The following is a 57,671-nucleotide window of genomic DNA, read 5'->3' as shown; positions in this document are numbered from 1 at the left end:
GGCGACAAGAGCTGGCAGGGCTACTGGACGAAGCTCAAGGCCAACGGAGTGAAGGTCGTGGACGGCTGGGAGCAGGCGTACAACGACGAGTTCTCCGGGTCCGCCGGCGGCAAGAAGGCCAAGGCGGACCGGCCGCTGGTCGTCTCGTACGCCTCCTCGCCTCCCGCCGAGGTCATCTACGCCGACCCCAAACCCGCCACCGCCCCGACCGGGGTCGCGGCCGGCACCTGCTTCCGGCAGGTGGAGTACGCGGGTCTGCTCAGCCACGCCAAGAACGCCGAGGGAGGCAAGGCGCTCCTCGACTTCCTGCTCACCAAGGAGTTCCAGGAGGACATGCCGCTCAACATGTTCGTCTATCCGGTCCGTGAGGGCGCGCAGGTGCCGACGGAGTTCGCGCGGTTCGGTCCGCAGGCCAAGGATCCCGAGACCCTGTCGCCCGCGAAGATCGCCGCCGACCGAGACCAGTGGGTCAAGTCGTGGACCTCTCTCGTACTGAAGTAACCGAAGGGGCCGAAGGGCCTGGAGGTGCTGAAGGGGCCGAGGCGGCCGGCGGCGCCGAGGCGGCCCGGGGAGCCGGCGCGGCCGAGCGGGTCCGCCGGGCCCATCGCACCGGCGGTCCCGGTGGTCCCAACGGTTCCAGTGGTCCCGAGGGGCCCGGTGCGGTTGCGCGAACGGCCCGCAGGGAGAGCGCGGTGCGGTTCGGGCTGATGGTCCTGCCCGTCGCGTTCTTCGCGGTGTTCTTCGCCTACCCCGTCGCCGCGATCGTCTCGCGCGGCCTCCACGGCGACGGGGGCTGGCAGCTCGGCCGGATCTGGGACATCGCGACCCGGTCCGACATCCGCCACGTGCTGTGGTTCACCACCTGGCAGGCGCTCGCCTCGACGGCGCTCACGCTGCTGATCGCGCTCCCCGGCGCGTATGTGTTCGCGCGCTTCGAGTTCCGGGGCAAAGAGGTGCTGCGGGCCGTGGTGACGGTGCCCTTCGTGCTGCCGACCGTGGTCGTCGGCACCGCCTTCCTCGCCCTGGTCGGCCGGGGAGGGCTGCTCGACGAGCTGTGGGGCGTACGCCTGGACACCACGGTGTGGGCGATCCTGCTCGCGCACGTCTTCTTCAACTACGCGGTCGTCGTACGAACCGTCGGCGGCCTCTGGTCGCAGCTCGACCCGCGCCAGGAGGAGGCCGCGCGCATGCTCGGCGCCTCGCGCCTCGCCGCGTGGCGCCGGGTGACCCTCCCGGCGCTCGGGCCGGCCGTGGCCGCGGCCACCCTCATGGTCTTCCTCTTCACCTTCACCTCGTTCGGTGTGGTGCAGATCCTCGGCGGCCCCACCTTCTCGACCCTGGAGGTCGAGATCTACCGGCAGACCTCCGAGATCTTCGACCTCACGACGGCGGCGGTGCTGACGATCGTCCAGTTCGTGGCGGTCGGCGCGATCCTCGCCGTCCACGCGGCGACCGTACGCCGACGGGAGACCGCCCTGCGTCTGGTGGCCCCGGGGACGACAGCGCGCCGGCCGCGCGGTGCCTGGCAGTGGGCGTTCCTCGCGGGCGTGCTCGTGAGCATCGCGGTGTTCCTCGTGCTGCCGCTCGCCGTCCTCGTCCAGCGCTCCTTCGGGGCCCCGGGATTCGGCTACTACCGGGCGCTGGCCGACGACAGCGGCGGTGTCTTCCTCGTCGCCCCGATCGAGGCGGTCGGCAACTCGCTGGAGTACGCGCTCGCCGCCACCGCCATCGCCGTGCTGATCGGCGGTCTGGCGGCGGCCGCCCTGACCCGGCGCGCCGGCCGGCTGATGCGGGGCTTCGACGCGCTGCTGATGCTCCCGCTCGGCGTCTCCGCTGTCACCGTCGGCTTCGGGTTCCTGATCGCCCTGGACGAGCCGCCCCTCGACCTGCGCGCGAGCTGGATCCTGGTGCCGCTGGCGCAGGCTCTGGTGGGCGTCCCCTTCGTCGTACGGACGATGCTGCCGGTGCTGCGGGCGGTGGACGGGCGGCTGCGGGAGGCGGCGGCCGTCCTCGGGGCGTCGCCCTGGAGGGTGTGGCGCGAGGTCGATCTGCCGATGGTGCGGCGGGCGCTGCTCGTCGCGGCAGGCTTCGCCTTCGCCGTGTCCCTCGGCGAGTTCGGGGCGACCGTCTTCATCGCACGGCCCGACAACCCGACGCTGCCGGTCGCCGTGGCCCGGCTGCTCGGTCGCGCGGGCGACCTCAACTACGGCCAGGCGATGGCCCTTTCGACGATCCTGATGGTGGTCTGCGCGGTGTCGCTGCTGCTGTTGGAGCGGGTACGGACCGACCGGACCGGGGAGTTCTAGATGCTGCTGAGCCTTGAGGGCGCGACCGTACGCTTCGGCGGGCGGCCCGTGCTCGACGCCGTCGACCTCGATGTCGCCGAGCACGAGATCGTGTGCGTGCTCGGCCCGAGCGGCAGCGGCAAGTCCACCCTGCTGCGGACCGTGGCCGGCCTTCAGCCGCTGGACTCGGGCCGTGTGCTGCTGGACGGACAGGATCAGGCGGCCGTCCCCGCGCACAAGCGGGGCGTCGGCCTGATGTTCCAGGACCATCAGCTCTTCCCGCAGCGGGACGTCGGCGGCAACGTCGCCTTCGGGCTGCGCATGCACGGCACGTCGAAGAGCGGACAGGCCTCCCGGGTCGGGGAGCTGCTGGAGCTCGTCGGCCTGCCCGGAGCCCGGGACCGGGCCGTCGCCTCGCTCTCGGGCGGCGAGCAGCAGCGGGTGGCGCTGGCCCGCGCCCTGGCGCCGCGTCCCCGGCTGCTGATGCTCGACGAACCGCTCGGCCAGCTCGACCGCTCGCTGCGCGAACGGCTCGTCGTCGAACTCCGCCAGCTCTTCGGCGAGCTGGGCACGACGGTGCTCGCCGTCACACACGACCAGGGCGAGGCCTTCGCGCTGGCCGACCGGGTCGTGGTGATGCGGGACGGGCACATCGCCCAGTCCGGTACGCCCCTGGACGTCTGGCAGCATCCCGCGGACGCCTTCGTGGCCCGTTTCCTCGGCTTCGACAACGTGGTCGAGGCGACGGTGGGCGCGACGGCCGCCGACACCCCGTGGGGCAAGGTCCCGGTGCCCGAGAGTTCCGCGCAGGGGCAGGGCACGCTCCTCGTACGGCCCGCCGGTGTACGGCTCGTGGCCGCGGTGGACGGGCTGCGCTGCACGGTCGCCGCCCGCACCTTCCGGGGTACGCACGTCGCCGTACAGCTTCAGCCCGAGGGCGCGCCCCGGCTGGAGGCGGCGTGCGCGCTGCGGGACGCGCCGGAGCCCGGGGACGTGGTCGGGGTGGAGTTCGACGCCGCCGAGGTCGTCGTCCTCGGGTCTCCCGGGACGCGATCCGCCGCGAAGAGCCCGGCGCGGCAGGCCGGTTGAGCACGGCGTCCGGACAGCCGTGTGGCCCGCCCCCTCGACGGGGGCGGGCCACACGGTCGTTCAGGGCGCGGGGTCAGCTCGCCTTCGAGGCGCCACGGCGGCGCATGCCGAAGAAGACCGCTCCGCCACCGACGACGACGAGGGCACCGGCGATACCGGCGATCATCGGGGTGTTGGAGTTCGCACCGGTCTCGGCGAGGTTGGACTCACCGGCGGCCGCGGACGGCTGGTTGTCGCCCGGGGTGGCCGGAGCGGCGCTGCTCTGGGAGTCGGACGGGCTCGCCGAGTCCGACGGAGTGTCCGAGGGGGTGGACTCCGACGGCTCCGGGCTCGCCGACGGCGACGGGGACTCCGACTTGGTGGTGCAGGCCGGCCCCTTCGTCGTCAGCGGCGCCAGGTCCTTCTCGGTGACGCTCGCGACGCCCGGGACGTTGACGTGGACCCGGTACACGGCGTCGGGGGCCCAGTCCTCCGCGAAGGAGATGGTGGCGCCGTCCTTGGTGCCGACGAGCTTCTGGTCGGAACCGACCTGCCGGGCGTCGGAGCCGTTCTGCTCCAGGAAGACCGTGACGGTGGCCTCCTTGCCGGAGGCGTCCGTGTCGGTCACGGTGATGATGCCCTTCCCGTTGCCGTCACAAGTGGCGGCCGCCGAGAAGTCCTTGATGTTGCAGGCGAGTGCGTTGCCGGCGACGCCGAGCGCGAGCGCGGCAGAGGCGGAGGCAACGCCGAGGATTCGCACGGTACGTGCGGTGCGTCGAGATATGGACACGATTGCCCTTCACAGGTTGCGCAACTGCGGGGGGTGTGGGGGGATTTGCTGCAATTTTTCCAGCAACAGCGCCCCCGGGAGTCTCACAGGTCTATAAGCGCGACCTAAGTGCTGTCAATGCGTAGGTGGTGCCTCGCTGTTGGCTTTGCCGAGTTGTTAGCGTCCCAAGTGTTTGAGCGCTTCCGGAGCGTCATCGACTCCGTCGACGAGCGCGATCCGTGACTCCATCGCCCGTTCCCGGGCCAGCGACTTGAGCAGCTCCCAGGCGGGATACCTCTCGGTCCAGTGCGCACGGTCCACCAGGACCATGGGGGTCGGCTCGCCCCTGGACCCGTAGAAGTTGGGGGTCGCGTTGTCGAAGATCTCCTGTACGGTCCCGGCGGCGCCCGGCAGGAAGACGACTCCCGCGTTCGAGCGGGACAGCAGCCCGTCCTCGCGGGTCGCGTTGGCAAAGTACTTGGCGATGTGCGCGGCGAAGGCGTTCGGCGGTTCGTGGCCGTAGAACCAGGTGGGGACGCCGACCGAGGGGCCGCCGGAGGGCCAGCGCTCGCGCACCTCGAAAGCCGCGCGCGCCCAGTCGGTGACGGAAGGGGTGAACGACGGGACGGCGGCCAGCACGCGCAGCGCCTCGTCGAGCATGCCGTCGTCGAACGGGGCCGCGTACGCGCCGAGGTTCGCCGCCTCCATGGCGCCGGGGCCGCCTCCTGTGGCGACCGTGAGGCCGGAGCGCGCGAGGGTGCGGCCGAGCCGCGCCGCCCCGGCGTAGGCCTCCGTGCCGCGTGCCATGGAGTGTCCGCCCATCACCCCGACCACCCGTTCGCCGGCGAGGAGCTCGTCGAGCGCGTCCGAGACGGAGTCGTCATGGAGCGCGCGCACCGTCGACGCGAATATGTCGCCGTCGGCCCTGGTCCGCTGGAACCAGGCGTACGCGCGGGCGTCGGGCGTCGAGTCGTACCCCGTGCCGAGCGAGGCGAAGAGCTCGGCGGGGGAGTAGAGACGGCCTCGGTAGGGGTCGAGCGGGAGGCCAGGTACGGGCGGGAAGACGAGGGCGCCCGAGAGCCGGACCCGCGCGGCCGCCTCGGGCTCCATCGGGCAGCCGAGGAACACGGCTTCCGTGGTCTCCACGGAGAGCAGGTCCCGCGTACGGTCCGTCAGATCGACGGCCTGGACACGGAATCCGGCGAGCGAGCCGCCCGCCGAGACGACCTGGTCGAACTCGGCGAGGGATTCGATCTCGCGGTCGTGGGAGACGCGAAGGGGAGTCGGCAGCACCCGGCCATGCTAGGGGCTGCCGCCCAGGGTCACCCGAGTCGGGGTCAACCGGCGCTGTGACCTGTTCCGCGGGTGCCGTGGGCCGGCATTGCGACCCGTCCCGGTTCCGGGGTGCCCTGCATTGCTACCCGTCCGGGGTCCGGGGCCCGGCCTTGGGTGTCCCAGGGTCAGGGGTGCCCTGCATTGCGCCTGTTCCCGGGATCCGGGGTGGCCGGCATTGTGTGACCCGTCCCGGGGCACCGGAGTCCAGGGCAACCGGCGCTGTGACCTTCCCGGAGTCCGGGGTGGCCCGGCATTGCGACCTGTTCCCGAGGCCAGTGGTGCTCGGCATTGCGACCTTTTCCGGGGTCAGGGGTGCTCGGCAGTGCCCGCCTGTTCCGAGCGGCTCCGTGCCCCGGCGTCCGGGGGCAGTGTCGGGTGGCGTGGGCGCCGGGCGCGGGGGCGGGTGGTGAGGCTTCCGGGGGAGGCCCTCGGCGGCGCGGTGCCGGGGGTGGAGCGGGCCCGGGTGAACGTGCCGGGGCCGACGCGCGGACCCCTGTACCGCGCGTCGGCCCCGGAACGTCTGCTCGCGGCGGGGCTCAGCCCTGGACCGCCGCCGGGTCCATCCACATGACCTCCCACGTGTGGCCGTCCGGGTCGTCGAAGGCGCGGCCGTACATGAAGCCCTGGTCCTGCGCCTCGCCGGTCCCCGAGCCGCCCGCCGCGATGGCGGCGTCGACCAGCTCGTCGACCTTCTCGCGGCTCTCGGCGCTCAGACACAGCAGCACCTCGCTGGTCTTCGTCGCGTCCGCGATCTCCTTCTTGGTGAAGTCCGCGTAGCGCTCCTTGCCGAGCAGCATCGCGATGATCGTGTCGCTGATCACCACACAGGCGCAGTCGTCGGTGGAGAACTGGGGGTTGATCGTGTAGCCGAGCTCCGTGAAGAACTTCCTGGAGGTGGCGACGTCGGACACGGGCAGGTTCACGAAGATCATCTGCTGGTACATGCGAGGTTCTCCCGTCGGTGTTGTGCCGTTCGCAGGGTTAGACCGGGGGCCCGCCCGGAAGTCATCGCCGGTACGGACCTTTTCTCCGAGTGATCGTGCGGAGCTGTCCACGGGCGCGTCGGCTGACCGGCCCGCGGACCGGTCAGCGGATCAGGGGGATCGCGGCCAGCTCGGCGACCGCCCAGGTCAGCGGGGCGAACGCGACGAACAGCGCCCCGGCGCGCAGGGCCGCCGCACCGCGCAGCATCGTGGCGGGCGCCCCCAGCCGCAGCAGGGCCGCCGTGGTGTCGGCGCGGACCTGCCTGGCCTCGACGGCGGCGGTCGCCAGCGTCAGGAGCGTGCACCCGGCCACCAGCAGGGCGCCGAGGGTGGTCAGCGGACCGAAAGCGGGCCGGGCGCCGGTGTACAGCGTCGTCATGGCGAACCCGCCCGACGCCACCGCGCACACCACGCCGAGCGGCTGCCCGATGCGCTTCGCCTCCGCCTGGAGCACCCGGCCGGCCAGCAGCCGCAGCGCGCCCGGCCGTACGGCCTGGAGCAGCCAGCCGCACAGATAGGTGATCGCGGGCCCGGCGAGGGCCAGGCCGACCGCCGTCAGTACCCAGCCGAGCAGGACCCCGGCCGGACCGCCGACGAATCCGCCGGGCAGCGCGAGCGCGGGCGCGGGGCCCGAACGGCTCGCGTACGTCTCCACGGCCAGCCCCGCGGCCAGCGTGGCCGCACCCCAGGGGAGCCCGTTGGGGTAGCCCTGCGCGGGAGGCAGCGGGCGGGAGCCGCTCTCGACGGCCCGGCTCCGGTCCGGGCGCGCCCCGGGCACGACCGCGCCCTCGTACGCCGCTTCCATGTCCAGGTACGGCACGTCCACGCGCTCGTACGAGGAGGGCTTCCCGTGCCGATCGTGGCCGGCGGGGTCCGCGCGGAGGCCGTCGGCGACGGTGGCCGGCCGGTCCTCCGCGGCCGCCCCCAGGGCCTCCCCGGAGGCGTACGCCGCGGCGGTCCAGTGGAAGTCGGGGCCCGCGGAGCCGTTCGCGCCGGGGGCAGTCGGGTCGGGCGCCGGCAGGACGGCGCCGTCCGGCGAGGCGTCCCGGAACCCGTCCCCCGTGCCGGTCACGGTGAGACCTCCGCCCGTGCCGGTCACGGTGAGACCTCCGCCCGTGCCGGCCATGGTGAGGCCTTCGCCCGTGCCGGTCACGGTGAGCCCCCCGGCCGTGCCGGTCGCCGCCGAGACCGCGGGCCCGCCGGGTGAGGTGACGGGCGCGGGCCCACCGGGTGTGCCGCCCGGGGGCCGCCGGCCGCCGTCGGTACCGGGGCGCTGAGCGCCCGCCACCGCGTTCTGCCGGGCCGACATCCAGGTGCGGCCGTACGACCACGCCGCGCGCGCAGGACCGCTGCCCCGGGGGCGCAGGGCCAGGGCGGCCGCTCCGGAGGCCGCGGCCGGCACCAGGAGGAGCAGCGTCAGGGCGGCGGGCAGGGGCAGGGACCGGCCGGAGGCGAGGAAGTCCGCCGCCGTGCCGCCGAACGGGACGCCGGTCAGGTCGCCGCGCAGATGCAGGAAGAGGAGCAGGGCGAGCAGCGAACCGAGGAGCGTGGACAGGGCCGTGGTGACGGCGGAGATCGCCATCAGCCGGCCAGGACCGAGGCCGATGGCCGACAGGCCGGGCCGGGGGCGGGTGGCGGGGTCGGTGCGGGCCACCGCGACGGCGAAGTAGACCGTGGCGGCGAGGGGAGCGACGCACCAGGCCAGGCGCAGCGCGCCGGCGGCCGAGGCGTCCGGATGGCTCATCGCGTAACCCAGCGTGCACAGCAGCAGGAACCCGGTGCCCGCGGAGGCGGTGGCGACCAGGAGCCGGCGGAGCTGGACGAGGGGGTGGCCCCCGCGGGCTAGACGGAGAGCGAGCACGCGGCCCGGCCTTCCGTCTCGGTGACCGGGGGCAGGTGGACGGTGTTCACACGCCGTCCGTCGAGCAGGGACACCGTGCGGTCGGCGAGGGCCGCGGTGTCCGGGTCGTGGGTGGCGAGGACGACGGTGATGCCGTGCGAACGGGCCGCAGAGGTGAGGGTGCGCAGCACGTGAGCCCGGTCGGCGCGGTGGAGCGGCGCTGTCGGCTCGTCGGCGAACAGCACGGTGGGGGCCGGGGCGAGGGCGCGGGCGACGGCCACGCGCTGCCGCTCGGACTGGAGCAGGGCGTGCGGGCGCTTGCGGGCGCAGCCGCCGATGTCCAGGCGCTTCAGCCACTCCAGGGCGGCGGTCTTGGCGTCGCGGCGGGTCCAGCCGCGCAGCATCAGCGGCAGGGCGGTGTTCTCCCAGGCGTTCAGCTCGGGGACCAGCATCGGGACGGGGTCGATCCAGCCGAACCGGTCCCGGCGCAGCCGCTCGCGGGTGAGCGGACCCATGGTGTGCACGGGCGAGCTGTTGAACCAGACCTCGCCGCGCTGCGGCAGCAGCTGGCCCGACAGGCACCGCAGGAGGGTCGTCTTGCCGCTGCCGCGCGGGCCGCCGACGGCGAGGATCTCGCCCTCACGGATGCCGAGCGAGACACCGCTGAGCGCGGGCGAGCCGTTGTGCTCGACGTGCAGGGCGCGTGCCCAGAGCACGTCGTTGTCGGGCGGGGCCACCATCGCGTACACCTCGTTCAGAGCTGATGTGCCGTGCCCGGCGATCTCTTCGAGGTCGCTCGGTCCCCCGGACGGGGGAACGAAGGCAGGGCCGATCGGTCACAGGGCACGCTAAGGAGTCGGGGCCGGGAGGGCGGACAGCACGCGGCCCCGGGCCGCCCATTCTCACTCGAACGGGCGCCACCGGGGCCGGTGTTGATCAGTCGGACGGAAGACCGGAGCCCGCCGGGGGGAAATCGGCGGGGCCGGGCTCACGGCACGGGATCAGAGCTTGGTCCACGCCTCCGTCAGGACCTGACGGACGATCCCCTCGATCTCGTCGAAGGTCGACTGGTCGGAGATCAGCGGCGGCGACAGCTGGATGACCGGGTCACCGCGGTCGTCGGCGCGGCAGTAGAGGCCGTACTCGAAGAGCTTCTTGGAGACGAAGCCGTAGAGCACGCGCTCCGACTCCTCGTCCGTGAAGGTCTCCTTGGTGGCCTTGTCCTTCACCAGCTCGATGCCGTAGAAGAAGCCGTTGCCGCGGACGTCGCCGACGATCGGCAGGTCGTGCAGCTTCTGGAGGGTGTTGAGGAAGTTGGCCTCGTTGTCCAGCACGTGCTGGTTCAGGCCCTCACGCTCGAAGATGTCGAGGTTGGTGAGCGCCACGGCGGCGGAGACCGGGTGGCCGCCGAAGGTGTAGCCGTGCAGGAAGGTGTTGTCACCCTTGTAGAACGGCTCGGCGATGCGGTCGGAGACGATGCACGCGCCGATCGGGGAGTAGCCCGAGGTCATGCCCTTGGCGCAGGTGATCATGTCCGGCACGTAGCCGAACTTGTCGCAGCCGAACATCGTGCCGAGGCGGCCGAAGGCGCAGATGACCTCGTCCGAGACCAGCAGCACGTCGTACTGGTCGCAGATCTCGCGCACGCGCTGGAAGTAGCCGGGCGGCGGCGGGAAGCAGCCGCCGGCGTTCTGCACCGGCTCGAGGAAGACCGCGGCGACGGTCTCCGGGCCCTCGAAGAGGATCTCCTGCTCGATCTGGTCGGCGGCCCAGCGGCCGTAGGCCTCGGGGTCGTCGCCGAAGAGCGGGGCGCGGTAGATGTTGGTGTTGGGGACCTTGTGGGCACCCGGGACCAGCGGCTCGAAGGGGGCCTTCAGGGCCGGCAGGCCGGTGATGGACAGGGCGCCCTGCGGGGTGCCGTGGTAGGCGACCGCACGCGAGATGACCTTGTACTTGGTCGGCTTGCCCTGGAGCTTGAAGTACTGCTTGGCCAGCTTCCACGCGGTCTCGACGGCCTCGCCGCCGCCCGTCGTGAAGAACACCTTGTTCAGGTCGCCCGGAGCGTGGTGCGCGAGGCGCTCGGCCAGCTCGATGGCCTTGGGGTGGGCGTAGGACCACACCGGGAAGAAGGCCAGCTCCTGGGCCTGCTTGAAGGCCGTCTCGGCCAGCTCGGTGCGGCCGTGTCCGGCCTGGACCACGAACAGGCCCGCGAGACCGTCGAGGTACTTCTTGCCCTTGTCGTCGTAGATGTAGGTGCCCTCACCCTTGACGATGGTGGGAACGGGCGCGTTCTCGTACGAGGACATGCGGGTGAAGTGCATCCACAGGTGGTCGTACGCGGTCTTGCTGAGGTCCTTGGTGCTCACGGTTATCGGGTTCCCCACATGTAGGTCTGCTTCTTGAGCTTCAGATAGACGAAGCTCTCGGTGGAGCGCACGGCGGGCATGGCCCGGATGCGTTTGTTGATGACGTCCAGCAGGTGGTCGTCGTCCTCGCACACGATCTCGGCGAGGATGTCGAACGAGCCCGCGGCCATCACCACGTACTCGACTTCCGACATGCCAGCCAGCGCTTCCGCCACCGGGTCGAGGTCGCCCTCGACCTTGATGCCCACCATCGCCTGCCTGCGGAACCCCACGGTGAGGGGGTCCGTGACGGCGACGATCTGCATGACGCCCTGGTCGAGCAGCTTCTGGACGCGCTGGCGTACGGCGGCTTCGGAGAGGCCCACGGCCTTGCCGATCGCGGCGTACGGGCGGCGTCCGTCCTGCTGGAGCTGCTCGATGATGGCGAGGGAGACGGCGTCCAGCTGGGGACTTCCGTTCCTGGACTCGCGGGAGTCCCTGGGTTCCGCGCTTCGACTGACCACGACCCCACTCTGCACGACGTCTCGACAGTTCCGCAAGGTTCGGGCGATGAAATTCGTTGTTTACGGGTACGTGTCTTGCGGATTTCGCAGTTCTGGGCCGTTCGGGGGTGTTGAAAACGCGGCGCCACGGATTAGGGTGGGGACTCAGGCATCTCAGGTAGTGGACACCTGGGTCGTTGTACATCCGACAGGAGGGCCGGGCAGTGAGCACCGAGCTGCGTCGTCTGCGCAATTACATCGACGGAGAGTTCCGCGATGCCGTCGATGGACGGACCACGGAGGTGGTCAACCCCGCGACCGGCGAGGCGTACGCGACCGCGCCGCTCTCCGGCCAGGCGGACGTCGACGCCGCGATGGCGGCCGCCGCCGCGGCCTTCCCCGAGTGGCGGGACAAGACCCCCTCCGAGCGCCAGAAGGCACTCCTGAAGATCGCGGACGCGTTCGAGGAGCGCGCCGAGGAGCTGATCGCGGCCGAGGTGGAGAACACCGGCAAGCCGATCGGTCTGACCCGGTCGGAGGAAATCCCGCCGATGGTCGACCAGATCCGCTTCTTCGCGGGTGCCGCCCGCATGCTCGAGGGCCGCTCGGCCGGCGAGTACATGGAGGGCATGACCTCGATCGTCCGCCGCGAGCCGGTCGGCGTCTGCGCCCAGGTCGCGCCGTGGAACTACCCGATGATGATGGCGGTGTGGAAGTTCGCCCCGGCCCTCGCGGCGGGCAACACGGTCGTCCTGAAGCCCTCGGACACCACCCCCGCCTCCACCGTCCTGATCGCCGACATCCTCGGCGGCATCCTGCCCAAGGGCGTCTTCAACGTCATCTGCGGCGACCGCGACACCGGCCGCGCGATGGTCGAGCACCCGACCCCGGCGATGGCGTCCATCACCGGCTCCGTCCGCGCGGGCATCTCCGTCGCCGAGTCGGCGTCCAAGGACGTCAAGCGCGTCCACCTGGAGCTGGGCGGCAAGGCCCCGGTCGTCGTCTTCGAGGACACCGACATCGCCAAGGCCGTCGAGGACATCTCGGTCGCGGGCTTCTTCAACGCCGGCCAGGACTGTACGGCCGCCACCCGCGTCCTCGTCCAGGACTCCATCCACGACGAGTTCGTCACCGCGCTCGCCAAGGCCGCCGCCGAGACGAAGACCGGCCAGCCGGACGACGAGGACGTGCTCTACGGCCCGCTGAACAACCCGAACCAGCTCAAGCAGGTCTCCGGGTTCATCGAGCGGCTGCCCGCGCACGCCAAGGTCGAGGCGGGCGGCAAGCAGGTCGGCGACAAGGGCTACTTCTACGCCGCGACGGTTGTCTCCGGCCTCAAGCAGGACGACGAGATCATCCAGAACGAGGTCTTCGGCCCGGTCATCACCGTCCAGTCCTTCTCGGACGAGGCGCAGGCCATCGAATGGGCCAACGGCGTCGACTTCGCGCTGGCCTCCTCGGTGTGGACCAAGGACCACGGCCGCGCGATGCGCCTGTCCAAGTCCCTCGACTTCGGCTGCGTGTGGATCAACACCCACATCCCGCTGGTCGCCGAGATGCCGCACGGCGGCTTCAAGAAGTCCGGTTACGGCAAGGACCTGTCGGGCTACGGCTTCGAGGACTACACGCGCATCAAGCACGTGATGACGTCGCTGGACGGCTGACCGCCGGGCGGCCGGGCGGAGTTCGCTCTCCGCTCGCATGAACCACGCGGCCCCGGACGGGAATTGATCCCGGCCGGGGCCGCGCTTTTCCCCTTCGCGCCGGGTCAGGCGCTCTCGGTCACGCCTGCGAGCGTGGGCTCGTCGGGTGCGCCCGCCGACCTCCCGTTCTCCGTGTGGAATCCGGGCAGCTCGCCCGAGCCTTCGACGGACCCGCCGACGGACCCGCCGACGGAGCCTCCGACGGAGCCTCCGACGGATCCGGTGCCGGGCCTGCCGGGCTTGCCGGGAACGGGCAGCGGAGGCAGACCGGCTCCCGGAGAGAAGGTGACGCCGGCCTTCTTCAGGACCGGCGAGCACGTCTTCACCGCGGCCCGGTAGCTCCTGGACGTCGGGTCGAATCCCTTGGACGCACTCATCCGCACACTGAACCGGATGCGGCCCCGCTCGTCCTTCGAGGCGTGGAAGACCGGGAAGATCTTCTGGCCGTGGCCGCGCATGCAGGCCGCGAACGCGTCGTCGGCGGTGTTCACGTCGCCGGGCGCGTGCGCGGTCGGCCGGTACCCGATGGCCGGCACGGCTCCCACGGGCGGCAGGCCGCCCTTCGGCGGCTTGCCGGTCGTGTGCCGCGTGAGCCGGGCCGACGTGGCGGTCCCCGCCGCCGCCGTCGTCTTCGCCGTCGTCACGTCGGACCTGTCGGACGCCGAAGCGGCCGAGGCGCTGACGGTCCCGAGCGTGGCCGCGGAGATCAAGGCGCAGGCCAGGGCGAGTCGTTGTGGCCGAGTGGCCGATGCACGCATGGGCTTCCTCCAGGGGACGGGCGGCGGTGCCGCCGGGTGGGATGCGGTGGAGCACGGTGGCGCACCGCCGTGCCGCGTCGCGTCGTACCAGGACGCCGCGCGGCGGGATGCGTGCTGCCGTGCCGTGCTCCAGACAAGCCCGCCGGCGGTTACGGCACGGGAACGGCGGTCCTTATCGCGCGTCAACAGGGAGACGGGGGCCGCCGGGGCGGCACGGTAGGGGCGGAGTGCGGGGCCCGGGCCGGGGCAGGTCCTCGCCCAGGAGACGCTTATCCGCGTGTAACCGCCGGCCCGTCACACTGGCCGCCATGCGTGTGCTGGTGGTCGAGGACCATGAAGAGCTCGCCGAGACCCTGGCCGCCGGGCTGCGCCGCGAGGGCATGGCGGTCGATCTCGCGCCGGACGGTCCCACGGCGCTGGAGCGCGCCGCGGTCAACGGGTACGACGTCGTCGTGCTCGACCGCGACCTGCCCGGCGTCCACGGCGACCAGGTGTGCAGGACGCTCGCGGCGGGCGGCAGCCGGGCGAGGGTGCTGATGCTGACCGCGTCCGGCACGGTGGCCGACCGGGTCGTGGGGCTCGGTCTCGGTGCCGACGACTATCTGCCCAAGCCGTTCGCTTTCGCCGAACTCGTCGCGCGGATACGGGCCTTGGCGCGGCGTGCGCAGCCCGCGCTGCCTCCTGTCCTGGTCCGCGGTGAACTGCGGCTCGACCCGGCGCGGCGGCAGGCGACCCGGAGCGGTTCGGGGCTCGCCCTCAGCCCGAAGGAGTTCGCCGTGCTCGAACTCCTGCTGGCCGCGCAGGGCGCCGTGGTCTCCACCGAGGAACTCCTGGAGCGGGCCTGGGACGAGGCGGCCGACCCTTTCAGCCAGACCGTGAAGGTCACGGTGAGCAGGCTGCGCCGCAAACTGGGGGAGCCGCAGCTGATCGCGACGGTGGACCGGGCGGGGTACCGGATCGCATGACGGACAGCCCCGCCGGCGCGACCGGCCCGACCCCGTACGACGCGCACCCGCCGCCCGCAGCGCACGGTCGCCGCTGGTGGCGGGCTGTGCGGACCACCCGCAGCCGGTCGGCTCCGTACGACCCGCACCCGCGGCCGGAACCGCACGGTCGCGGTTGGTGGCGGGCTGTGCGGATCTCCCGCAGCAGGTCGGCCCTGTACGACCCGCAGCCGCGACCCGCACCGCACGCTCGCCGCTGGTGGCGAGATCCGCGGACGCGACGCGGGCGGGAGCTCCCGAGCGGTGTGCGATCGCGGCTCGCCCCGCGCAACGTTCGGTGGCGGCTCGCCCCGCGCAACGTCCGGTGGTGGTTCGTGCCGCGCAGTATCCGCTGGCGGCTGACCCTGCTCTACAGCGCGCTGTTCATGGCGGCGGGGGCGGCCCTGCTCGGCTTCACCTACCTGCTGGCGTCACGCGCCGCGCCCTCGACGGCGGTCGGTTCGTCCGTCGCCCCCGGGCTGCCCGGGGGCGACGGCTATACCCCCGATCCGCCGACGCTCACGATGTACGCCGAGGCCCTGCGCGCCGATCAGCTGCACCAGCTGCTCGTCGAGGCGGGCATCGCGCTCGCCGTGATGACCTTCGCCTCCGTGGCCCTTGGCCGGCTGATGGCCGGACGTGTCCTCGCGCCGTTGCGTACGATGACCGCCGCCGCCCGCCGGATCTCCGCGGACAACCTCGGCCAGCGGCTGGCGGTGCCGGGTCCCGAGGACGAACTGAAGGCGATGGCCGACACGTTCGACGTCGTGCTGGGGCGGCTGGAGGGCGCGTTCGAGGCGCAGAAGCAGTTCGTCGCCAACGCGTCGCACGAACTCCGCACTCCTCTCACGCTCCAGCAGGCGATCGTGGATGTCGCGCTCGCCGATCCCGCGGCCTCGGTGGAGAGTCTGCGGGCCGCGTGCCTGCGTGTTCGCGCCGCCGGACAGGAACAGGCGCGTCTCATCGACGCCCTGTTGACCCTCGCCCGCAGCCAACGCGGGCTCCAGCGCAGGGAGTTCACCGACCTCGCCGAACTGGTGCGGGGCCGGTTGCCGGACGGCGCGGAAGTGGACACAGGCTCCCGTGGCGAGGGACCGCAGGTGCGGGCCGGCCTCGGGTCCCAGGAAGAGGGGCCGCACCTTGGGGCCGGCCTCGGGTCCCCCGACGAGGGGCCGCACGTTCGGGCCGACCTCGGTCATGCGCCCGTGCTGGGCGATCCCCAGCTGATCGAGCGGCTGGTCGTCAACCTCACGGACAACGCCGTACGGCACAACAACCCCGACGGTGAGCGGAGTTGGGTCCGCCTGTGGACCGGGACGGAGGCCGGGCGGCCGGTCCTGTGGATCGACAACTCCGGCCCGGTGATCCCGCGCGACCAGGTGGCCGGACTCTTCCAGCCGTTCCGGCGACTGGGCGCGGACCGGACCCGCCCGCACACCCGGACGCGTCCGCGCGGGAAGGGCCCGTCCCGTGAGGGCCTGGGGCTCGGCCTGTCCATCGTCACGGCCGTCGCCACCGCCCACGGCGGGACGGTCGAGGCGTGGCCCCGTCCGCTGGGCGGCCTGTCGGTGCGGGTCACGTTCCCGCCGTGCGCGGTGCCGCGCACGGAAACGGATCGACAGGGTGTCGGGTCGGCGGGCGACTGATCGACGCAGCGTCCATTGTCCCGACCCGGCCGGGGTCGGCATGCTTCGCGCGTGCCAGTGAATCGGAAGACCTCGCCCCCGTCCCGCCGGTCCCTGCTGCGAGCCCTGGGCGGCGGTGCCACGCTCGGAGCGCTCGCGGCATGCGGGGTACCGGCGGCGTACGTGGGCCCGGGCGACCGTACCGGAGCCGACCTCTCCGCCACGGACAAGCGGCTCAACTGGGCGAACTGGCCGCTGTACATCGACACCGACGACAAGGACACCACACGGCGGCCGACGCTTGAAGCCTTCGAGAAGCGCACCGGGATCTCCGTCGACTACATCGAGGAGATCAACGACAACGACGAGTTCTTCGGCAAGATCAGTCCGTCGCTGATGAACCACCAGCGGACCGGCCGCGACCTCATCGTCATCAGCGACTGGATGTGCGCCCGGTTCGTCAGGCTCGGCTGGGTCCAGGAGATGGACCGGTCCCGGCAGCCGAACGTCGCCAAATACCTCGACCCGCTGCTGAGTTCGCCCGCCTTCGATCCCGGCCGCAAGTCCTCGGTGCCGTGGCAGTCGGGCATCACCGGCATCGCGTACAACCGCCGCAAGGTCGGCCGCGAGATCAGGCACGTGTCCGATCTGTGGGCCGACGACCTCAAGGGCCGGGTCACCCTGCTGTCCGGCCTGGACGAGGCGTTCGCCCTGCTCATGCAGGCCAACGGCGTCGACATCAGGAAATGGCGGGCCGACGACTTCCACCAGGTGTGCGACCAGGTCGAGAAGCAGGTGCGCGCGGGCCAGATCCGCCGCTTCACCGGCAACGACTACATCAAGGACCTGGCCGGCGGGGACGTGCTGGCCTGCCAGGCCTACTCGGGCGACGTGATCCAGCTCCAGGCCGACGACCCCGACATCCGCTTCGTCGTCCCCGAGGAGGGCGCCGAGCTCTGGGCCGAGTCGCTGATGATCCCCAACCTGGCCCGGCACAAGGCCAACGCGGAGAAGCTCATCGACTACTACTACGAGCCGGAGGTCGCCGCGGAGCTCGCCGCCTGGGTCAACTACGTCTGTCCGGTCCCCGCCGCCCAGGACGTCCTCGCCTCCTCCAAGGACAAGGACACCGCAGCCCTCGCCGAGGACCCTCTGATCTTCCCGGACGCGACCATGCGGAGGCGTCTCGCGATCGCCCGCGACATCACCGCCGGTGAACGCACGGAGTTCGCCAAGCGCTGGAACGCGATCGCGGGCCTGTGACCCGGGGCCGCCGGCATCGGACCGGACACGCCGAGGCGTGCTACTGCTCGCGCAGCAGGTCCCGGGCGCGCTCCAGCCGGCGGGCCCCGGCCGGATAGGGCAGCGCGCCGGCGAGCGACTCGGCCCGGCTCAGCTCCTTCGCGCCCTCCCGGGTCCGGGCCAGCCGCGACAGGGACGTGCCGAGCGCGATCCGCGCCTCCACCTCGGCGAGACGTTCGCCGGTGCGTTCGGCCCGTGCCGCCTCGGCGTGCGCGATCCGCAGCGCGGCCTCGGTCCGCCCCGACAGGAACTCCGCCCAGGCCACCAGGACCGGCGCGTCCTCGGTGTGCCCCTCCAGGGCGCGCAGCGCGTGCTCCGGGCGGCGCGTGCGCAACGCGAGTTCGGCCCGTGCCGTGCGCACCTCGTGCTCGGCCTGCCGGTCCCCGAGCTCGGCGGCGACGGCCTCCGCGCGGTCCAGGAGAGGCACCGCCTGCTCCGCCGCTCCCGCGAAGACCCGTACCCGGGCCAGCGTCGCGAGGGCGTACGGAAGACACCAGGCGTCGTACGCCTCCGCGCCCGCGACCGCCTGTTCCGCGAGGCCGCGGGCGGGTCCGGGTTCCTCCAGCAGCAGCCGCAGTTCCGCGAGGTTCGCGCGTTCGAAGGAGGCGGCGGTCGGATCGCCCGACCGTTCGGCGAGGCCGAGCGCGCGGGTTCCGGTCTCCACGGCCTCGCGCAGCCTGCCGGCCCGCCGCGCGTTCTCGCGCAGCATCGACAGGACCGAGCCGAGCAGGGTCGGATCCCCGTACGCCTCGGCCGGCGCCAGTGCCTGGTCGCCCGCGTCACGCGCCTGGTCGAAGCGGCCGGCGAGCCCGAGGTTGGCGGCCTGCATCGCGAAGGCGCGCGCCACCAGCCTCTGGCCGGACGCTCCCGGCACGTTCCGTGCCGCGCTCAGGGCCTGCCGGGCGGCCTCGGCCCCAGCCGTGTAGTGACCCTTTACGCAGCGGACCACGGACAGGGCGAGGAAGTGACTGGCGGCCGGTTCCGGCCCGGTGTCCGCGGTCACCGGGTGTTCCCGCAGCGTGCGGCGGGCGGATGCCGGGGCGCTCGTCCTTGCCAGGGTCTCGGCGAGCAGCGCCGAGGCGAGGACCGCGTCGTCGTGCTCGTCGCGCCGCTCGAACTCGGCGAGCGAGAGCCGCAGGGCGTCGGCCGCCTGCTCGAAGTGGCCCATTCTGCGCAGGACATGGGCGTGGGCGAGCCGGGCGCGGGCCGCGTCGACGTCCAGCCGGGCCACCAGGTCCCGGTAGTAGCGGTCGGCGGTGTCGTTGGCGTACAGGGCCGCGGCCCGTTCGGCCGCCCGGCGCAGATAGTCGGCCGCGCGCGGGTCGTCGGCGCGCGCGAAGTGGGAGGCCAGGGTGTCGACGGCGTCGGGCCGGCGCCGCTCCACCGCCTGGGCGAACGCGCCGTGCAACTGTCTGCGGCGGAGGGTGGAGAGCCCCTCGTAGCAGGTGATGCGGACCAGCGGGTGCCGGAAGGCGAGCCCGTCCTCGGACCGTCCGGCCACCACGACGGGCCGTTCCTCGACGAGCGAGGCGGCGATGGCCTGTTCCAGGGCGTCGGCCGCCGCGGCTCCGGCCACCGGGGGACGCAGTCCGTGTTCGGCGACGTCGAGCAGTTCGGACAGTGCGATGTCGCCGCCCGCCACGGAGAGCGCCTCGACGACACGGCGCGCGTCGCTGTCGAGCCGTACGAGACGGTCGGCGACCAGCCCGCGTACACCTTCGGGGGCGAGGGTTCCGGTGTCCTCGCCGTCCAGGCCGTGAGCGAGTTCGAGGGCGAACAGCGGGTTGCCGAGGGAGAGTTCCCAGACACGGTGCACCCGGTCCTCGCGAGACTGCGACTGCGACTGCGACTGCGACTGCGACTGCGACGGTGACCCCGACCCCGACCCCGACTGCGCCCCGGGCTGCGACCGCGGCTGTGACCCGTCCGCGGCCGCGTCGCGTACGACGGCCAGGCACGCCTCCTTGTCGAGCCGGCCCAGCTCCTCGCGTACGCCGTGACGCCGGCGCAGCAGTGACGCCACGGCCGAGCGGCGCGTGTCGCCCTCGGGCAGTTCCTCCTCGCGGTACGTCGCCAGGAACCGCAGGGCCGTGCCCCGCTCCACGGCCCGGCGTGCCAGATGGCCGAGCAGCCGGTAGGTGCCGGTGTCGGCGGCGTGCAGGTCGTCGAGGACGACCAGCACCGGGTGTGCCGCTGCCAGGTCGCCGAGCAGTGCCGTGATCCCCCGGAACAGCCGGTCCCGTTCCTCCTCGGGACTGCGCTCGCCCGAGGTTCCCACCTGGCCGAGCGAGGGCAGGAACGAGGCCAGTTCGGGGTACTCGGCGCCGGCCCGGGCCCGCTCGGCCGCGCTGTGCCCGGCGAGCCAGCCCTCCAGCGCCTCCGCGAACGCCCCGTACGGGGTGTGCCCCTCGGCGTCCTGGCCGCCGCCCCACAGCACGGCCGTGCCCTGCGCGCCGGCACGCCGGGCGACCTCGCTCACCAGGCGGGTCTTCCCCACGCCCGCCTCGCCGCTGAGCAGGGTGACGGGCGGTCCGTCCGCCGTGAGGAGCCGCTGGAGCTCGGCGGCGCGGCCCCGCAGCGGAGGTCCGGTGCGGGTGGCCCGCAGCGGTGCGGGGAGCGGCTGGGCGGTCGGGAGGGGGGCGGGTGCCGCGGCCAGGGCGGCTCGGTGCAGCCGTTCCGTCTCCGGGCCCGGCCGTACCCCCAGTTCGGTCGAGAGGACCTCGTGGCACACGTGGTACTGGCGTACGGCACGGCGGCGCAGACCCTGGCGCAGTGCGGCGTCGATGAGGATGCGATGGGCGAGTTCCTCGGCGGGGCTGGCGGCGAGCACCTGCTCGGCCGCGGCGACCGCCTCGGCGAGTGAGCCCTGTGCCAGGTGCGCGGCGGCGAGCGCGAGCTGCACCTGCTCGCGCAGGGCGACGAGTTGTCCGCGCCGGGACTGGGCCCAGCTCGCGTAGCGGTCCTCGGGGAGCAGTTCCCCGGTGAACAGGCCCAGGGCGGCGGCGAGCGCGCCGGGGTCCTGGGAGGCCAGCGCGGTCCGCGCCGCCGTCTCGGCGTCGTCGGCGTCGATCCGTACGGCGGCCGGGTGCAGCTTCAGCAGGGCGCCGTCGGATATCAGGTACGAGGAGGCGGCGCGCGGAGCGAGTTCGGGTTCGAGGGCGCGGCGGGCGGCGTGCAGGGCGACGCGCAGACTGCCCGTCGCGGAGTGCGGATCGGCGTCGGGCCAGCAGATGTCCATGGCCTGCTCGCGGTGGAGCCGGTGGTCGGGGACGACGGCGAGCAGCTTGACCAGGGTCTGGGCGCTGGGGCGGGTCCAGCGTTCGGCGGGCGCGGGGCCGCTGTCACGAGTCGCTGTGAAACCGCCGAAAAGGCGCAGACGCAGCAGCGGAGTGGCCGAATTCGCGCTGTCCGTTCGCTGCTCGTTCATGAGGGCGCAACTGTAACCGAGCAAGCCGAGGACCCCCTGGGCGAGGCCCAGGGGGTCCGAGTGCTCCGGGGATCTGGTCGGGTCAGGAGAGCTTGTACGCGCTTACCTGGTGGATGCCGTTGTCGGGCGTGTAGTAGCCGCCGCCGAACTGTCCGACCATGCGGTCCCGGCCGCTGACGTCGGCGTTGAGGGACACCACCTCGTCGACACCGTCCCCGTCGAGGTCGCCCGCGAAGTAGTTGTGGGCGCCCATGAGGGTGGGGATGCCGCCGACGGGGTCGGCCCAGCTGTCCTCGGAGTCGAGGATGCTCGGGTCGAAGACGTACAGGCCGCCCTCGGCACCGGCGACCAGGAGCTCACGCCCGCCGGGACCGGTGAGGAAGCCGCCGCCGAACGTCGTCGGCAGGACGAGCTGCCTCTTGTCGTCGCCGTCGGCCCGGTACCGCCGGAACGACGCCGTGTCGCCCGAGTACAGCACCCCGTCCTTGGCGAAGTAGCTGTTGTGCGTCCACAGACCGCCCGCGAGCCCGGAGTGCAGCACCTCGCCGGTGCGGCCGTCGCGGACCTCGAAGTAGTTCTGCGGGTTGAGCGAGTCATCGCCATCGGTCTTGAGCGGGGCGACGACACCCCACAGGTAGACGACCGCGTGCCCGTCGGCGTACGGGATCTCCTTGGAGGCGAAGACGCCCACGTTGGGGATGGCCGAGCGGATGCCGCCGACCGCGGTGTCCGGGGCCTTGGGCGCGACGGACCACTTGGCCTTGCCGGTCCTGGCGTTCAGCGCGACCGCGTTCGTGACGGGCGAGGTGAGCTGGAACGCGTCGAGGCTCGCGTACGACGCGTACACCTGGCCGTCGTTCACCGACGGGTCGGTGAAGCGCACGTCGCCGGCGGCCTTCGGGGCGCTGTACGTCCACAGGGCGCGGCCGGAGCCGTCGTAGGCGCGCAGGGCGTCGGTCGGCACCAGGATGTCCTGCTTGCCGTCGCCGTCGAGGTCGGCCAGCTCGGCGCTGCGCACGAACTGGCCCTCACCGGCGGTGATGGTGGCGAGCGTCCTGCCGGTCGCGCCGTTGAGCACGACCGTCGCCGTGTCGGCCGCGACCACGATCTCGGGCTTGCCGTCGCCGTTCACGTCGCCGGTCTCGATGTCGTGGACCGAACCGGGGACGGTGGCCTGCCACAGCTTCTTCGGCTTGGAGCCGTCGACCAGCGAAGGACCGGAGTAGGCCCACACGCCGTTCGACGAACCGCCCATGATCAGGTCGGACTTGCCGTCCTTGTCCAGGTCCGCGCTCCTGGCGTAGGAGATGTCGCCCTGGAGCGGCGTGACGTTCTCCGCCTTGCCGTTGCCCAGCTTGAAGGTGCGGATGTTCTCGGCCTGGTCGACCACGCGTACGTGCGTGCCCTCGCCGTCGCTGTACAGATCCTGGTACATCGGCGCGGCGGCGACACCCTTCTGCTGCCACTTGACGGTGCCCCTGCCGGAGAACACGGTCAGCGAGGCGTAGCGCGTGCCTCCGCGGTTGTCCGGGTCGTTGATCGCGCGGTCGTCCTGGGCGGAGGCGACGAGCCGGCCGTCGGCCACTCCGAGGCCCCAGACGCTGGGCGCGTTCTTGTTGTTGTCGGCGTCCCGCTTGATCGTGTTCGACCAGAGCAGCGTGCTCGGGTCGGCGCCGTCGACGACGCGGACGGTGCTGGCGTTGACGAAGTAGTTCTCGTCGAGCGAGGACTCCGCGACGGCGTACTCCTGACCGGACCTGCCGCCGAGGTCGCCGACCGTCAGGGCGGTGGGGACCACGTTCTCCCGGCCGTCCAGCGTGGTGCGGTGACCGGTCTTCAGGTCGTAGGAAGCGACCTCGTAGCGCACGGCGTCCGTGGCGTCCGCCTGCTCGACGGCGACGAGTCGCTTGCGGCCGGCGTCCAGGCGGAGCTTACGGCTGTAGATCGTGCTGTCCGTCTGCCAGACGACGGAACCGTCGGCCGCGTCGAGCACGAGGGTGCGGCCGCGGGCGTCGACGCCGGTGGCCTTGCTCAGGTTCCAGGAGACGGCGGCCTTGCCACCGCCGAGATCCTGGAGGTCGCCCCAGTTCGCACGCCCGGCTTCCCCGGTGTCGTACGTCCAGGTCTGCGCCGGGGTCAGCTTGCCGTCCGCGGACGAGAAGCGGATCCCGGTCAGGGTGGCCGTCGCGGCGGCCGGGACCTTCGCGTCGGAGCTCATCCGGGGCGCGTCGGCGATCAGCAGCGTGCCGTCGACGATCTTCACCATGGAGGCGTGGTTGTAGAGCTTCGACCAGACCGTGGTGCCGGTCTTCCCGTCGAGCACCGTCACGAAGGTGCCGGTGGTCAGGGCCGAGCCCGGCGAGGAGAAGGCGCGCGGGTACGGGGTCGCGCCGACCAGCGCCGAGAACACGAGGTCCGGGACGCCGTCGCCGGTCAGGTCACCGGTCGAGTAACCGGAGTCCGAGGTGGCGGTGAACGGCGAGACCGCGTTGTAGCCCATGAGGATCTGCGCCGGGTACGGCTCGGCCCGCCACACCTGGAGCGGCTTGACCTGCCAGTCCGGGTAGAACGAGCTGCTGGTGCGGGTCCAGGTCTCGCTGCCGTCGGCGGCGTGGCGCTGAACGTAGCCCATGCTGTTGACTGAGAAATAGTCGCCGTGCTTGCCGACCGGCACCGTGGCACCCATGCCGCGCACGCCTTCCAGCGTGGACGTCGAGGTCGTGGTGACCTTGGTGTTCGGGTCGACGTCGGTGGACGTGCCGTCCAGAGCGGAGCCGCTGCCGGAACCTGAGTCCGTCGCGCCCGAACCGGAGTCCGTCGTGGTGGAGCCGTCGGCCGGCTTCGGCTCGATCGTCTTCTCGGCCTCACCCTGGTCGTACGGGTCGAGGGTCACGTTGGCGGCCAGCGTCTTGGCCTCGGCGCCGGTCAGCTTCATGGCCGAGCCGCCGTCGTCGGCGGCCAGCGCGTGCGGCGCGGCGGTCAGGCTGAGCCCGGCCGCGACCAGCGCGGAGGCGAGCCGCAGGGCCCGCCGCGAGTTGTGGGCTCTCATCACTTGGCTCCCTGCGCGAAGCGGATGGCGGTGCCGTCGGTGAGGACGGACTGGTTGTACGCGTACTGGAGGGCGTCGGTGCCGTTCTGGTTGGCGATGCCGACCGTGGCGCCCGCGCCCTTGTCGGCGACCGACTTGTACTGGAGGGTCACGGCGCCGGAGGCCTCGTCGAAGACGGCCTCGAAGGTGGCGCGTCCCGAAGTGCCGTTGGCGTAGGCGGCGTTGTTCCACACGATGGCGAACTTGCGGCTGCCCGTGGTGCCGGTGGTGGCGGTCTGCACGGACGACTTGCCGTCGAGCGTCAGGTCGTCCCACAGCGGGGCGACGATGCCCTTGACGCCGTTCGCGCCGGTCGTCGGCAGCGCGGTGTTGCTGTAGTCGCCGACCCGCGAGGACAGGAAGTTGACCAGCCCGTCGGTGGTGACCGAGGCCGAGGAGTACGAGACGCCGTACAGCTTCACCGGGAAGGGCAGCGTGACCTTGGCCGCGTCCTCGTCACCGGACAGGGCGACCTTCTTGGAGCCCGCGATCCACGCGTAGGCGGCGGGGGCGCAGGAGTTGGCCGAGTTGTCGGTGCGGTTGGGCACCTGGACGTTCTTGGCCAGGTCGGCGGAGCCGACGGTGGCGGTGCCGTTGTAGACGCCGTTGCACAGAATCGGGGCGGCCGGCTTCACCGACAGGCTGTAGGAACCCTCGGAGACCTTGGCGAAGGAGTACTGGCCCTTGGCGTCGGTGGTGACGGCGTCCAGCGGGGCGCCGGTCAGCTCGACCTTCGCGCCGGGCAGCGCCTTGCCGGTGACGTCGAGCACGGTGCCGGAGACCTTGTGCGAGGGCACCGCGGTCAGCGCGATGTCCTGCGTGAAGGCCTGGCTGTCGGTGAGGGTGACACCGGTGGCCGAGCCGTTCGCGTAGCCGTAGCCGCCGAACGTAAAGGAGTACGTGCCGGCGGGCAGCGGCAGCCGGTACGCGCCGTCCGTGCCGGTGGTGACCGTACGGGTGGTGCCGGCGGAGGTGGCCTTCACCGTGATGTTGGGCAGTGCCGCGCCGGTCGCCTTGTCGGTGACCTTGCCGGTGACGGTGGCCGCGGTGTGCGGGGCCCTGTCGACCGAGGCGAGGATGTCGAGCTTGCCCTCGCCCCACACGTTGTTCATGCCGGCGGTGCCGCCGCAGTGGGTGTCGTCGACGTCACGGGCGCCCTCGTTCAGCAGCGCGCGCGTCTCGTCGATCTTGCCGATCAGCGACGGGGCCGCCGACCAGAGCAGGGCCACGGCGCCCGCGACGTGCGGGGTCGCCATCGACGTACCCGAGATGGTGTTGTAGGACGAACCCGGCCAGGTGGACGGGATGTTGACGCCCGGTGCCGAGATGTTCGGCTTCGCCGAGCCGTCGACCAGTGACGGGCCGAAGCCGGAGAACGACGCGATGGCGCCGGTGGAGCCGTACGCGCCGACGCCGTACGACGTGGCCTGTGAGCCGGGGGCGTGCGCCGTGGAGCAGGTCTTGCCGTCCCCGTCGTTGCCGGCCGCGAACGCCTCGAAGATGCCCGCAGCGTTCCAGGCCTCGACGATGTCCTGGTAGAACGTCGTGTCGCCGCCGCCCCAGGAGTTGTTGACGATGTTCGGGGCGAGGTCCGGGCGCGGGTTCTGACCGTTGTGGTCGGTCGGCGCGAGGATCCACTGGCCGGCCGCGAGCAGCGACTCGTCCGAGCAGGAGGAGGACTCGCAGCCCTTGGCGGCGATCCACTTCGCGTTCGGCGCGACACCGATGCCGTGCTTGGCGACCATCGTGCCCATCGTGTGGGTGCCGTGGCCGTTGTTGTCGCACGGGGTGCCGCTGGTGCCGCACTCGCCGGTCGGGTCGTAGAAGTTGTAGTCGTGCGTGAACGTGCCGTCGCCGTTGTTGCCGCGGTAGTTCGCGACCAGGTCCGGGTGGTCGTACTGCACGCCCGAGTCGACGCTCGCGACGACGATGCCCTCGCCGCGGTCGTCGTACTGGTTCCAGACGTCGTCGGCGTTGATGTCGGCGACGCCCCACTCCGGGCTGTCGTCGCCGGCGGCGGACGAGTCGGTGCGCGACTTGGTGACCGAGCTGTCGGCCGTCTCGATGTCGTCGAGCTTGTAGTGCTGCTCCTTGACGATCTTCGCGACGTCCGGGCGCGCGGCGAGCTCGTTCACCAGCTTCTCGTCACCGGTGACCTGGATCGCGTTGGCGATCCAGTAGTCCTTGTGACCGACCTTCTTCTTGTCGAGGAAGGACTTGAGCGGCGTCTGGGTGTCCGCGGCCTTGGCGCGCAACTCCTTGAAGGCGGCCTTGGCCTTCGCCGTGTGCGTCTTCTGCTTCTTGGCGTCCGACAGGTCGGCCTGGTCCTTGAGGACGACGAAGAAGGTGGCGTCGCCTCCCTCGGCGACGGCGCTGCGCAGCGACGAGTCGATCTTGGCGGTCGTGGTCGTGGCCGTGGACGGGGTGCCGGCGGCGACGGCCGGCATCACACCGGAAACCAGAGCGGTCGCGGTGAACGCGGCCGCCGTCCATACGGCGGATCTGCGCCGTGGCGGTCGGGGCAGGTGCATCGGGGGTGCTCCTCCAGGATCGGTACGGGGGAGCTCGGACGCTAGGCAGACGCCGTTACTCGGGCATTACCGGGCCTGCGACGGCCGTACAACTGCGCTTCATGCAGGGCGAACCGGACCCCGCGCGCATATGGCCCGAAGTCAACCAGCCTGTCGTGAGGGCGGGTTGACGAGAGCACTGAGGCGGACGGGCTCCGGCCCGAGGTGACCGGGCGCGCGACTCGGTGCCGCGCGGGTCGCCGAAGTCCGGCTTTCCCGGCCCCTCTTACGCCTTTGCCATCCCTTTACAACCCCGTCCGCCCCCGGCTCGTCTCTCCGCTCGATCCGTAAGCAGCCCGCCCTTCACACAGGCGGGCGGACCGAGGAAAGAGAGCGTTTCATGCGCCGAATCGTCTTCAGTGCCACGGCACTCGCGTGCACCGCCGTGCTGGTGGGCACGGTGCCCGCGTTCGCCGACGGAGGCTCCCCGCGCCCCTCGACCGGTTCGGGCGGTGGCTCCGCGCCGGCCCAGGCCAGCCCCACCGCCGCCCCGGCCCCGGCGAGCCCCACCGCGACCCGGGCACCCTCCGCCGTTCCCAGCGTCGCGCCGACACGGGCGTCGGGTTCGGGACGGGCCGCCGGCTCGGGACAGGTCTCCGTCCGGCCGGGCGGAGCGCCCGACACCGGTGTGGCCCCGACCGCGACGCCGTCCTCGGACTCGTACGGGTTCATCGGCGGGAGCGCCGCCGCCGTGGTCGCCGCGGGTGCGGCCGTCTTCGTCGTACGCCGTCGGCGGGCGACCGGGGAATGACGTCCCTCTCCAGGCGCGCGTTCGTCACCGCGGCCCTGGCCGCGCTGCTCGTGGGCTGCGGCGGCCACCCGGCCGGTCCGGCCGCTGACTCGCGGCCGGGCGGTGCGACGGCGACGCCACGGTCCGGCGGCGCTCCCGCGGCCTCGCCGTCCGCCGCGAAGGCGGTGCGCGCGCTGGGGCGTTCGGTTCCGGTCGGGCTGCGGATACCGGCCATCGGGGTCGACACCCCGCTGATGCGGCTCGGACTGGCCCCGGACGGTGGCGTGCAGGTGCCCCCGATCGCGGCACACGATCTGGCCGGCTGGTACCGGTACTCGCCGACGCCCGGCCAGAAGGGCCCGTCGGTGATCCTCGGTCATGTCACGGTCGGCGCGTACGGCGACGGCGTCTTCCGCCGCCTGGCACGCCTGCGCCACGGCGACCGGATCGCGGTGCGCCTGGAGAACGGCAGGTCGGCGGACTTCACCGTCGACGAGGTCCGTACAGTCGCCAAGGCCGATTTCCCGGCGGACGCGGTCTACGGCGACGTGGACCGCCCGGAGCTGCGGCTCATCACCTGCGGAGGTCCCCGTTCCGGGAGCGGCTACCGCGACAACGTGATCGTGTTCGCGGAGCTCACCTCCGCGAGCCCCTGACCCCCGGCCGGCTGTCCGGGATCCCGGGCCGCGGACCGTACCCCCGCGGCCCGGGATCCATCCCCTCCGGCACCGTCACGACCATGGAGAATGTTGAAAGGGTCCCGCGAGAAGGCAGCGTCCGAGCTGTTCGCCGCCCTCTATCCGCGCCTCGCCGGCTGGTGCCGCCGTCTCGTCGACGACGACGGGACGGCCCACGAGATCGCCTCGGAGGCGTTCACCCGGCTCTGGTCCCGCTGGACGTCCGTGGCCGAGCCGCGGGGGTTCCTCTACGTCACGGCGGCCAACCTCGTCCGGGACCACTGGCGCAAGCTGGAGCGGGAGCGCCGGGCCGTGCGCCGGGCCACCGCCGAGATGATCGTCGGCCCGCGCAACGAGCAGGCCGATCCCTCCGTACGTCTGCTCGTGCAGTCGCTGCCCGAACGGCTGCGCGTCCCGATCCTGCTGCACTACTACGCTGACATGCCGATCCGGGAGGTGGCCGCGCTGACCGGGCGCAAGGAAGGAACGATCAAGGCCGATCTCCACGCGGCCCGCGAACTGCTCCGCGCCCACCTGAGGAGAAGTCTTGATCACACACTCTGACGACGGCCCGGACTTCGGCCCCGACGACCCGCTCGCCGTCATCATGCGGCCCCCGTCCGAGTACCTCTCGCCACCGCCGGGCCACTACGAGGCGATCCGCCGGGGCGCGTCCCGTCGCCGGCTGCTGCGCGCCGCGGCCGGGGTGGCGGTGGCGTGTGCCGTGGGCGCTGTCTTCGCCCTGCCGCTCCGGTCGGCCGCACCCGAGGCGCCGGTGTCCCCGGTGGTCCCGCTGGCCCCGCCGCCCGCGAGCGGTCCGCCGGCCTCGCCCACGCCTTCGGTGTCGCCCGGGCCCACCGGCCCCGGGTCCGGCCGTGCCGGGTCGGGCGGGAGCGGCGCCGCCGGCCGGACCTCGGCGCCGAGCACCGCACCCGTTCCCACCGCGCGGGCGTCCGGCGTGCCCACCTTCACCCGCACTCCGGCCTCGGGGACCTCCGCGACCGCGTCCGCCCGCCCCTCCGCCGTCCGTACCGGGGCCGTTCCCACACCGTCCACGGGGGCCCGGCGGTAGCGGGAGGGCGCAGGCCGGGCTTCCGGCGTTCCGCGTTGCCGGCGGGTTCGGGCACACTGTGGGCGCCACCCATAAAGCAGTCCTTCAGCAGCCATAAGTCGGCCTTATGAGGTCATAGCCCGGACCCGCCTACCGACTTAGGTTTGCCTCAGTTTAGGCTTCCCGTCGAGTCCCCTGCCCCTGCTCGAAGGGAAACTGATCATGCCTCGCCCTCTGCGGGTAGCCATTGTCGGAGCCGGCCCCGCCGGTATCTACGCCGCCGACGCGCTGCTGAAATCCGCAGTGGCCGCCGAGCCCGGTGTCTCCATCGACCTGTTCGAGCGGATGCCGGCCCCGTTCGGTCTCATCCGTTACGGCGTCGCCCCCGATCACCCCCGGATCAAGGGCATCATCACCGCCCTGCACCAGGTGCTCGACAAGCCGCAGATCCGCCTCTTCGGCAACGTCGACTACCCGCGCGACATCAGCCTCGACGATCTGCGCGCCTTCTACGACGCGGTGATCTTCTCCACGGGCGCGACGGCCGACCGGGCCCTCGACATACCGGGCCTCGACCTCGACGGCTCGTACGGCGCGGCGGACTTCGTCTCCTGGTACGACGGTCACCCGGACGTCCCGCGCACCTGGCCGCTTCAGGCCGAGAAGGTCGCCGTCCTCGGTGTCGGCAACGTGGCGCTGGACGTGGCCCGTGTCCTCGCCAAGACCGCCGAGGAACTGCTGCCCACCGAGATCCCGCCGAACGTCCACGAGGGGCTCAAGGCGAACAAGGCCCTCGAGGTCCACGTCTTCGGCCGCCGCGGTCCCGCGCAGGCGAAGTTCAGCCCGATGGAGCTGCGCGAGCTCGACCACTCACCGAACATCGAGGTCATCGTCGACCCCGAGGACATCGACTACGACGAGGGTTCGATCGCCACCCGGCGCGGCAACAAGCAGGCCGACATGGTCGCCAAGACCCTGGAGAACTGGGCGATCCGCGACACCGGCGACCGCCCGCACAAGCTGTTCCTGCACTTCTTCGAGTCGCCCACCGAGATCCTCGGCGAGAACGGCGAGGTCGTCGGCCTGCGTACCGAGCGCACCGCCCTCGACGGCACCGGGAACGTCAAGGGCACCGGCGAGTTCAAGGACTGGGACGTCACCGCCGTCTACCGCGCGGTGGGTTACCTCTCCGACAGTCTGCCCAAGCTGCCCTGGGACGTCGACTCGGGCACGGTCCCGGACGAGGCCGGCCGCGTGATGGAGGACTCGGGCGAGCACCTGCGGTCCACGTACGTCACGGGCTGGATCCGGCGCGGTCCCATCGGTCTGATCGGTCACACCAAGGGCGATGCCAACGAGACGGTCGCGAGCCTGCTCGACGACCACGCCAACGGCCGTCTGCTCACTCCCACCTCGCCCGAACCGGCCGCCGTGGACGCCTTCCTCGGCGAGCGGGACGTCCGCTTCACCACGTGGGAGGGCTGGTACCGGCTCGACGCCGCGGAGAAGGCGCTGGGCGAACCGCAGGGCCGCGAGCGCGTGAAGCTCGTCGAGCGCGAGGACATGCTGAGGGAGAGCGGCGCCTGAGCCGTCGGAGGCCAGGACGGGGCGGCTCCGCCGCTCAAGTCCGGAGCACGCGCTCCGGACTTGAGCGGCAGAGCCGCCCCGCTCAGTCTCTGCTCAGTCCCCGCTCAGTCCCTGCGCAGGGCGGTCAGCGCGTCGATGCGGTTGGTCGTGATCGAGTCGACCCCCGCGTCGAGCAGGCGGCGCATGGAGCGGCGGGTGTCCGGGGTCCACACGGAGACCAGGTGGCCGTCGCGGTGGATTCGGGCCGTCAGGTCGGCGTTCACCAGGGGGAAGCGGTAGTTGAGCCAGCGCGGGCGTACGACGTCGAGCAGGCCCGGGCGCGGCGGTGCCAGGGTCGTCCAGGTCAGCGCGATCTCCGCGGCCGGGTCGGCGGCCCGCACCGCGAGCATGGCGGGGGCCGCCGCGCAGTAGTACACCCGCTCCCCGGCCCCGCACGCCCGCACCACGTCCACGACCGCGCGCGCGACCCTCACATCCACCGAACCCGGCAGATCGACCATGACCCTGCTGTCACCGGTCGCCCCGAGGGCCTCCGCCAGCGTCGGCACACCGCCCTCCGTGAGTCCGCGCACCTCGTCCCCGGAGACCGAGCTCAGCGGCCGGTCGTGTCCCCACAGACGTTTGAGTGTCGCGTCGTGCAGCAGGACGGGTACGCGGTCGCGCGTCAGACGTACGTCGATCTCGACGGCGTCCGCACCCCGGCGGAGCGCGGAACGCAGCGAGTCGATCGTGTTCTCACGGGCGCGATAGGGGTCGCCGCGGTGGGCGACTGCGGTCACGTTGCGCATGGGGCCATTGTGCTGGGTCAGAGGGCGAGCCAGGCCGCCGCGTACGTGTCGATCTCCGCCGCGAGTTCGGCCTTCTCCGCCTCGCCGAGGAACGAGGCGCGCACCGAGTTCTTGGCGAGCTCCGCGATCCCCGGCTCGTCGAGGCCGAGAAGGCGCGCGGTGACCGCGTACTCGGTGTCGAGGTCGGTGCCGAACATCGGCGGGTCGTCCGAGTTGACGGTGACCGTCACCCCGGCCGCCACGAACTCCTTGACGGGGTGCTCGTCGAGGGTGCGGACAGCGCGCGTGGCGATGTTCGAGGTCGGGCAGACCTCGAGCGCGATGCCGTGCTCGGCGAGATGGGCGAGCAGCTTCGGGTCCCGCGCGGAACTCGTGCCGTGGCCGATGCGTTCGGCGCCGAGGAAGGTGAGCGCGTCCCAGACCGTCTCGGGGCCCGTCGTCTCACCGGCGTGCGGCACCGAGTGCAGTCCCGCCGCGCGGGCACGGTCGAAGTACGGCTTGAACTGGGGCCTCGGTACGCCGATTTCGGGGCCGCCGAGCCCGAAGGAGACGAGCCCCTCAGGCCGCAGCCGGTCGTCGGTCGCGAGCCGCACGGTCTCCTCGGCGGCCTCCAGACCGGCCTCGCCCGGGATGTCGAAGCACCAGCGCAGGACGACACCGAGTTCGGCCTCGGCGGACTTGCGGGCGTCCTCGATCGCGTCCATGAAGGCCCGCTCGTCGATTCCGCGCCGCGTGGACGACCACGGAGTGATCGTCAGTTCGGCGTAGCGCACCTGCTGGCGGGCCATGTCACGGGCGATCTCGTACGTCAGCAGCCGTACGTCCTCGGGCGTGCGGATGAGGTCGACGACGGACAGGTACACGTCGATGAAGTGCGCGAAGTCCGTGAACGTGAAGTAGTCCGCGAGCGCCTCGGGGTCGGTCGGCACCCGGGAGTCGCGGTGGCGGGCGGCGAGCTCGGACACGATGCGCGGGGAGGCGGAGCCGACGTGGTGGACGTGCAGTTCGGCCTTGGGCAGCCCGGCGATGAAGGTGCCCAGGTCGCGGGCGTCGTCGCGGGCGGTGATGTGCTCGGTCAACGGGTTCCTCCCCGGAACGGCGTCCCCGGGCCGTGTTCGGCGGGACGCGGGTGATCGGCTGATCGACGGTTCGGGATCATCGTAGGCGGCCCCCGCGGTCGGGGCCCGGTGTCCGGCGCGTACGACGAGCGGGTTGTCCGTCCGACGGTCGCGCGGGACGAGCGGATCCTCGTACGACGGAGATCGGGGGAGTGGCGTGGGCCGTAGCATGACGGAACGTACGAGAGAGGGGACTTCGCGCATGTCCGACGACGCCCAGAGGCCGACAGCCCCACGCGACGCGGGTGCGTGGGCTCCGCCGGGCGGGGCGAACCCGATGTCCACGCCGAGCGGATCCCCTGAGCCGAGCGGGTCGTCCGGGGCGGGCACCGCGCCGGACTCCGGTCCCGTGGCGGACGCGATACCCGAAGCGGATCGCGCATCCGCTCCCGTCCCGGACCACGCGACACCCGCAGCGACACCGGGTTCCCTGCCCGCCCAGGGTTCCGTGCCGGCCCAAGGCTCCGTACCCGCCCAGGGGTCCGTACCCGCCCAGGGTTCCATGTCCTTCGCCGCTCCGGGCCCCGATGCCCGGGTCTCCCTCGGGAAGCGGGACGTCGAACGGGAATCGGAGTTCAACCCGTGGGCGTCGCCCGAGGAGATCGCGTCGCCCGGGGAGACCGTACGGGGAAGCGCCACGCCTCCTCCGGCGTACGGCCTTCCGGCGATCACCTCCCTGCCCGGCGCGCCGGTCCCGCCCGGACCGGGAAACCCCGGCGGTCCCCCCTGGGACAACCCCTTCGCCCCACCGTCGGACAACCCCTTCGCCCCACCGTCGGACAACCCCTTCGCCCCACCGTCGGACAACCCCTTCGCCGCGCCGACGGGACACGGCCCCTTCGCCGCGCCGACGGGACACGGCCCCTTCGCCGCGCCGCCCGCCCGCACCCCCTACCCGCAGCCCGCTCCCGGCGAGCCCGTCCCTCCGCCGCCCGTCGCCCCCGGCGGTCCTGGTCTCCCGTACGGATACGGCTACCCGCAGTACCCCGGCGTTCCCGCGAGCGCCGGCTATCCGGGCGCACACGGATACGGCTGGCCCGTCACGCGGCCCATGCCGAGCAACGGGCTGGGAACCGCCGGGCTCGTGCTGGGCATCATCGCGGCGGTCCTGTTCATCGTGTGGCCGCTGGCGATCGTGCTGGGCGTCCTCGCGGTGATCTTCGGACTGATCGGCGGGGCCAAGGCCCGCCGGGGAGAGGCCACGAACGCCGGGCAGGCGCTGGCGGGAGTCATCTGCGGAGCCGTCGGCCTGGTCCTCGCCGTCGGCGTGTTCGTCCTCGTCGTCGTCTTCGCTTCGGACGACGGCGGGAACGGCTCGGGCGGCGACGGCTTCTCCACGTCCCTGGTCACACACCGGCGCTGACCCGAGGCGGCCGGCCCGGCCACGGACCGGGTCCGGCGGCAGCGGTGTCAGTCGGCCGCGGCGGACGCGTCCTCGTCCTGCGGCGCCGTCCCTCCTCGGCCTCCGGGGTGGCGCAGGGCGCAGAAGAAGCCGACGGCGAGCGCGATCGCCATGCCGTAGAAGACGTACTGATTGGCCTCGGCGAAGTCCGTCCGCACGCTCGCCATCACCTCGCGCATGGTCGACGCGGCGGCGCCGGTGCCCGTGGGCTGCTGGGTGTCGGCGTTGCCCGTCACGGCCTGGGCGATGTCGTCGGCCACGTCGTGTGCCTGGGCGGACGACATGCCGTGGGACCGCAGCGTGGACACGACCTTGTCCGTCATCGTGTGTGTCAGGACGGTCCCGAAGACGGCGAGACCCACGCTCGCCGCGTAGTTGCGGACGGTCTGGGTGATCCCGGTGACCTCGCCGTAGGAGGCTCCGATGGACCGGTTGACGGCGTCGGTGGACGCGGGCGCCAGGATGAAGCCGATGCCGGCGCCGGAGAGGGCGACGTACGGCCATTGGTCGTGCATCGACAGATCGGTCAGCTTTTCGGCCCAGAGGTAGAACCCGACCGCGCCCAGGACGGTGCCGATCTTCATGGCCGGCCGTGCGCCCTGCTTGTCCAGCATGCGGCCGCCCCACTGGGAGGCGATCGCGAAACCGGCGAAGAAGTACAGCAGGTAGAGCGCCGCCTGGTTGGGCGAGGCGCTGAGCGAGACCTGCGCGTACACCGAGGCGAAGAAGAAGACCGGGACGAAGGCGAGCATGGCGAAGAAGAGCACCAGGGAGTCCACGGTGAACGCCTTGTCCCGGAAGACGGCCAGGTTGACCAGCGGGTGCTGTCTGTCCCGCTCGTAGCGCCAGAACATGATCAGGACGACGAGGCCACCCGCGATGCATCCCCAGGTCGCCACGCTGTCCCAGCCCCAGGACGCGGCCTGCTGGAAACCGAGCACGCTCAGGCCCATGCCCACCGCGATGAGCAGCGCCCCGACACGGTCCAGCGGTTCGTCCCGCCGCCGGTCGGGAATGCGCGCCAGCACGGTCAGCACGAGGGCCACGACGGCGACGGGCACGTTGACCCAGAAGATCGCCCGCCAGGTCCACGCCGTGAGCCAGCCGCCCAGCAGCGGGCCGATGGCCGTCAGCGCTCCCGACAGGCCGAAGAACAACGCCAGGGCCCGGCCGCGCCGCTGTACCGGGAAGACGGCCACCACCACGGCGAGTGCCGCGGGGAAGAGGAGAGCGGCTCCGAACCCCTGGGTCGCCCTGAAGACGATCAGCCAGGTCTGGGCGAAGTCTCCCTTGGGCACGCAGCCGCACAGCACCGACGAGACGACGAACACGAGGGTGCCGGCGACGACCACACGGCGTGGCCCGAACAGGTCGGCCATGCGTCCGCCGAGCGCGAAGAACGCGGCCAGCGACAGCAGGTAGGCGTTCACCACCCACTGCATCCCGGAGGCGGAGAGCCCCAGCTCGCGGACGATGTCCGGTGCGGCGATGGAGACGATCGTCTGGTCGATGAACGTCATCGCCACGGCGAAGAGCATCGCCGCCAGTGCCAGCGACTGGTTCGGGGCGCGGGGTGCTGTGGGCGCGGTCTCGTCCCGCGCGTCGATGCCGGTCACCCGCACAGTCTCAGCCGGTTCACCCACCGTCGCATCCGGGGCACGGCGTCATCGCGCACTCGTAGGGCCGCGCCGACGAGCCCGGCCCGGAGTCGTGCCGGCACGCACCCGTGCCTCGCGCCGGAGCGCACCGACCCGCGCCCACGGAGCCGTACCGGCGCCGCCGAGCCGAGGCCGCCGCCCGCCGCGCGGACGGTCGGCGGACCCGGGAGAAGCATCGGACGAGGCCGCCCGCGGGACCCGGCGCCCCTCTCGACTCCCGGGGCCCGACTGCCGAAGCCAGACCCCCGGGGCCCAGCGGCTAGCGCAGCCGCTCTCGTGCCTCCATCAGGGCGAATCCCAGCAGGTTCGACCCGCGCCAGCGGCGCGGGTCCGCGGCTCTCTCGTCGTCGGCGGCCAGACCGATTCCCCAGACCCGGTCCATGGGGCTGGCCTCGACCAGCACCCTCCCCCAGCCTTCGGCCGGGGGGACCCCCATCTCGCTTCGCTCACCCGTGCCCAGCAGGAACGACTTCAGGCCGGGGTGGGCGGCGAACTTGTGGACGCTGCCCTCGACGACGATCCCGAACCGTTCGCGCTCCCACACCGCCTCGTCGAAGCCGCGCACCAGCCGCCCGGCCTTCTTGGCGAGCGCGGGGCTCGCCGCGCCGACCGCCAGCCGCTCGGCCTCGGCGTCGCCGAAGAGTCGTGCCTTGGCCGCCATCATCCAGTGCTCCGCCGTCGCGTACGCGACTCCCTCGGCCACGAAGGGTGACGGCCACCACTGGCTGAGGCAGCTCGACCCCACCTCGCCGTCCGCCCTCGGGCGATGCCCCCAGAAGTGCAGATACTTCACCGGCGCCCCCGACTCGACCACACTGACCAGCGCGTCCCGTGCATCGATCTTCCCCATGCACGCCACTGTGGCACGCACCACTGACAGACCGTCCCGCCTTTTCCAGGAGGACTCGACACCTGGTCGAAGGATTCCGTCGCGTAACCAAAAGGCAACAACGGAATCACTTGTTGGAGTCCCTTTGCTCTGTCAGGATCGGCACTCAAATCGAGCTGGAGCTACGCCGACCCCCGTCTCGACGGGGAGGACGGCGGAGGAGAGCGACATGCACAATCCGGGCCATCGCTTCCAGGCGCAGGACCGCCTCGCGGACGGCGCGCAGTACATCGGAGGCCGTCTCACCAAGGGCACCTCCGGTCGTACGCACGCGGTCGTGAACCCCGCCACCGGCGAGGAGGTGTACACGTACGAGCTGGCGAGCACCGCAGACGTGGACGCGGCGGTCGCCGCCGCCCACGCGGCGTTCCCCGGCTGGGCGGCCACCACTCCGGGAGAGCGGTCCGACGCGCTGCACCGCTTCGCCGCCGTGCTCGCCGAGCGGGCCGAGGAGTTCGCCCAGGCCGAGTCGCTCCAGTGCGGAAAGCCCCTCAAGCTGACCCGCGAGTTCGACGTCCCGGGAACCATCGACAACACCGCGTTCTTCGCGGGCGCCGCCCGGCATCTCCAGGGCCAGTCGGCCGGTGAGTACTCCGGCGACCACACCTCGTACGTACGCCGCGAACCCATCGGCGTCGTCGGCTCCATCGCGCCCTGGAACTACCCGCTCCAGATGGCCGCCTGGAAGATCCTCCCGGCGGTCGCGGCCGGCAACACGATCGTGCTGAAGCCCGCCGAGCTGACCCCGCTCACCTCCCTGCTGTTCGCGGAGGCGGCCACCCACGCCGGCATCCCGGACGGTGTCATCAACATCGTCTCGGGTCTGGGCAAGGAGGCCGGCGAACATCTCGTCGCCCACCCCGACGTCGTCATGACCTCCTTCACCGGGTCGACGGCCGTCGGCAAGCGGGTCGCCGAGGTCGCCACCTCGACCGTCAAGCGCCTGCACCTGGAGCTCGGCGGCAAGGCCCCCTTCCTCGTCTTCGACGACGCGGACCTGGAGGCCGCCGTCAACGGCGCGGTCGCCGGATCGCTCATCAACACCGGCCAGGACTGCACGGCCGCCACCCGCGCGTACGTGCAACGGCCGCTCTACGAGGCGTTCGTGGAGCGCACCGCCACCCTGATGGCGAGCGTCCGCGTGGGCGACCCGTTCGCGCCCGGCACCGACCTCGGCCCGCTGATCTCGCACGCCCAGCGCGACCGTGTCGCCGGATTCGTCGACCGGGCCCGCGGCTACGCACGCGTGGTCACCGGCGGAGAGGCTCCCCAGGGAGACCTCAAGAGCGGCGCGTACTACGCACCCACGCTCGTCGCCGACGCCGCGCAGGACAGCGAGATCGTCCAGGCCGAGATCTTCGGCCCGGTGCTCGTGGTGCTCCCCTTCGACACCGACGACGAGGGCATCGCGCTCGCCAACGACACACCGTACGGACTCGCCGCCTCCGCCTGGAGCCGCGACGTCTACCGGGCCAACCGCGCGACCCGCGAGATCAAGGCCGGCTGCGTCTGGGTCAACGACCACATTCCGATCATCAGCGAGATGCCGCACGGCGGTTACAAGGCGTCCGGCTTCGGCAAGGACATGTCCGCCTACTCCTTCGAGGAGTACACACAGGTCAAGCACGTCATGTTCGACAACACCGCGGTCGCCGAGAAGGACTGGCACCGCACGGTCTTCGGGGACCGGCCGTAGCCCGTACACCGGCTACGGCCCTGTGGCAGACCAGGCCGCGACCACGGCCGCGACCCTTCCGAAAGGGCATCAGAGCATGGAGCAGTACGAGCCCGAACGCCTGTCCCCGGTACAACTGGCCGCCATGCGGCGCAGCTTCCGGAACGGCAGGGCGGCCCTCACCCGCCGGTCACTGCTGCGCGCCTCGGCGGGCGGCGCACTGGCCGTCGGAGGTCTCGGGGCACTGAGCGGCTGCGGGATCCCCGCGGCCGGCCGGACGCAGGGCGGCACGTCCGCCCAGGACCACTCGGCCACGGAGAAGACCCTCAACTTCTCCAACTGGACCGAGTACATCGACCTCGACGACAGCGGTAAGCACCACCCGACGCTGGAGACCTTCCGTAAGCGGACGGGTATCTCGGTGAAGTACACCGAGGACATCAACGACAACAACGAGTTCTTCGCCAAGATCAAGCCGCAGCTCGCCGCCGGGCAGCCCACCGGCCGTGACCTGATCGTCCTCACCGACTGGCTGGCCGCGCGCGTGATCCGGCTGGGCTGGGTGCAGAAACTCGACCCGTCCAACCTGCCGCACGCCTACACCAACCTGTCGCCGCAGTTCCGCAACCCCGACTGGGACCCGGGCCGCGCCTACTCGTACCCGTGGCAGGGCATCCCCACCATCGTCGCCTTCAACAAGAAGGCGCTCGACGGCATCGAGGTGAAGTCGGTCTCCGACCTCCTCGACAACCCGAAGCTCAAGGGCCGCGTCTCGTTCCTGTCCGAGATGCGCGACACCATGGGCATGACCCTGCTCGACATGGGCAAGGACCCGGCGAACTTCACCGACGACGACTTCGACGCGGCGATAGCCCGGCTCCAGAAGGCCGTCGACAAGGGCCAGATCCGCCGCTTCACGGGCAACGACTACACCTCCGACCTGACCAAGGGCGACATCGCGGCCTGTGTGGCCTGGGCCGGCGACATCGTCCAGCTCAAGAACGACAGCCCGGACGTCGACTACGTCATCCCCGACAGCGGCTACATGACGTCGACCGACAACCTGCTGGTCCCCAACAAGGCGCGTCACAAGACGAACGCCGAGCGGCTGATCGACTTCTACTACGAGCCGGAGCAGGCAGCCCTGCTCGCCGCGTACATCAACTACGCGACTCCGGTCGAAGGCGTGAAGCCCTACCTTGCCAAGATCGACCAGGACGCGGCGAACAACCCGCTGATCGTCCCCGACAAGGCCATGCAGGCCAGGTCCCACTCCTTCCGCGCGCTGAGCCAGAAGGAAGAGACGGCCTACGAAGAGAAGTTCGCGAAGCTCACAGGGGCGTGACGATGATGACGACAGAATCCAGCGGCGACGTCCGCCTCACCGGGATCAGCAAGACCTACGGCTCCTTCACCGCCGTGCACCCGCTCGACCTGACCGTGCCGCAGGGCTCCTTCTTCGCCCTGCTCGGTGCCTCGGGCTGCGGCAAGACCACCACCCTGCGCATGATCGCCGGTCTGGAGGAACCTTCCTCCGGCACCGTGCACCTCGGCGACCAGGAGGTGACGTACCTGCCGCCGTACAAGCGGCCGGTGAACACCGTCTTCCAGTCGTACGCGCTCTTCCCGCACCTGGACATCTTCGAGAACGTCGCCTTCGGCCTGCGCCGGCGCGGGATCAGGAGCGTCAAGAAGCAGGTCGACGACATGCTCGACCTCGTCCAGCTCGGCGAGCAGGCGCGCAAGAAACCGCACCAGCTCTCCGGCGGCCAGCAGCAGCGCGTCGCGGTCGCCCGCGCGCTGATCAACCACCCCAAGGTGCTGCTCCTGGACGAACCCCTCGGTGCCCTCGACCTCAAGCTGCGCCGCCAGATGCAGCTGGAGCTCAAGCGGATCCAGACCGAGGTCGGCATCACCTTCGTCCATGTCACGCACGACCAGGAGGAGGCCATGACCATGGCCGACACCGTCGCCGTGATGAACGCGGGCCGGGTCGAGCAGCTCGGCGCGCCCGCCGACCTGTACGAGAACCCGCAGACCACCTTCGTCGCCAACTTCCTCGGCACCTCCAACCTCATCGAGGCCGAGGTCGATTCCCGCGGCGGCGACGAGATCGTGCTCAAGGCGGGCGGCGGCAAGCTGGTGCTCCCCGTGGCACGCTGCTCCGCGACCGCCACGACCGGCGGCAAGGTCCTCGTGGGTGTCCGCCCGGAGAAGATCTCCCTCACGCACGCCGACGACGCCGGCGAGATACCCGTCGGCCGCAACCGGATCACCGGCAAGATCGCCGACTCCAGTTTCATCGGCGTCTCCACCCAGTACGTCATCGACAGCGCCGTCTGTCCCGAGTTCGAGGTCTACGCCCAGAACATCGACCGGGACTCCCGGCTCGTGCCCGGCGCCGACGTCGTCCTGCACTGGAGCCCGGCGCACACCTTCGGACTCGACGCCGCCCAGGACATAGAGGCGGGCGTCGAGACGGCCGAGGAGGAGGCCGCCTGATGGCCACCGTCACCGAGGCCGAAGCGCCACCGCTCGCGCCGCAGCCCGCGACGAAGCCGCCGAAGAAGCGCGGCCGCCTCGTCCCGTACTGGCTGCTCCTGCCCGGACTCCTGTGGCTCGTCGTCTTCTTCGCGCTGCCGATGATCTACCAGGCCTCCACGTCCGTGCAGACGGGCTCCCTGGAGGAGGGCTACAAGGTCACCTGGCACCTCGCGACCTACTGGGACGCGATCGCCGAGTACTGGCCGCAGTTCCTGCGCTCGGTCTTCTACGCGGCCGGCGCGACGATCCTGTGCCTGCTGCTCGGCTACCCGCTGGCGTATCTGATCGCCTTCCGCGCGGGCCGCTGGCGCAACCTGATCATGATCCTGGTGATCGCCCCCTTCTTCACCAGCTTCCTGATCCGCACCCTGGCCTGGAAGACGATCCTCGCCGACAACGGCCTGGTCGTGCACACGCTGAACTCGCTGCACGTCCTCTCCGTCACCGACTGGCTCGGCTGGACGGCCGGCGACCGCGTCCTCGCGACACCACTCGCCGTGGTGTGCGGTCTGACGTACAACTTCCTGCCGTTCATGATCCTGCCGCTCTACACCTCGCTGGAGCGCATCGACGGCCGGCTGCACGAGGCCGCGGGCGACCTGTACGCGAGGCCCTGGACGACCTTCCGCAAGGTCACCTTCCCGCTGTCGATGCCGGGCGTGGTCTCCGGAACGCTGCTGACCTTCATCCCGGCGGCCGGTGACTACGTGAACGCGGAACTCCTCGGCTCGACCGACACCCGCATGATCGGCAACGTCATCCAGACCCAGTTCCTGAGGATCCTGGACTATCCGACGGCCGCCGCGCTCTCCTTCATTCTCATGGCCGCGATCCTTCTCATGGTCACGGTCTACATTCGCCGGTCCGGGACGGAGGATCTGGTCTAAATGCCCTTCGTCAACTGGCTCAAGCGCCATCTCGTCGTCATCGGGGGACTGCTGACGCTGGCCTATCTGCTGCTGCCCAACGTCGTGGTCACCGTGTTCTCCTTCAACAAACCGAAGGGGCGCTTCAATTACGAGTGGCAGCAGTTCTCCACGGACGCCTGGAAGGATCCGTGCGGCGTCGCCGACATGTGCGGCTCGCTCGGACTCAGCCTCCAGATCGCCGTCTGGGCGACGATCGGGGCCACCGTCCTCGGCACGATGATCGCCTTCGCGCTGGTCCGCTACCGCTTCCGCGCGCGCGGCGCCGTGAACTCGCTGATCTTTCTGCCGATGGCGATGCCCGAGGTCGTCATGGCCGCCTCGCTGCTTACCCTGTTCCTCAACATGGGCGCCCAGCTGGGCTTCTGGACGATCCTGATCGCCCACATCATGTTCTGCCTCAGCTTCGTCGTCACGGCCGTCAAGGCCCGTGTCATGTCGATGGACCCGCGGCTGGAACAGGCGGCCCAGGACCTCTACGCCGGCCCGGCGCAGACGTTCCTCCGGGTCACCCTGCCCATCGCGGCCCCCGGAATCGCCGCGGGCGCGCTGCTCGCCTTCGCGCTCTCCTTCGACGATTTCATCATCACCAATTTCAACGCGGGCTCGACCGTCACGTTCCCCATGTTCGTCTGGGGTTCGGCACAGCGCGGAACACCCGTTCAGATCAATGTCATCGGAACGGCCATGTTCCTCGTCGCCGTACTGTTCGTCCTGTCCGGAATGCTCATCGGAAATCGCCGGAACAGGCAAAAGGCATAACACCCGCAACAATCGTCACGCTCGTAGGGAGTTGGAAATCATGGCCCCAAGCGCCATGACCAGTGGTAATCAGTGGACGAAATCCCTTTCCGACGTCCAGCCGGTCTCGTACTGGCTGGACGACCCCGGCAAACCCCGCCCCGAGCCCGCGCTCACCGGCGCCGAGACCTGCGACCTGCTGGTCGTCGGCGGCGGCTACAGCGGACTGTGGACCGCGCTGATCGCCAAGGAGCGCGACCCCGGGCGGGATGTCGTCCTGGTGGAGGGCCGCGAGGTGGGCTGGGCCGCCTCGGGCCGCAACGGCGGCTTCTGTGCCGCCTCCCTCACCCACGGCCTGTCCAACGGGCTCACCCGCTGGCCGGACGAGATCGGGAAGCTGGAGGAGCTGGGCGCCCGCAACCTCGACGAGATCGAGGCGGCCGTCGCCCGCTACTCCCTCGACTGCGACTTCGAGCGCAGCGGTGAGATCGACGTCGCCACCGAGCCGTACCAGGCGGCCGAACTGCGGGAGTGGCACGAGGAGCTGGAACGCCGGGGCCTCGCCGAGGGCATCGAGTTCCTCGACACCGAGGCCGTACGGGAACAGGTCGACTCCCCGACCTTCCTGGCCGGGCTGCACGACCGTCGAGGCGTCGCCATGCTCCACCCGGCGAAGCTGGCGTGGGGCCTGAAGCGGGCGTGCCTGGAGCTCGGAGTGCGGGTGTACGAGCACACTCCCGCCCTCGAACTGAAGCCGTACGGCGCGGGCATGGCCGTCCGCACCCCGTACGGCTCGGTCCGCGCCCGCCGGGTGGCGCTCGGCACCAACATCTTCCCGAACCTGGTCAAGCGGGTGCGCCCGTACACCGTCCCGGTCTACGACTACGCGCTGATGACCGAACCGCTCAGCGCCGACCAGCTGGCGTCCATCGGCTGGAAGAACCGTCAGGGGCTCGGCGACTCGGCCAACCAGTTCCACTACTTCAGGCTGTCCGCCGACAACCGGATCCTGTGGGGCGGCTACGACGCGATCTACCCCTACGGCGGCCGGCTGAACGCCGGGCACGACGACCGCCCCGAGACGTACGCCAAGCTCGCCGGGCACTTCTTCACCTGCTTCCCGCAGCTGGAGGGCGTCCGTTTCTCCCACGCCTGGGGCGGCGCGATCGACACCTGTTCCCGGTTCTCGGCGTTCTTCGGCACGGCCCACGGCGGCAAGGTCGCCTACGCGGCCGGCTATACGGGCCTCGGGGTGGGCGCCACCCGGTTCGGCGCCGATGTGATGCTCGACCTGCTGGCGGGGGAGCGCACCGAACGCACCGAGCTGGAGATGGTCCGCAAGAAGCCGCTGCCGTTCCCGCCCGAGCCGTTCGCCTGGACCGGTATCGCGCTCACCAAGTGGTCGCTGGCCCGGGCGGACACGCACGGCGGCCGGCGCAATCTGTGGCTGCGGACGATGGACAGGCTGGGCCTCGGCTTCGACAGCTGAAGCGAGCACCCCCGAACACCCCCCCACCCGGGGAAACGTGCCGGGTGACAGGGCTATTCGAATTCTTGTCAATTCATGGCCGGAACCCGCGTAATGCACGACCCGGACCTCCCTCTCCCCTGTGACGCGACCCGCGTCGACACGAGAGGGAGGTTCCGTCATGACAGGGCCCAAGGCGGCGGTCGAGTGGCTGGCATCGGTGGCTCCGGACCCCCAGGCCTGCCGCTGGGAGTGGGAGCGCAATCCCCGGGGCATCGCGCTGCTGCCGGCGGGAAGGGCCTGGGACGTCCTGATCCTGCCGGGCGAGCTCGGCTACCCGACCCTCGACGTCCTGACCCGGGTGATCGACCAACCGGGGCCCGTGCTGGTCGACTTCGGCGACGCCCGGATGGGCTTCTTCGTGCCCGCGGGCACCGCTGCCCGATGGCTGGGCACGGGGGTGCGCACGGCGGGCCAGGGCACCTGGATCGTGGTGCCGTATCCGGGGAGGGCGACCGGCGGGGTCCGCTGGCTGGTCCCGCCCGACGGCTCGGGCACGCTCACCGACCCGGCCCTGCTCGAACTGGCCATGCACGAGGCGGCGGCGGGCCTCGCCGGGAAACGGGACGGGAGGCGGTGAGGGCGCTGTTCCGGCGCCCGCCCGAACTCCGTTGCCTGTCGGAGGACTTGACAACCGAATTGGTCTGGACCAAGTTGGGCGCGCGCTCCATCCTCCAACTCCCCCATGCCCGGAGGCAATCATGGACCCCACCCGACACGGCAGACCCCTCGCACGCCGTCGCCGGAGGCTGCTCGCCGCCTGTACGGCCACCGCCCTGGCCGTGCCCGGCCTGGTCGCGCTCTCGTCGGCCGCCCGGGCGGCCGACGCCGACCTCGCCAGGAACGGCGGCTTCGAGTCCGGTCTGAGCGGCTGGACCTGCACGGCGTCGACCACCGTCAACTCACCTGTGCACGGCGGCAGTTCGGCGATGATGGCGACCCCGGCCGGCAGCGACTACGCCCAGTGTTCGCAGACCGTGACCGTGAAGCCCGACGCGCAGTACACCCTCTCCGGCTACGTCCGCGGCGCTTACGTCTACCTCGGCGCGACCGGCACCGGTACGACCGACGTCAGCACCTGGACCCCGTCCGCCACCGACTGGCAGCAGCTGAGCACCACCTTCCGCACGGGCGCCGCCACCACTCAGGTCACGATCTACACCCACGGCTGGTACGGCACCGGCGCCTACTGGGCCGACGACCTCTCGCTGACCGGCCCCGGCGTCGACGCCGGGCAGCCGCCGGCCGCGCCCACCGGCCTGAAGACCGGCACGGTCACGTCCTCCTCGGTCGGACTGTCCTGGACGGCGGTGTCCGGGGCGACCGGGTACGCCGTCCACCGTGACGGGGCGAAGGTCCAGACCGTCACCGGGACCTCGGCCACCGTGAGCGGTCTCTCGGCCTCCACCGCGTACTCCTTCCAGGTCACCGCGACCAACGACGCGGGCGAGTCCGCGAAGTCGGCCACGGTCACCGCGACCACCTCGGCCGGCTCGGGCGGCGGCGGCTCGTCCGACCTGCCGACGCACGCGCTCGTCGGCTACCTCCACGCGAGCTTCGCCAACGGCGCCGGATACACGCGCATGGCCGACGTCCCCGACAGCTGGGACGTCATCGACCTGGCCTTCGGCGAACCGACCTCGGTCACATCGGGCGACATCCGCTTCAACCGCTGCCCGGTCTCCGAATGCCCCACGGTGGAGAGCGACGCCGACTTCAAGGCCGCGATCAAGGCCAAGCAGGCGGCGGGCAAGAAGGTGCTGATCTCGATCGGCGGGCAGAACGGCCAGGTCCAGCTGACCACCGCGGCCGCCCGTGACACCTTCGTCTCCTCGGTCTCGAACATCATCGACACCTACGGCCTGGACGGCCTGGACATCGACTTCGAGGGCCACTCGCTCTCCCTCGACGCGAGCGACACGAACTTCAAGAGCCCGACGACCCCGGTGATCGTCAACCTCATCTCGGCGCTGAAGACCCTGAAGGCCAAGTACGGCTCGAAGTTCGTCCTGAGCATGGCCCCGGAGACCTTCTTCGTCCAGCTCGGCTACCAGTACTACGGCACCGGCAAGTGGGGCGGCCAGGACCCGCGCGCCGGAGCGTACCTCCCGGTGATCCACGCCCTGCGGGACGACCTGACCCTCCTGCACGTCCAGGACTACAACTCCGGGTCGATCATGGGCCTCGACAACCAGTACCACTCCATGGGCGGCGCCGACTTCCACATCGCGATGACCGACATGCTCCTGACCGGGTTCCCGGTCGCGGGCGACGCGGCCAACGTCTTCCCGCCCCTGCGCCCCGACCAGATAGCCATCGGCATGCCCGCCACGACCAACGCCGGCAACGGCTACGTGGCACCGGCCGAGGTCACCAAGACGCTCGACTGCCTCACGAAGAAGACCAACTGCGGCTCGTACGCGACACACGGCACCTGGCCGGGCCTGCGCGGCCTGATGACGTGGTCGGTCAACTGGGATCGCTTCGGAGGCGGGGAGTTCGCGCGGACCTTCGATCAGTACTTCGGCTGAGGAAGAGCCTGAGGGAGCACAGCAGAACAGCGCAGAGGCACCAGCTGGCCACCACGTCCAGTGGCCAGTGGTAGCCGCGCCGGACCAGACCGAAGGCCACGCACGCGTTCAGGGCCGCGCAGACGCACAGCAGCGCGCCCCGGGCACCGGCCGTGCGGAGCAGCGGGAGAAGGAGCAGGGCCGCCGCGCCGTACGCGACGGCGGCGGTGGCGGTGTGCCCCGAGGGGTAGAAGCCGGTGCCGGGTCCCATGACCGGGGGGCCCGGCCTGGCGATCAGTTCCTTCAGGGGCACGATCACCGCGGGGACGAGAGCCATCAGGACCGCGGCGGCGGCCGGGGGCAGCCACCATCGGTCCAGACCGGTAGCGCGGTTCCGCAGGGCGACACAGGACAGCGCCAGCACGAGGACCGGAACCGCCACCTGGACACTGCCCAGGTCGGCGAGCAGTTCGGAGAACCGGTCCGGGTGGACGAGAGCGCCGCTCAGCCGTTCGTCCAGGCGCACGAGCGGGCCGCCCGCCACGACCTGCCAGGTGATGAGCACGAAGCAGAGGGCGGGCAGGCCGAACATCAGAGGCGTGCGGGGCATGGGGGACAGCCTGCCATTGTCCGAAACCGTCTCGGCGCGGGCCCGCCCGTCACGGCCGGCGGAAGAGGCCGCAGAAGCGGAACCGGCAGAGAGGGGGCCCGCGGAAGGGCTGGGCCGGAGAGAGACGGGAAGCGGCCGCCCCGGAACAGGGGGGTGGTTCCGGGGCGGCCGGTCGGACCGGAATGCCGCGCGCCCCGGGGGGTTTGGGGCGGGCGGCTGTCCGATCGGTGAGGAGAACCGGAGCCGCAAGCTCCGGGTGTGTGCGCGAGGGCACGACCAGGGCGAAGCTGGGGCGGCCTCGGCCCGGTACAGCCCGCAGTCCCCTGCGGACGGGTGCATCCCTGATCTGGTTAGAACCTACGGCAGGGGGTGCGGCTCCGACAGATGGATTCGCGTCCCGCCATGCACCTCGCACACCTTCTTCACACGCCCCCACGGGAACGCCGCAGCACCGGAACCCCGTACGGAATCCGCCCGTGGGCGGTCTCCGGGGTCCCGGTGCTGCGGCGCCTTCCGCGTCAGATGCGGGAGAAGGCCTGCTCGATGATGTCGAGACCCTCGTTGAGGAGGTCCTCGCCGATGACCAGCGGGGGCAGGAAGCGGAGGACGTTGCCGTAGGTGCCACAGGTCAGGACCAGCAGGCCCTCCTGGTGACAGGCCTTGGCGAGCGCGCCGGCCGCCTCCGGGTTCGGCTCCTTGGTGGCCGGGTCCTTGACCAGCTCGATCGCGATCATGGCGCCGCGGCCGCGGACCTCGCCGATGATCTCGAACTTCTCCGCCATGGCGCCGAGACGGGTCTTCATGACCGACTCGATGTGCTTCGCCTTGGCGTTGAGGTCGAGCTCCTTCATCGTCTCGATCGCGCCGAGCGCACCGGCGCAGGCCACCGGGTTGCCGCCGTAGGTGCCGCCCAGGCCGCCGGCGTGCGCCGCGTCCATGATCTCGGCGCGGCCCGTCACGGCGGCGAGCGGCAGACCGCCCGCGATGCCCTTGGCGGTCGTGATCAGGTCCGGGACGATGCCCTCGTCCTCGCACGCGAACCACTGGCCGGTACGGCAGAAGCCGGACTGGATCTCGTCCGCGACGAAGACGATGCCGTTGTCCTTGGCGAACTGGCTGATGGCCGGCAGGAAGCCCTTCGCGGGCTCGATGAAGCCGCCCTCGCCGAGCACCGGCTCGATGATGATCGCGGCGACGTTGTCGGCGCCGATCTGCTTGTTGATCATGTCGATGGCCTGGGCGGACGCCTCGGCACCGGCGTTCTCCGGGCCCGTCAGCCAGCGGTAGCCGTAGGCGACCGGCACGCGGTAGACCTCGGGCGCGAACGGACCGAAGCCGTTCTTGTACGGCATGTTCTTGGCGGTCAGCGCCATCGTCAGGTTCGTACGGCCGTGGTAGCCGTGGTCGAAGACGACGACGGCCTGGCGCTTGGTGTACGCGCGGGCGATCTTGACGGCGTTCTCGACGGCCTCGGCGCCCGAGTTGAACAGGGCGGACTTCTTGGCGTGGTCGCCCGGGGTGAGCTCGGCGAGCGCCTCGGCGACGGCGACGTAACCCTCGTACGGCGTGACCATGAAACAGGTGTGGGTGAAGTCCTGGAGCTGGGCGGAGGCCCGGCGCACGACGGCCTCGGCGCTCGCACCGACCGACGTCACGGCGATACCGGAGCCGAAGTCGATGAGGCGGTTGCCGTCGACGTCCTCGATGATGCCGCCGCCGGCGCGCGCGGTGAAGACAGGGAGCGTCGACCCCACGCCGGCCGCGACCACGGCGATCCGGCGGGCCTGGAGCTCCTGCGACTTCGGGCCGGGGATGGCGGTGACGACGCGGCGCTCCTGCGGAACTGCGGTCATGAGGGGCTCCCTGATGATCTTGCGAACCGGACGGTCCCCGGTGAACGCGGGGTGGTCCGGGCGGGGGGTTTTCGGACGCTTGCCTTCTTTCTTCGCAGGCTAGAGCCGAGGAGGGGGGCTCGGCATGCGCCATGTGGGCGTTGTCGGAGGAATCCGTTGTCCGCCGTGGACATAGAGGCACGGACGCGCGGTGGTCCGGTCCCGGTGCGGGCGCGGCCCCGTAAACGGTGAACTCGCCCCGCGGGACCACTAGATTGACCTGAGAGCGACAGGCGGACTGGCTGGTCAGGGGGCGCACACGATGGACTTCGACGGTACGCGCGACGCACGTGGCACGCATGCCGACCCAGTGCCTCGTCCGGCCGCACCCCCAGGACAGGCCGCCGTCCCCGGTGCCGCTCCGCCCAGGCCCCCGGGCCCACCGCCCCTCCCCGGCGGCCCGCCGGCGCCCCGTACCGCCGTACGCGACTGGCTCAACGAGCCCCGCCCCGACGCCGCACTGGGGATCTGGCGGTACGGATACGTCGCCCCCAAGGCCTCGAAGGAGCGCCGGCGACTGCCCTCCGTGACGATCGTCGGCCTCGCGATCCCCCTCGTGATCGGGCTGATCGTCTGGTCGCTGTGGCGCCGGGGCAACGTCCCCTATCAGCTCGTCGTGCTGAAACTGTTCACGCCGGACGGCTGGTGGTGGGGCGGGACGACCGCGCCGAAGACCTGGCAGGGCCGGGACGCCGTCATCGTCTACGACGGCCTCTTCTTCGCCGCGCTGATCTACACGATGGGACGGCTCGGCAGCTGGCGCGAGATCGCCCATCACTTCGTCGTCCGGCGCACGCAGCCCGGCCGGGCCGTCATTGCGGCCCTGGCGGCCCTGGTGACCCTGACGTTCGTCTGGCCGGACGCCTTTCCGGGCGTCGGCTGGGACGCCCTGCCGATCGTCAACCCGGTGCTGTCCCTGGTGGCGCTGATCTCCGGCGGCGACGACGTGTTCGAGTCGCTCGCGATCACCTACGGCGTCTACGCGCTGATCACCGTGCTCGTCCTGCTGCCCTTCGCCGGGCTCGGCGGATGGTGGCCGCTCGCCAAGGAACGGTTCGGAGCCGGCCCGGCCGCCCCGGCGGGCATCCCGGCCGCGTCACCGGCCGGGCCGCCGGAGCCGGCGGGACCGCCGGCCGAATGGCCCGAGCTGCGGGCGACCGGCCAGCACAAGGCGGCGGAACTGCTGTCCTCCGAGGTGCTGACCGAGCGCATGAACGACGTGGACTGCGCGCGGATCCTGCGCGCCCTGGCCTCGGCCAGGCGCGACGGACAGCTCGCCGGCTTCAGCGACACCGTGCTCAGGCGGGGCGCCGCGGCCTGGACCCATCCGTCCGGTGACCGCGACCTGCCCGTCCGCTCCGCCGCGCACGACCTGCTCGCGGCCCAGGTGCGGCTCGGCCGGTGGGTCGACCGGGAGCGAACGCCGCTCGCCTACTCCGGCGCGGGCGCCGCCCTCGGCCCGGCGGCCCTCGGCACCTCGCTCCTCGCCGTCGGACCGGCGGGCTCGGGGAAGACGCGCCACCTCGTGCGGCCCGTCGCCGAATCCCTCGGACTACAGGCCCTCACCGCGCGCTGCGCCGTCGTCGTCGTGGCCGCCGCCGGGACGCCGGTCGGCCCCGAGACGTCGTACGACGTCGTCGTCAGGCTCGGCGACCCCGCGTCGGTCCATGATCTCGACCTGTACGCCGACAGCGAGGACGCCGACGAAGCCGCGGCCTTTCTCGCGGAAGGCCTGGTCGGCAGCGTCGACGGAGTCGACGTCCGGCGCGCCGCCACGGCACTGGCCCAGCTCCTCGGCCCCTACCGCGCCGTCCACGGCACGTTCCCCACGATTCCCGTGCTGCGCGAACTGCTCGACGGAATGCCCGCGCTGCTCGACCCGCTGCGGCAGGAGCTGTCGGCCGGGGGTCACCCCGCGATGCTCCGCGAACTGGAGGCACGGCTGCGGCAGAGCGGCGGTCCGAACGACCCCGGCCCCGTGCTGGCCGACCGGCTCGCGCTGCTGGACCGGCCCGTCTTCGCGGACTTCTTCGGTTCGGGCACGAGCGCCCGGCCGTTCTCGCTCCGGGCGGTGGCCCATCATCCGCTGCGCGTCCGCGTCGACCTGCCGGAACGTGGATACGAAGAGGCGTCGCAGCTGATCACCCGGCTTCTGCTCGCCCAGTTCGCCTCCGTCGTCCGCGGCGGCGACCGGCGCGGGCACTTCGCCTGCCTGGTGCTCGACGACGCGACCGGCGCCCTGACCGCCGAGACGGTCCGCCGCATCCAGGGCCTGCGGGCGCACAACGCCGGAGTGGTCCTCGCGCTGCGGACCATCGGCGACATCCCCGAGGCCCTGCACGGGCCGCTGTACGGCGCGGTCGGCTGCCGCATGGCCTTCTCCGGGGTCACCACGTGGGACGGCGGCCGCTTCGCCGAGTCCTGGGGCACCGAGTGGGTGGAGGCCCGCGACGTGGCCAAGCACACCGTCTTCGCCGACCAGCCCATGACCCGGGCCATCCACGCGCTGCGCAAGCTGGTCACCGGCAAGGCGGTGACCACGGACGCCGTGACCGTGCGCCAGGTCGAGCGGGAACGCTGGTCCGCGTCCGAACTGGCCCACTCGGTCCCGCCCGGACACGCCGTGCTGTCGCTGACCAGCGTGAAGGGAGAGCACGCTCCGCCGCTGCTGGTGGACCTGCGGGGCTGACGGGCGGGCGGGGAACCGCGCTGCCCCGGCCGAGGGACGCGAGGGGTATATCGGGCGGAACGCATGAATATGCGGAGCCGTTGACCAGGACGTATGAGCGTGAGCGCACACGGCGACCGTACGGTGAGGCAGAATCGACACAGGCCGTTCATACGCCGCGGCCAAAAGATCACAGAGATCACAGAGCTCACACCGACCTGAAGGCCCCATGCCCCCCACGCTCGCCTCGCTCGTCCACCACTCCGCGCTCAAGCTCACTGTGCGCGCGGGCGAGGACCGCCTGGACGTGCCCGTCCGCTGGGCCCACGTCAGCGAGCTCGCCGACCCCGTGCCGTACATGGAGGGCGGGGAGCTGCTGCTGATCACCGCGCTCAAGCTCGACGCGGACGACCCCGACGTCATGCGGCGGTACGTGAAGCGGCTGGCCGGGGCCGGAGTCGTAGGGATCGGCTTCGCCGTCGGGGTCAACTACGACGAGATCCCCAAGGCGCTCGTCGACGCGGCCGAGGAGGAGGGGCTGCCGCTCCTCGAAGTCCCCCGGCGCACCCCCTTCCTCGCCATCAGCAAGGCCGTGTCCGCCGCCATCGCCGCGGATCAGTACCGGGCCGTCACCGCCGGGTTCGCCGCGCAGCGCGAGCTCACCAAACAGGCGCTGAACGGGGGTCCGGAAGGCCTGCTCGCCTCGCTCGCCGGACAGGTCGACGGATGGGCGGCGCTCTACGACGCCTCCGGCTCCGTCGTCGCCGCCGCGCCGGACTGGGCGGGACGCCGCGCCGCGCGGCTCACCCCTGACGTGGAGCGGCTGCGTGAGCGGCCCGCGCCCGCGAGCTCCGTCGTGGGCGGGGAGGACCGCGTCGAACTGCACTCCCTCGGAACGGGGCGCAGGCCGCGCGCCGCGCTCGCCGTCGGAACCGCTGGCGCCCTCGGCACCGCCGAGCGCTACGCCGTGCACTCGGCGATCGCCCTGCTGACCCTCACCACCGAACGCTCGCGGTCCCTGCACGCCGCCGAACAGCGGATCGGCGCGGCCGTGCTCGGGATGCTGCTCGCCGGGGAACCCGACCACGCGCGGGCCGTCGCCGGAGACCTGTACGGCGAACTGCTCGACGCGCCCTTCCGGCTGATCATCGCCGAGTCGGTGTCCGCGTCGGCCGGGCGGGCGCACGCCGACGGGAACGCGCGGGTCGGCGCGGCCGCGCCCGCCAAGCCCGCCGTCGCCGTGACCGGCGTCAAGGGTGATCCGCTGGGCGGCCTCGCGGAGGTCGTCGAATCCGCCGCCGCGCGTTCGGGGGAGTCCGTGCTCGCCGTGCCCTACGGGGAGCGGCTGGTCGTCCTCGCCGTGGACGGGGGCGCCGCCGTCGCCGCCTGCGGGGACTACGCCGCGGTGCTGGAGTCCGCGCGGGCCGTCCCGCGCGAGCAGGGCGCCGGGGGCGCCGGAGACGAGGGCGAACTCGTCGTCGGGCTTTCCGCCCCGGCTGGGCCGATCGCCGCCCGCGCCGCCTACAAGCAGGCCGAACAGGCCCTGTCCGTCGCCCGGCGGCGGGGCCGGTTCCTCGTCGAGCACGAGGAACTGGCGGCCGGGTCCGTCCTGCCGCTGCTCGCCGACGACGCCGTACGGGCGTTCGCCGACGGCCTCCTGCGCGCGCTCCACGAGCACGACGCCACCGGTCGTGGAGACCTGGTCGCCTCGCTGCGGGCATGGCTGTCACGGCACGGGCAGTGGGACGCGGCGGCCGCCGAACTGGGGGTCCACCGGCACACGCTGCGCTACCGGATGCGCAGGGTCGAGGAGATCCTCGGCCGGTCGCTGGACGACCCCGACGTCCGGATGGAACTCTGGCTGGCCCTGAAGGCCACGGCGGCGACGGGCGAGTGAGGGGCTCCGCCGGTGACCGGTGACGGTCGGGGGTGGCCGGGCTTCGCCGCTGACCGGGGACGACCGGGGAGTGACCTGCACCGGTGCTGACCGGGGACGGCCGGGGAGCGGCTCGCACCGGCGTTGACCGGGGGCGGCCGGGAAGTGACGTACACCGGTGCTTACCGGGGGCGGTGGGGGAGTGGCCGTGCGCCGGCGCTGACGACTTGCCCGGGGGATCTCTGGTGACATCGGTGCGGACCGGTTCGGCGACGGGGGCTCGCCCGGGGCGCCCGGCGGGCCGGTCCTGGTCGGCCTGCCGGCGGGATCCCGGCGATCAGTCCAAACTGGCGTACCCGGCCCCCCGACTGTTACGCGTCGGACAAACGACCCGTGGTTGTCCCGGCCCTACCGTGGACGGGAAAGCGCAGTACCAGCAGGAACACCCCCATCGTCACCCCATACGGAAGGGCCGGGACTCGCAGATGACTTCCACTCACGCCTTCTGGCTCGCCGGCCGCCAGGCCACCGGCGAGACCACCTTCGACGTCACCTCGCCGTGGGACGGCCGGGTCGTCGGTCAGGTCAGCGTGCCCACCGACGCCCAGGTCGAGGAGGCCGTGGCCGCCGCGTACGCCGTGCGCGACGAGTTCGCCGCCACCCCGGCCCACGTACGCGCCGCCGCCCTCGACCACGTCTCGCGCCGCCTGGCCGAGCGCACCGAGGAGATCGCGCAGCTCATCTCCGCCGAGAACGGCAAGCCGATCAAGTGGGCCCGGGGCGAGGTCGGCCGCGCGGTGTCCGTGTTCCGGTTCGCCGCGGAGGAGGCCCGCCGCTTCAACGGCGGCGAGGCGCAGCGCCTCGACACCGACCAGGGCGGTCAGGGCCGGCTCGCCCTCACGCGCCGCTTCCCCAAGGGTGTCGTCCTCGGTATCGCGCCCTTCAACTTCCCGCTGAACCTGTGCGCCCACAAGGTCGCCCCGGCCATCGCCGCCGGTGCCCCGATCATCCTGAAGCCGGCGCCCGCGACCCCGCTGTCCGGCCTGATCCTCGGTGACCTGCTGGCCGAGACCGACCTCCCGGCCGGTTCGTGGAGCATCCTGCCGGTCGCGAACGAGAAGATGCCCGCCCTGGTCCAGGACGAGCGCCTCCCCGTCATCTCCTTCACCGGTTCCGAGACGGTCGGTTACGCGATCATGGACTCGGTGCCGCGCAAGCACTGCACCCTGGAGCTGGGCGGCAACGGCGCGGCCGTGGTCCTCGCCGACTTCGCGAGCGACGCGGACCTCGACTGGGCCGCGACCCGGATCGCGACCTTCTCCAACTACCAGGGCGGCCAGTCCTGCATCTCGGTGCAGCGCGTGATCGTGGACGCAGCGGTGTACGAGCGGCTGCTGCCGCGTATCGTCGCCGCCGTCGAGGCCCAGGTCACCGGCGACCCGTCCGACGACACCACGGACGTCGGCCCGCTGGTCAGCCAGGCCGCCGCCGAACGCGTCGAGTCGTGGGTGGACGAGGCCGTCGCGGCCGGCGCCACTCTCCTCACCGGCGGCAAGCGCGAAGGCGCCTCCTACGCCCCGACCGTCCTCGCCGACGTTCCGGCCGATGTCACGATCTCCTGCGAGGAGGTCTTCGGACCGGTCCTGACCGTGCAGAGGGTGGACGGCGAGGCCGCCGCCTTCGAGGCCGCCAACAACTCCAAGTACGGCCTCCAGACCGGCGTGTTCACGCACGACCTCCAGACCGCGTTCCGCGCGCACCGCGCCCTGGAGGTGGGCGGCGTCGTGATCGGCGACGTCCCGTCCTACCGCGCCGACCAGATGCCGTACGGCGGTGCGAAGCAGTCCGGCGTCGGCCGTGAGGGCGTCAAGTTCGCGATGGACGACTACACCTACGAGCGCGTGCTCGTCCTGACGGGTCTCGCCCTCTGACCGAGGCCTGACCGAGGCCGACGGCCGGAGCCCACTCTGTGCGGGGGCTCCGGCCGTCGGCGTCTTCGGTGCGGGAAAAGGGAGTTCAGGGCTGGACGGAGCCCTCGGGGGAGCACTCGATCGCGTGGTACTTCGGGATCCGGCCGCAGATCGTCACCGTCCGGGGCGGTGCGTCGGAGTCGACGGCGAGCAGGCCGGTGTAGGTGTCGCGGTCCACGCGGATCGTGGCCGACAGTTCCTCGCCGTACTTGTCCTTGATGGTGACCGTGTCACCCACCGCGCCGCTCTCGACGCGGCCCCAGACCGCCCCGCAGGCGGCGCTGTAGCGCAGCTCGATGTGCATGCCGCGCAGCCAGGTCTCGCGGGCCGTCGTGGCGTCCCACTGGCAGTCCATGGCCTGGGGGTCGCGGCGCAGGCAGGTGTCCTTGGAGCAGCCGGGACTCGGGGTCTGTGGGGAAGGGGCCGCCGTACCGGGGGACGAGCCGTCGCCGAACGGTCCGGCGCCGAGGGCGAACACGGTGGCGAGACTGCCCAGCAACGCACCGGCGGCGACCAGCCCGGTCATACGGGCGCCGGGCTTCCAGTCCCGCATGGCGGCCCGCCCCACCGCGACGGGCGGTATGGGCACGGGTGTTACCAGCACGGGCGGTACTGGGACGAGCTGTTCCGGGACCGGCGGCGCAGCGACGGGTTGATCCGTGCCGGGCTGAACCGCCAAGTGCTGAACGGCCACGGGTTGCACGAAGGCGGTTTGTACGGAGGCGTGTTGTGCCGCCTCTGCCGCTTGCGTCGCGGCCGGTTGCGCGGTCGTCGCCTGCGGGGCCGTGGTCGACGGGCCACCCTGGCTCGACACTTCGCCCGCTGTGCCCGCACCGGCCCCGGCAGTCACCCCTGCCCCGGCCGTCGCCCCGGAGCCGACTGTCATTCCGCGCCCGGCCGTAACTTCGGCCCCGACCGTCGCCCCGGACCCGCCCGCGGCCCGGACCTCTGCCACGGCTCCGGACCCCGCTCCGGCCGCAGGCCCGCCCGCGGCCCCGCCCCCGACCGGTGAACCGGCCCCGACCCCGACCTGCGAACCCGCCCCGGCTTTCGCCCCCGTCGAGTCCGCCGACTCCAGAACCCCCTCCAGCAGTCCGAGCAGGAATTCCGCGTCCGCCTCCATGACGGCGGCGAACTCCTCCAGGGCCACCGCGGTGGGCAGTTGCTTGCCGTTGAGGAAGCGTTCCCATGACGAGCGGCTGTAGTGCGTCTTGCCCGCGAGGCGTCCGAAACTGAGTCCGGACTTCTCCTTCAGCCGGCGCAGCTCGGCCGCGAGCGCTTCTCTGCCCGACGGCTCGCCACCGCCGACCCCCTGACTGCTGGTCACTCTGATCCCCCGTCACACATGGCTCTCGCCCTTTGCGTAGAACGGGCCGATTATCGCTCATGTGTACGGCAGGGCAGTCGGGGCCGATCATCTCGGCGAACGGTCGCACGGCCCGGGTCGGTGGGGTCCCGGCCGTCGGGACGTGACCGAAAACGGCATGTCTAGTGACAATCGTTTTCAGCAAACGTCGACGGTGAAGGGGCCCGGCACCGATGCCTTCCGGTGCCGGACCCCTGTGCCGGCTCCTCCGGACCCTCAACCGGAGAAGCCGACGTGCGCGAGCCGCACGGGCCCGCGCAGTCTGAGGCGGACGTCGCGCACACCGTCGGCGGTGAACGCGGCGGTGAGAGTGCGATGGTCGTAGGGTCCGCCCGCCCCGCTCACCGTGAGTACGGCGGCGGGCGCGGTGCCCGGTGACTCCTCGGCGGTCGGCGTTGTGCCCGAGAATTCTTCGGCGGCCGGCCCGCCGCCCGGCGCCACCGGGTGGGTCGAGGGACCGCCCACCGGCGAGATCTCGACGACGCCCTCGCCCGCCACCTCGACGGTGACTTCGGTGACACCCGCTCCGAAGTCGCACTCCCGGTAGAGGAGTTCGCCCGCGTTGCCGTCCGCCGGAGTCACCGCGTCGCCCGCCGTCTTCGAACGGTCGACGATCGCGATGCCGTGCTGCTCGTCGAAGTCGGCCGCGTTCAGGCCGCGTTCACGGACCGGCCTGAACGTCCCCGGCTCACCTTCGAGTTCGACGGTCGCGCCGAGCCGGATGTCCTCGCAGGACGCGCCGACCAGTAGCTCGTACGCGCCGGGTTCGAGGCGTCGCCGCCCCTGGGTCACGTCCCAGAACTCCAGCGCGGTGAGCGGCAGTTCAAAGGTGACGGTGGTCGGCGTGTCCGGGGTGAGCCGGATCCGGCGGTGCGCCGCCA

Annotated in this window: 42 protein-coding genes and 1 pseudogene (2 of these 43 cut by a window edge); 24 read left to right on the top strand and 19 right to left on the bottom strand. The window is 71.8% G+C overall.

Annotated features, from left to right (window positions below; all coding sequences use genetic code 11):
- From ABZV42_RS24875 to ABZV42_RS24865, 3 genes are all read left to right on the top strand, one after another.
- Positions 1-501: the 3' end of a thiamine ABC transporter substrate-binding protein gene (locus ABZV42_RS24875; RefSeq protein ID WP_355986286.1), read on the top strand. It extends 597 nt beyond the left edge of the window; only the last 501 of its 1,098 coding nucleotides appear in the window; its start codon lies beyond the left edge, outside the window; its stop codon occupies positions 499-501.
- Between the two features lie 206 nt (positions 502-707).
- The gene (locus ABZV42_RS24870) at positions 708-2,306 is read left to right on the top strand and encodes an iron ABC transporter permease (RefSeq protein ID WP_355986384.1); all 1,599 of its coding nucleotides are present in this window, start codon (positions 708-710) and stop codon (positions 2,304-2,306) included.
- Positions 2,307-3,374: an ABC transporter ATP-binding protein gene (locus ABZV42_RS24865; protein WP_355986288.1), complete on the top strand. Its 1,068-nt coding sequence runs from the start codon at positions 2,307-2,309 to the stop codon at positions 3,372-3,374.
- A 73-nt stretch (positions 3,375-3,447) separates the two neighbouring features.
- Here ABZV42_RS24865 and ABZV42_RS24860 read toward each other — a convergent pair whose 3' ends face one another.
- The 7 genes from ABZV42_RS24860 to ABZV42_RS24830 all read right to left on the bottom strand — a co-directional run bounded on the left by ABZV42_RS24860 (position 3,448) and on the right by ABZV42_RS24830 (position 11,149).
- Positions 3,448-4,113, bottom strand: a complete 666-nt coding sequence (locus tag ABZV42_RS24860) for an LAETG motif-containing sortase-dependent surface protein (RefSeq protein ID WP_355986290.1) — start codon at positions 4,111-4,113, stop codon at positions 3,448-3,450.
- A gap of 186 nt (positions 4,114-4,299) precedes the next feature.
- The gene (locus tag ABZV42_RS24855; RefSeq protein ID WP_356053614.1) at positions 4,300-5,415 is read right to left on the bottom strand and encodes a Rossmann fold nucleotide-binding protein; all 1,116 of its coding nucleotides are present in this window, start codon (positions 5,413-5,415) and stop codon (positions 4,300-4,302) included.
- 578 nt (positions 5,416-5,993) lie between these two features.
- Positions 5,994-6,401, bottom strand: a complete 408-nt coding sequence (locus tag ABZV42_RS24850; RefSeq protein WP_355986294.1) for a VOC family protein — start codon at positions 6,399-6,401, stop codon at positions 5,994-5,996.
- A 142-nt stretch (positions 6,402-6,543) separates the two neighbouring features.
- Positions 6,544-8,301, bottom strand: a complete 1,758-nt coding sequence (locus ABZV42_RS24845; RefSeq protein WP_356053612.1) for a hypothetical protein — start codon at positions 8,299-8,301, stop codon at positions 6,544-6,546.
- Complete coding sequence (locus ABZV42_RS24840; protein ID WP_355986298.1) at positions 8,283-9,020, bottom strand: ATP-binding cassette domain-containing protein; 738 nt, start codon at positions 9,018-9,020, stop codon at positions 8,283-8,285. The genes ABZV42_RS24845 and ABZV42_RS24840 overlap by 19 nt, the downstream gene beginning before the upstream one ends.
- A gap of 261 nt (positions 9,021-9,281) precedes the next feature.
- A complete protein-coding gene (locus tag ABZV42_RS24835; protein WP_355986300.1) occupies positions 9,282-10,664 on the bottom strand; it encodes an aspartate aminotransferase family protein in 1,383 nt (460 codons plus the stop codon).
- Complete coding sequence (locus ABZV42_RS24830) at positions 10,649-11,149, bottom strand: Lrp/AsnC family transcriptional regulator (protein ID WP_355986302.1); 501 nt, start codon at positions 11,147-11,149, stop codon at positions 10,649-10,651. The genes ABZV42_RS24835 and ABZV42_RS24830 overlap by 16 nt, the downstream gene beginning before the upstream one ends.
- Before the next feature lie 203 nt (positions 11,150-11,352).
- Between ABZV42_RS24830 and ABZV42_RS24825 the strand changes: the two genes are divergently transcribed.
- Positions 11,353-12,792 carry a gamma-aminobutyraldehyde dehydrogenase gene (locus tag ABZV42_RS24825; protein WP_355986304.1) on the top strand — a complete coding sequence of 480 codons (1,440 nt, stop codon included), beginning with the start codon at positions 11,353-11,355 and terminating at the stop codon, positions 12,790-12,792.
- Between the two features lie 104 nt (positions 12,793-12,896).
- On the opposite strand, the gene ABZV42_RS24820 is transcribed toward ABZV42_RS24825, so the two are convergent.
- Positions 12,897-13,589 carry a hypothetical protein gene (locus ABZV42_RS24820; protein WP_356053610.1) on the bottom strand — a complete coding sequence of 231 codons (693 nt, stop codon included), beginning with the start codon at positions 13,587-13,589 and terminating at the stop codon, positions 12,897-12,899.
- Positions 13,590-13,897: 308 nt separating this feature from the next.
- Between ABZV42_RS24820 and ABZV42_RS24815 the strand changes: the two genes are divergently transcribed.
- The 3 genes from ABZV42_RS24815 (at position 13,898) to ABZV42_RS24805 (ending at position 17,460) form a co-directional block, all read left to right on the top strand.
- Positions 13,898-14,554, top strand: a complete 657-nt coding sequence (locus tag ABZV42_RS24815) for a response regulator transcription factor (protein WP_355986308.1) — start codon at positions 13,898-13,900, stop codon at positions 14,552-14,554.
- 353 nt (positions 14,555-14,907) lie between these two features.
- Positions 14,908-16,218: an ATP-binding protein gene (locus ABZV42_RS24810; protein ID WP_355986310.1), complete on the top strand. Its 1,311-nt coding sequence runs from the start codon at positions 14,908-14,910 to the stop codon at positions 16,216-16,218.
- A gap of 51 nt (positions 16,219-16,269) precedes the next feature.
- Positions 16,270-17,460, top strand: coding sequence for a spermidine/putrescine ABC transporter substrate-binding protein (locus tag ABZV42_RS24805; protein WP_355986312.1), 1,191 nt, complete (start codon positions 16,270-16,272; stop codon positions 17,458-17,460).
- 40 nt (positions 17,461-17,500) lie between these two features.
- On the opposite strand, the gene ABZV42_RS24800 is transcribed toward ABZV42_RS24805, so the two are convergent.
- From ABZV42_RS24800 to ABZV42_RS24790, 3 genes are all read right to left on the bottom strand, one after another.
- A complete protein-coding gene (locus tag ABZV42_RS24800) occupies positions 17,501-20,926 on the bottom strand; it encodes an AAA family ATPase (RefSeq protein ID WP_356053608.1) in 3,426 nt (1,141 codons plus the stop codon).
- 82 nt (positions 20,927-21,008) lie between these two features.
- Positions 21,009-23,975: a VCBS repeat-containing protein gene (locus ABZV42_RS24795; protein ID WP_355986316.1), complete on the bottom strand. Its 2,967-nt coding sequence runs from the start codon at positions 23,973-23,975 to the stop codon at positions 21,009-21,011.
- Positions 23,975-26,545: a S8 family serine peptidase gene (locus tag ABZV42_RS24790; protein ID WP_356053606.1), complete on the bottom strand. Its 2,571-nt coding sequence runs from the start codon at positions 26,543-26,545 to the stop codon at positions 23,975-23,977. Before ABZV42_RS24790 ends, ABZV42_RS24795 begins: the two co-directional genes overlap by 1 nt.
- A 379-nt stretch (positions 26,546-26,924) precedes the next feature.
- On the opposite strand from ABZV42_RS24790, the gene ABZV42_RS24785 reads away from it, so the two are divergent.
- The 5 genes from ABZV42_RS24785 (at position 26,925) to ABZV42_RS24765 (ending at position 30,629) form a co-directional block, all read left to right on the top strand.
- On the top strand, positions 26,925-27,335 hold the full coding sequence (locus tag ABZV42_RS24785) for a sortase-dependent protein (RefSeq protein WP_355986320.1): 411 nt from the start codon (positions 26,925-26,927) through the stop codon (positions 27,333-27,335).
- On the top strand, positions 27,332-27,970 hold the full coding sequence (locus ABZV42_RS24780) for a class F sortase (RefSeq protein WP_356053604.1): 639 nt from the start codon (positions 27,332-27,334) through the stop codon (positions 27,968-27,970). Before ABZV42_RS24785 ends, ABZV42_RS24780 begins: the two co-directional genes overlap by 4 nt.
- Positions 27,971-28,063: 93 nt before the next feature.
- Entirely contained in the window at positions 28,064-28,555 is a 492-nt protein-coding gene (locus tag ABZV42_RS24775; protein ID WP_355986386.1) for an RNA polymerase sigma factor, read from the top strand.
- Positions 28,539-29,063 carry a hypothetical protein gene (locus tag ABZV42_RS24770; RefSeq protein ID WP_355986324.1) on the top strand — a complete coding sequence of 175 codons (525 nt, stop codon included), beginning with the start codon at positions 28,539-28,541 and terminating at the stop codon, positions 29,061-29,063. The genes ABZV42_RS24775 and ABZV42_RS24770 overlap by 17 nt, the downstream gene beginning before the upstream one ends.
- A 201-nt stretch (positions 29,064-29,264) precedes the next feature.
- Positions 29,265-30,629 (top strand): FAD-dependent oxidoreductase, encoded by a 1,365-nt coding sequence (locus ABZV42_RS24765; RefSeq protein ID WP_355986326.1) that lies wholly within the window; start codon positions 29,265-29,267, stop codon positions 30,627-30,629.
- 104 nt (positions 30,630-30,733) lie between these two features.
- On the opposite strand, the gene ABZV42_RS24760 is transcribed toward ABZV42_RS24765, so the two are convergent.
- Together ABZV42_RS24760 and ABZV42_RS24755 are read right to left on the bottom strand one after the other, a co-directional pair.
- The gene (locus ABZV42_RS24760; RefSeq protein WP_355986328.1) at positions 30,734-31,417 is read right to left on the bottom strand and encodes a glycerophosphodiester phosphodiesterase; all 684 of its coding nucleotides are present in this window, start codon (positions 31,415-31,417) and stop codon (positions 30,734-30,736) included.
- A gap of 17 nt (positions 31,418-31,434) precedes the next feature.
- Positions 31,435-32,583 (bottom strand): annotated as a pseudogene (locus ABZV42_RS24755) (adenosine deaminase); the annotation flags it as partial.
- A gap of 454 nt (positions 32,584-33,037) precedes the next feature.
- On the opposite strand from ABZV42_RS24755, the gene ABZV42_RS24750 reads away from it, so the two are divergent.
- Positions 33,038-33,898 (top strand): DUF4190 domain-containing protein, encoded by an 861-nt coding sequence (locus tag ABZV42_RS24750; RefSeq protein WP_356053602.1) that lies wholly within the window; start codon positions 33,038-33,040, stop codon positions 33,896-33,898.
- Positions 33,899-33,945: 47 nt separating this feature from the next.
- On the opposite strand, the gene ABZV42_RS24745 is transcribed toward ABZV42_RS24750, so the two are convergent.
- Both ABZV42_RS24745 and ABZV42_RS24740 read right to left on the bottom strand, forming a co-directional pair.
- Positions 33,946-35,475: an MFS transporter gene (locus tag ABZV42_RS24745; RefSeq protein ID WP_356053651.1), complete on the bottom strand. Its 1,530-nt coding sequence runs from the start codon at positions 35,473-35,475 to the stop codon at positions 33,946-33,948.
- Between the two features lie 379 nt (positions 35,476-35,854).
- A complete protein-coding gene (locus tag ABZV42_RS24740; protein ID WP_355986332.1) occupies positions 35,855-36,445 on the bottom strand; it encodes an NADAR family protein in 591 nt (196 codons plus the stop codon).
- Between the two features lie 208 nt (positions 36,446-36,653).
- Between ABZV42_RS24740 and ABZV42_RS24735 the strand changes: the two genes are divergently transcribed.
- From ABZV42_RS24735 to ABZV42_RS24700, 8 genes are all read left to right on the top strand, one after another.
- Positions 36,654-38,180, top strand: coding sequence for a gamma-aminobutyraldehyde dehydrogenase (locus tag ABZV42_RS24735; RefSeq protein WP_356053601.1), 1,527 nt, complete (start codon positions 36,654-36,656; stop codon positions 38,178-38,180).
- A 76-nt stretch (positions 38,181-38,256) separates the two neighbouring features.
- Entirely contained in the window at positions 38,257-39,504 is a 1,248-nt protein-coding gene (locus ABZV42_RS24730; protein WP_355986336.1) for a spermidine/putrescine ABC transporter substrate-binding protein, read from the top strand.
- A gap of 5 nt (positions 39,505-39,509) precedes the next feature.
- Positions 39,510-40,661: an ABC transporter ATP-binding protein gene (locus ABZV42_RS24725; RefSeq protein WP_355986390.1), complete on the top strand. Its 1,152-nt coding sequence runs from the start codon at positions 39,510-39,512 to the stop codon at positions 40,659-40,661.
- Entirely contained in the window at positions 40,661-41,590 is a 930-nt protein-coding gene (locus ABZV42_RS24720; protein WP_355986338.1) for an ABC transporter permease, read from the top strand. The genes ABZV42_RS24725 and ABZV42_RS24720 overlap by 1 nt, the downstream gene beginning before the upstream one ends.
- The gene (locus ABZV42_RS24715; RefSeq protein ID WP_355986340.1) at positions 41,591-42,391 is read left to right on the top strand and encodes an ABC transporter permease; all 801 of its coding nucleotides are present in this window, start codon (positions 41,591-41,593) and stop codon (positions 42,389-42,391) included.
- A 40-nt stretch (positions 42,392-42,431) separates the two neighbouring features.
- Positions 42,432-43,859, top strand: a complete 1,428-nt coding sequence (locus tag ABZV42_RS24710) for an FAD-dependent oxidoreductase (RefSeq protein WP_355986342.1) — start codon at positions 42,432-42,434, stop codon at positions 43,857-43,859.
- A gap of 160 nt (positions 43,860-44,019) precedes the next feature.
- The gene (locus tag ABZV42_RS24705; RefSeq protein WP_355986344.1) at positions 44,020-44,478 is read left to right on the top strand and encodes a hypothetical protein; all 459 of its coding nucleotides are present in this window, start codon (positions 44,020-44,022) and stop codon (positions 44,476-44,478) included.
- A 121-nt stretch (positions 44,479-44,599) separates the two neighbouring features.
- Entirely contained in the window at positions 44,600-46,429 is a 1,830-nt protein-coding gene (locus tag ABZV42_RS24700) for a glycoside hydrolase family 18 protein (RefSeq protein WP_355986346.1), read from the top strand.
- Here the strand turns inward: ABZV42_RS24700 and ABZV42_RS24695 are convergent.
- A complete protein-coding gene (locus tag ABZV42_RS24695; RefSeq protein WP_355986348.1) occupies positions 46,368-47,018 on the bottom strand; it encodes a phosphatase PAP2 family protein in 651 nt (216 codons plus the stop codon). The two genes, ABZV42_RS24700 and ABZV42_RS24695, sit on opposite strands and share 62 nt — an antisense overlap.
- A 518-nt stretch (positions 47,019-47,536) precedes the next feature.
- Positions 47,537-48,871 (bottom strand): 4-aminobutyrate--2-oxoglutarate transaminase, encoded by a 1,335-nt coding sequence (gabT, locus tag ABZV42_RS24690; RefSeq protein ID WP_355986350.1) that lies wholly within the window; start codon positions 48,869-48,871, stop codon positions 47,537-47,539.
- 301 nt (positions 48,872-49,172) lie between these two features.
- On the opposite strand from gabT, the gene ABZV42_RS24685 reads away from it, so the two are divergent.
- The 3 genes from ABZV42_RS24685 (at position 49,173) to ABZV42_RS24675 (ending at position 55,385) form a co-directional block, all read left to right on the top strand.
- A complete protein-coding gene (locus tag ABZV42_RS24685) occupies positions 49,173-51,599 on the top strand; it encodes an ATP/GTP-binding protein (RefSeq protein ID WP_356053600.1) in 2,427 nt (808 codons plus the stop codon).
- A 208-nt stretch (positions 51,600-51,807) separates the two neighbouring features.
- Positions 51,808-53,475: a PucR family transcriptional regulator gene (locus ABZV42_RS24680; protein ID WP_355986354.1), complete on the top strand. Its 1,668-nt coding sequence runs from the start codon at positions 51,808-51,810 to the stop codon at positions 53,473-53,475.
- A 464-nt stretch (positions 53,476-53,939) separates the two neighbouring features.
- Entirely contained in the window at positions 53,940-55,385 is a 1,446-nt protein-coding gene (locus tag ABZV42_RS24675; protein WP_355986356.1) for an aldehyde dehydrogenase family protein, read from the top strand.
- An 85-nt stretch (positions 55,386-55,470) separates the two neighbouring features.
- Here the strand turns inward: ABZV42_RS24675 and ABZV42_RS24670 are convergent, their stop codons facing one another.
- Positions 55,471-56,751, bottom strand: coding sequence for a helix-turn-helix domain-containing protein (locus tag ABZV42_RS24670; RefSeq protein WP_356053599.1), 1,281 nt, complete (start codon positions 56,749-56,751; stop codon positions 55,471-55,473).
- Positions 56,752-57,006: 255 nt separating this feature from the next.
- Positions 57,007-57,671, bottom strand: partial view of a glycoside hydrolase family 3 C-terminal domain-containing protein gene (locus ABZV42_RS24665; protein ID WP_356053598.1) — the 3' end only. Its footprint extends 2,275 nt past the window's final position; 665 of the gene's 2,940 nt are visible here — the last part of the coding sequence; its start codon lies beyond the right edge, outside the window; it ends in the stop codon at positions 57,007-57,009.

It is taken from the genome of Streptomyces sp. NPDC005281 (genome assembly GCF_040607495.1).
Lineage (GTDB): Bacteria > Actinomycetota > Actinomycetes > Streptomycetales > Streptomycetaceae > Streptomyces.
This window is presented reverse-complemented; position numbering and strand designations above follow the sequence as displayed.

What these genes read in the sequence shown, in the direction of transcription:
- ABZV42_RS24715 (WP_355986340.1), top strand. Translation starts at nt 41,591, where the DNA reads ATGCCCTTCGTCAACTGGCTCAAGCGCCATCTCGTCGTCATCGGGGGA.
- ABZV42_RS24840 (WP_355986298.1), bottom strand. Translation starts at nt 9,020, where the DNA reads ATGGTGGCCCCGCCCGACAACGACGTGCTCTGGGCACGCGCCCTGCAC.
- ABZV42_RS24765 (WP_355986326.1), top strand. Translation starts at nt 29,265, where the DNA reads ATGCCTCGCCCTCTGCGGGTAGCCATTGTCGGAGCCGGCCCCGCCGGT.
- ABZV42_RS24820 (WP_356053610.1), bottom strand. Translation starts at nt 13,589, where the DNA reads ATGCGTGCATCGGCCACTCGGCCACAACGACTCGCCCTGGCCTGCGCC.
- ABZV42_RS24745 (WP_356053651.1), bottom strand. Translation starts at nt 35,475, where the DNA reads ATGCTCTTCGCCGTGGCGATGACGTTCATCGACCAGACGATCGTCTCC.
- ABZV42_RS24815 (WP_355986308.1), top strand. Translation starts at nt 13,898, where the DNA reads ATGCGTGTGCTGGTGGTCGAGGACCATGAAGAGCTCGCCGAGACCCTG.
- ABZV42_RS24800 (WP_356053608.1), bottom strand. Translation starts at nt 20,926, where the DNA reads ATGAACGAGCAGCGAACGGACAGCGCGAATTCGGCCACTCCGCTGCTG.
- ABZV42_RS24720 (WP_355986338.1), top strand. Translation starts at nt 40,661, where the DNA reads ATGGCCACCGTCACCGAGGCCGAAGCGCCACCGCTCGCGCCGCAGCCC.
- ABZV42_RS24780 (WP_356053604.1), top strand. Translation starts at nt 27,332, where the DNA reads ATGACGTCCCTCTCCAGGCGCGCGTTCGTCACCGCGGCCCTGGCCGCG.
- ABZV42_RS24790 (WP_356053606.1), bottom strand. Translation starts at nt 26,545, where the DNA reads ATGCACCTGCCCCGACCGCCACGGCGCAGATCCGCCGTATGGACGGCG.
- ABZV42_RS24705 (WP_355986344.1), top strand. Translation starts at nt 44,020, where the DNA reads ATGACAGGGCCCAAGGCGGCGGTCGAGTGGCTGGCATCGGTGGCTCCG.
- ABZV42_RS24865 (WP_355986288.1), top strand. Translation starts at nt 2,307, where the DNA reads ATGCTGCTGAGCCTTGAGGGCGCGACCGTACGCTTCGGCGGGCGGCCC.
- ABZV42_RS24735 (WP_356053601.1), top strand. Translation starts at nt 36,654, where the DNA reads ATGCACAATCCGGGCCATCGCTTCCAGGCGCAGGACCGCCTCGCGGAC.
- ABZV42_RS24710 (WP_355986342.1), top strand. Translation starts at nt 42,432, where the DNA reads ATGGCCCCAAGCGCCATGACCAGTGGTAATCAGTGGACGAAATCCCTT.
- ABZV42_RS24730 (WP_355986336.1), top strand. Translation starts at nt 38,257, where the DNA reads ATGGAGCAGTACGAGCCCGAACGCCTGTCCCCGGTACAACTGGCCGCC.
- ABZV42_RS24850 (WP_355986294.1), bottom strand. Translation starts at nt 6,401, where the DNA reads ATGTACCAGCAGATGATCTTCGTGAACCTGCCCGTGTCCGACGTCGCC.
- ABZV42_RS24680 (WP_355986354.1), top strand. Translation starts at nt 51,808, where the DNA reads ATGCCCCCCACGCTCGCCTCGCTCGTCCACCACTCCGCGCTCAAGCTC.
- ABZV42_RS24725 (WP_355986390.1), top strand. Translation starts at nt 39,510, where the DNA reads ATGACGACAGAATCCAGCGGCGACGTCCGCCTCACCGGGATCAGCAAG.
- ABZV42_RS24795 (WP_355986316.1), bottom strand. Translation starts at nt 23,975, where the DNA reads ATGAGAGCCCACAACTCGCGGCGGGCCCTGCGGCTCGCCTCCGCGCTG.
- ABZV42_RS24700 (WP_355986346.1), top strand. Translation starts at nt 44,600, where the DNA reads ATGGACCCCACCCGACACGGCAGACCCCTCGCACGCCGTCGCCGGAGG.
- ABZV42_RS24750 (WP_356053602.1), top strand. Translation starts at nt 33,038, where the DNA reads ATGTCCTTCGCCGCTCCGGGCCCCGATGCCCGGGTCTCCCTCGGGAAG.
- ABZV42_RS24675 (WP_355986356.1), top strand. Translation starts at nt 53,940, where the DNA reads ATGACTTCCACTCACGCCTTCTGGCTCGCCGGCCGCCAGGCCACCGGC.
- ABZV42_RS24870 (WP_355986384.1), top strand. Translation starts at nt 708, where the DNA reads ATGGTCCTGCCCGTCGCGTTCTTCGCGGTGTTCTTCGCCTACCCCGTC.
- ABZV42_RS24760 (WP_355986328.1), bottom strand. Translation starts at nt 31,417, where the DNA reads ATGCGCAACGTGACCGCAGTCGCCCACCGCGGCGACCCCTATCGCGCC.
- ABZV42_RS24740 (WP_355986332.1), bottom strand. Translation starts at nt 36,445, where the DNA reads ATGGGGAAGATCGATGCACGGGACGCGCTGGTCAGTGTGGTCGAGTCG.
- ABZV42_RS24695 (WP_355986348.1), bottom strand. Translation starts at nt 47,018, where the DNA reads ATGCCCCGCACGCCTCTGATGTTCGGCCTGCCCGCCCTCTGCTTCGTG.
- ABZV42_RS24685 (WP_356053600.1), top strand. Translation starts at nt 49,173, where the DNA reads ATGGACTTCGACGGTACGCGCGACGCACGTGGCACGCATGCCGACCCA.
- ABZV42_RS24785 (WP_355986320.1), top strand. Translation starts at nt 26,925, where the DNA reads ATGCGCCGAATCGTCTTCAGTGCCACGGCACTCGCGTGCACCGCCGTG.
- gabT (WP_355986350.1), bottom strand. Translation starts at nt 48,871, where the DNA reads ATGACCGCAGTTCCGCAGGAGCGCCGCGTCGTCACCGCCATCCCCGGC.